Below are 54821 nucleotides of genomic sequence, written 5' to 3' on the forward strand. Positions count from 1 at the left end.
TAATATTTTCTGCGCCGAATTTCTTAGCATTCTCCGCGATGAGCGCGATCCCGTCAGGATTCTTCTCAATCGCATAGACGTGTCCCTGCGGCGCCATGCGCGCCGCCTCGATGGAGATCGATCCTGTCCCCGCACCGACGTCGTAGACGACGGTATCCGGCGTGATACGCGCCTTGACCAGCGTCAGGATACGTATTTCTTCCTTCGTCATGGGAACTTTCCCACGCACGAAGTCTTCGTCTTTGATTCCAATATTCATTCTATATTCTCCTCATTTGCACAGACAATAATGACGCCGTGTCCAACGGCAGGCTCGCACACCGCCGCGCCGAGCGTCGTCGCAACGATGCGCTCGTCCTCGTAGGAAAGGCGCGTACAAATATACATGTGATCCGCATCGTGCCAGCCGTGTTGCAAGAGGCGCACCGCAATCGTCTGCGAGTTATTTTTCCCGTCCGTCAGCATACCTAGCACCGCCGCCGGTGCATATGTCAGTTCCGCAGGCAGCGGTTCGCGCCCGTGAAAACTCAGCAGACACGCGCCGTGCCACGGCAGTGCGAGCCGCGCAAAGGCAAGCTGAAGTGAGCTGATGCCGGGGACAACCTCGATCCGGTCGATCGGAAATGTCCGGCGCAGCGCGTCCAGCAGCGAATAATAGCCCGGGTCTCCCGATACCATCACCACAACGTCGTCCTCAGAGAGCGAAGTTCGAATGAACGCCAGCACGGAGGGGATATCCGCGCCAATCGAACATTCCTTTGCGCGCCCGTTCGAATAATCCGCAAGCGCACGACGACCACCGACGAGTATACGTGCATTTTCGATATAATTCTGTGCTTTTGGCAAAAGATAGGAAGAATCCCCGGGCCCGATGCCCACCACAATGATCCGATGTGTCATCGTCAAAGTCTCCATCCGTGTTCCCGCGCAATTGCGCGCGCCGCGGCATCCACGCCGAGAATATCCCCGGCAAAATTCACCATGATCGCGCCGACGCGCACCTTGCCAAAGAGGTATCGCTCCGCACGCACATGAACGCGTTCGGCGATCGCGGCACAGACCGCATCCGCGAGCCCTGCCGCCGCAATGCACTCCATCGCGTCCTCCGTCGTGTTCGAGGCGAGGATCGTCCGCACGCCCTCGGTGCTCATCCCCTCCGCCGCCGCATACGCCGCCAGTGTCTCAAGGCGCGCGTCCGCGACGCGGTTGTGCGTGTGGAACACGCCCGCCGCAATCTTCACGAGTTTTCCCGTATGTCCGAGAATGACCACATTTTTAACGCCGCGCTCCGCCGCGCTGTCGAGCATGAATCCAATAAAATTGCTCGTCTCGACGGCAGCCTCCTGCGGCACGCCGATAGCGAGCGCGATGCGCTCGCCGATCTTGCCCGGCACGAATACCAATGTGTCAAGCCCTGCGGCAAGAGCGACGTCGATCTGCGGCACAAGGGAATCCTTGAACGCCTCCTCGGACATCGGACGGAGCACGCCCGTTGTGCCGATGACGGAGATCCCACCCTCAATGCCGAGCACGGGGTTGAGCGTTTTCTTCGCGAGCTCCACGCCGGCGGGAATGGAGATGGTCACGACAGCGCCGAAGTCCGCCCTGCCCGTCATCTCCTCCACGACGCGGCGAATGAGCTCGCGCGGTCCCTTGTTGATGGACGGCTCTCCCACGGGTAGGCTCATGCCGCGCTTCGTCACCGTGCCGACGCCCTCGCCCGCACGAAATTCAATGTGAGATAGATCGTCGCGCAGCGTTAGCGTCGTGAACACGGATGCGCCGTTTGTGATGTCCGGGTCGTCTCCCGAGAACTTTACCACCTCCGCGCGAATGCCGTCCGGGGTCTCTTCTACCGCCTTCACAGGGATCGTCAGCGGCGTGCCGTCGAGCGCCATGAGTTCCACCTCATGCCAGTCCTCGCCTGCACGAAATAAAAATGCCGCCTTTACCCCTGCCGCCGCACATGCACCGGTCGTATATCCGCTGCGAAGTTCCGCCTTTGCCATAGTTCGCCTCATTCTGTCAGAAAAACAGAGATATTATAACATTCTTCCCTGAAAATGAAAAGGGAGCGCCGCGCTTTTCGCACAACGCTCCCTCATATATCCTATTATATGTGGCGGTAAAGTCCAATGACCTTACCCATGATCTGCACATCCGTCTCGTAGAACGGCTCCATGGAGTCGTTTTCCGGCTGAAGGCGAATGCACGTCTTTTCACGATAGAACCGCTTCACCGTCGCCGTCTCACCGTCGATCAGCGCAACAACAATATCGCCATTGTTCGCCGTCGGCTGCTGGCGTACCAATACGAAATCGCCGTCAAAAATACCAACGTTGATCATACTGTCGCCCTGAATCCGCAACATGAACACATCCTCCGCCGTGCCAATAAGTGCACGCGGGAACGAGAAAATCTCCTCCACGTTCTGCTCGGCGAGGATCGGCTCGCCTGCCGTCACCGTACCGACAAGCGGGATGGGAATCGTTCTCCCCCACGGGTTCTCTCCCATGATGTCGATGGCTCGCGGCTTTGTCGCATCACGGCGAATCGCACCGTTCTCTTCGAGCATGGCGAGATAGCGGTGCACCGTCGAGCTGGATTTGAGTCCGACCGCAGTGCCAATCTCGCGCACCGACGGCGGATATCCCTTGTCGACCAGGAAATCCTTGATGTATTGCAGGATCTCAGACTGTCGCCGTGTGGATATTCTTGTTTTCTTCACTGCCATACCCCCTTGTAGACTGACGTGCATACGTTTGAATCTATTGTATCATATGTACGTTCTAAAAAAAAGAGGTTTCCTGCAAAAAATTCAAAAAAACCTCAATTCGTATCAAATTTTTGCCCGGCATCATGCAGAATACTGTCGCGACGCTGTTTTGATGCTGTGAAATAATCGTAAATTGCCGCACGATCCCCCCGCTCGACCGCATCCGCAACCATCCCGAGAATCGCCTGCATCTCATGCAGTGCGTCGACGATCGGCTTGCGGTTCGTCATGCAGATATCTGCCCACATGTCCGCGTTTGAGGAAGCGATGCGCGTCGTATCCTTGAATCCCCCGCCGATGAGCTTGAGACAGGAATCCAGATCGTCCCCGCTGCGGTTGAGCAGGGTCACGAGCGCCGCCGCTGCAAGATGCGGTACATGGCTGATGACCGCAGCACAGCGGTCATGACGCGCAAGATCGAGCGTCGTGAAGTTCGCCTCCGTGTACCGCAGGATACGCATCAGTCGTTCCATCACCTCCGGCGGCACTGAGGGATCCTCGATGATCACATACGCCTTGCCGCGAAAGAGATCCTTCGTCGCCGCCGTTACCCCGCTTTTCTCGCGCCCTGTCATGGGGTGCCCTGCGATGTAGTAAATGGAGGGCGGCAGAATTTTTTTCAGTGCCTCGCACAGGAAGCACTTCGTACTCCCGGCATCCGTGAGAATTGTCCCCGGCTTTAGAAACGGCAGAATGCGCTCGACCATCGGGACGATTTGGAGCACCGGAGGGCTAAGGAACACGATATCCGCATCACCGACGACCGCTGCAATATCGGCGGTCGCCTCGTCTACGGCACCCATCTCCACCGCCCGCCGCATGGATTCTTCCGTGCGGCAGAGCCCCGTGATATGAATCGCATCGCCGAGTTTATTCTTCAGGCAAAGCCCGAGCGAACCGCCGATGAGTCCAACGCCGATGACGGCGAGGTTTATCCTGCTCATACCCTGCGTCCAACCGCTGGAGAGATCTGACGCACCTCGTCCATGAGTATCTCGAATTTCCGCGGAATGAGACTCTGATCGCCGTCGGAAAGAGCCAATTCGGGGTGACAGTGTACCTCAATGATGAGCCCGTCGGCGCCGACCGCGACCGAAGCGCGCGCGATCGGACGCACCATCCGCCAACGCCCCGTCCCGTGACTGGGGTCTGCGATGACCGGGAAATGCGTCAGCTCCTTGAGCGCCGCGACCGCGTTGAGATCCATCGTGTTGCGCGTGTAGGTCTCAAATGTGCGGATACCGCGCTCGCAGAAGATGATGTTCTCGTTGCCGCCCGATGCGATGTACTCAGCCGCGTTCAGCCACTCGCTGATGGTCGCCGAGAGACCACGCTTAAAGAGAACAGGCTTCTGCGATTTTCCAATCGCCTTGAGCATTTGGAAATTCTGCATATTGCGCGCGCCGATCTGCAGGAGGTCGGCATACTCCGAGACCGCCTCGAGATCGTCCTTATCCACGATCTCCGTGACGACGCGCAGTCCCGTCTTGTCCGCAACATCACGCAGAATCTTGAGCCCCTCAAGCCCCAGTCCTTGGAAATCATAGGGGCTTGTCCGCGGCTTGAACGCGCCGCCGCGCAGGAACTGTGCGCCCGCCGCCTTAACCGCAACCGCGATTTCATAGAGCTGATCGTAGCTCTCGACTGAACAGGGACCCGCCATGATTGCAAGCTGCTCGCCGCCGACCGGGAAGCCTGCAACATCGACGATCGTATTTGCAGGGTGGAAATCACGACTGACCAGCTTATATTTCTCCGTGATGCGGACTGTTTTTTCAACGCCTTCCATCATGTTCATCTCCAGCGCCGAGATCGCCTTCTTATCCCCGATGACACCGATAATCAGACGATCCTCGCCGCGCGACGGGTGAATGTGCAGACCTGCCTGCTCGATTTTTGCCATGACACGGTCAACATTCTCCTGTGTCGCACGGGGACTCATAACAATAATCATAATAGATTCCTCCTACTACCTTATCACAGCATATGCCGCGCAGAGGGGCAGCTCCCCCCCTGTTAGGCGGCACTCGGACACACAGGCGCGATCGGGCACTGCCCGCACAGCGGCTTGCGCGCCTTGCAGAGACGCCGCCCGTGCAGGATCAGCCAGTGATGCGCATCACTCCAGTCTGCACGCGGGATCGCCTTTTGCAGCCCCTTCTCAACCTCAAGCGGTGTCTTTCCGACAGCGAGATGCAGGCGGTTCGATACGCGGAACACATGTGTATCGACCGCGATGGCAGGGATGTGAAACGCCACGCTCATAACGACATTCGCCGTCTTGCGCCCGACGCCCGGGAGCCTTTGCAGCGCCTCAAAGTCCGCCGGAACCTCACCGCCGTATTCCCTCAGCAGGATATCGCAGGTCTCAATGATATGCTTTGCCTTCATGCGGAAAAATCCGCAGTCATGGATCGCCTCTTCAAGCTGCGACTGCCCAAGTCCCGCGATCGCCTCAGGTGTGTTCGCACGGGGGAAAAGCCGGCTCGTCACGATATTGACGCGGGCGTCTGTGCATTGTGCGGATAAAATCACCGCGACGAGGAGTTCGAACGGGGTGGCAAAGTGAAGTGCCGGCTGCGCGTTTGGATACGTCTCGCGGAGGATGCGGAGCTGTTCCGCCTTGATTGCTTTCGTTACTCTCATAAAATCACAGTCTAATATATATTAGTTCGTTAAGGAGCGCGTCGGCGCCGGAATGCGCCCGCCGCGCGCGATGAATGCCGCGGAGCTGAACGCACTCCGCACGGGCACGATCGGCGAATAACCGAGCAAACCGCCGAACGAGACGCCCTCGCCGACCTTCTTCCCCGGCACGGGGATCACGCGCACCGCCGTGGTCTTGTTATTGACCATGCCGATCGCCGCCTCGTCCGCGATGATGCCCGCGATTGTCGCTGCGGGCGTATCGCCCTCAATCGCGATCATATCGAGCCCGACCGAGCAGACGCAGGTCATCGCCTCGAGCTTTTCGATGGAAAGACTGCCGCGCTGCACCGCGTCGATCATACCCTCGTCCTCGCTCACGGGGATAAACGCCCCCGAGAGTCCGCCGACGTGGGAGCTTGCCATCAGACCGCCTTTTTTCACCGCATCGTTCAGGAGCGCGAGCGCCGCCGTCGTCCCCGGTGCGCCGCACGCCTCGAGCCCCATTTCCTCAAGGATGCGCGCAACGCTGTCCCCGACCTCCGAGGTCGGCGCAAGCGAGAGATCGATGATGCCGAACGGCACACCGAGACGGCGCGAGGCTTCGCGTGCAACGAGCTGTCCCACACGCGTGATCTTGAACGCCGTGCGCTTCACCGTCTCGGCGATCTCGGTGAAGTCCGCACCCTTGAGATCCTCAAGCGCATGTTTGACCACTCCGGGACCGCTGACGCCGACGTTGATCACACGGTCACCCTCGGCAACACCGTGGAACGCGCCCGCCATGAACGGATTATCCCCCGGTGCATTGCAGAACACAACGATCTTCGCACAGCCGATCGCTTCCTGCTCACGCGTCAGCTCCGCCGTCCGCTTGATCATATCGCCCATCTCGCGCACCGCATCCATATTGATGCCCGCCTTCGTCGAGCCTATATTCACCGACGAACAGACAATATCCGTCGCCGCCATCGCCTGCGGAATCGAGTCGATGAGCACGCGGTCACCGTGTGTAAATCCCTTCTCCACGAGCGCAGAGAATCCGCCGATGAAGTTCACGCCGACCGCCTTTCCCGCGCGGTCAAGCGCCTCAGCAACCGGCACGAAGGAATCTGTTTGACATGCGTCCGCCGCGATCGCAATCGGCGTCACGGAGATACGCTTATTGATGATGGGAATACCGTATTCCGCCTCGATGTCCTCGCCCGTCCGCACAAGAAACTCTGCCGAATGCGTAATCTTTTCGTACACGTTCCGGCAAAACTGTTCGATGTTCGGATGCGCACAGTCCCGCAGCGAAATGCCCATCGTGATGGTTCGCACATCGAGACGGTTCTCCGTAATCATTCGGTTGGTTTCCCGAATATCCTCAAAAGTAATCAATCTGCCGCTCCCCACCTAGATGCTGTGCATTACTTGAAAGATTTCCTGATGCTGCAACTTGATGTCAAGCCCGTACTCTTCACCCTTTTCTCGCAGCAGAGCTTGCAGTTCCTTCAGACGCATCCCTGCATCGTCGGGCATCTCGGCAATCATCACCATATTAAAAAAACCGTCCATGATATTTTGATTCACATTTACGATATTCACACGCTGCTCCGCGAGAATCCCGCTCACCATCGCCACGATACCGACTTGATCGCGTCCGACGATCGTTACAACCAGCTTCATGCGATTCACTCCTCATCAACAAAAATATGTCCCATTATAACAAATCCGCCGCATAAAAGAAAGATGTACAGCGCTAGAACACAAAAACCGACGCCCAAAGACGTCGGTCATTCATCGGTCATATTCTTTTTTTCGCCGTTCATTGAAGAACCGCCGCATGATCGCATGACATTCGTCCGCCATGACCTGCCCGTATACCTCCGGTCGATGATTGAGCGTCATGCAGCCGGGGATATTGAACAGAGACTCACATGCGCCCGCCTTGCTGTCGGCAGCGCCATAGACAACACGGCTGATGCGGCTCATCACAATCGCCCCTGCGCACATGGGACACGGCTCGATCGTCACATAGAGCGTCATCCCCGTCAGACGCCACCGCCCCAGTGCACGGCACGCACGACGGATGGCGATGAGCTCGGCGTGTGCTGTGGCATCATGTTCCGATTCGCGCAGATTATGCCCCGTCGAGACGATGTTCCCGGCGCCGTCCATGACGACCGCACCGATGGGCACCTCACCGAGCGCATAAGCACGCTCCGCTTCGGCAAGCGCCAGCCGCATTCCTTTCACGTCATCCGGCATTGGGGAGTTTTTCCTTTATACCGGAGAGGTCAACTTGCCCTTGATAAAAGAGAGATTGTGTCGCGCGCCCTACCTCAAGCGTATATGCGTCACTTTTGGGCTGCACGTCATCGTCCGATTTTTTTCGCTTTTTTTGCATCTCATCTTCGAAGATCGAAGCAAAAGCTCCGCGTTCCTCTTTTTCCTCAAAGCCTTTTCTCCTCTCAAAAAGCTCATCATTGTTGAATTTCACCCGTTTGATCCCCATCACCCGCTCAACACGTTCAAGCACGATTCACACCTCCTTTTTACTATTAACAAACTATTCTCTATAAAGAAGATCGGTTTGTATTTCAAAAACTTAAATAAAAATGACCCCTGCAACACATGCAAAGGCCATTTTACCTCAAATTTTATGCAGTTTTTATTTCAGAGCGTCGCCGAGCTGCGCGTTGACTTCGCGTGCCGCGACAACACTCTCGTCGAACTTCGCCTTCTCTTCGCCCTCGAGCTTGACGTCGACAACCTTTTCGAAGCCGTCCTTGCCGAGCACGATGGGAACGCCGACGCAGAGTTCTTTCTCGCCGTATTCCCCTTCGAGGTAGACACAACAGGGAATGACCTTCTTCGCATCAAGCGCGATCGCCTCGACGAGTGCGGCCGCCGATGCGCCGGGCGCATACCATGCGGACGTGCCGAGCAGCCCCGTCAGCGTTGCACCGCCGACCTTCGTCTTTTGCACAACGTCGTCGAGTACTTGCTTCGAGAGGAGCTGCGTCACGGGGATGCCGCGGAGCGTCGCAATGCTGACGAGCGGAACCATCGTCTTGTCGTTGTGACCGCCGATGACCATACCGTCGACGTCCGTCGGCGTCGCGGGATGTCCCGCCTTGTTGAGCGCTTCCGACAGATAATAGCGGAACCGGCTGCTGTCGAGCATACCGCCCATGCCGATGACGCGGTTGCGCGGGAGCCCCGTAGCTTTCAGCGTAAGATAGGTCATCGCATCCATCGGGTTCGAGATGATGATAAAGATCGCATTCGGGGAATGTTTCAGCGCCTCTCCGACAACGCTCTTGACGATCTTTGCATTGACGCCGACCAGTTCCTCACGCGTCATGCCCGGCTTGCGCGGGAGACCGGACGTCACAACAACCACATCCGAACCTGCCGTTGCCGCATAGTCGTTCGTCACGCCGCGCACCGTCGTATCATATCCAAGGGCATGTGCCGACTGCATCATGTCCATTGCCTTACCTTCGGAGACGCCTTCCTTGATGTCGATGAGGACAATTTCACTTGCAAACTTCTTGATCGCGAGGACATTTGCTACCGTAGCGCCAACGTTGCCGGCACCAACCACAGTGATTTTCATAAGTATTTCCTCCTTAAGAAAGTACTCCTGCCGCCCATTTCATCAATAAGCGACATGATATAGAATGGACTATAATAATAGACATCATCTATTGAAATATTATAGCATTCTCATTCAGAAAAATCAATTATATTTGTGAAATTATTCACGAAAATTACCCTAGATAATAAAAAACGGAGCAAGAACATACTGCTCCGCCCGGTTCATCCAAAACATTTTTCGACCAGATCCGCGAGTTTCCCCTCCTTCGACGCCTGCGCCGCATCCGCCTCGACGAAATGCTGCGTCTCATCTTTTAGCATCTTGTCAAACCCGAGAATATAATTCGTCGCAATCAGATAGATGATCCGCGTCGGCGCCATCCCGTACACCTGATGCTGCAATATATGCCGAATGCGCGCCTTGTCATCCGGATATAGCTCCTTCATGCGCTGCGAGCGGAAGAGCCGCTTCACGACCTCCGTGATATACAGCCCCGACTTCATGTAGAGATCGGCGAACGTCGCCTCCGGATTGTCAAAGCATCCGGGATTGTTCTCCTCTAGCGCATCCGCCATCTGCACGACGACGCGCCGCGGCGTGAAGATCTGATTCGTCTTTTGCGGCGGGATATAATCGAAAATATCCTCCGTCTGCGTCTCGTCAAAATAATCCGCGAGTTCTTCCTTTTTCTTCAGAAATTCCCGAACAGCGTCGTTGAATACGGTTTCGTCAAATAGATGCCCGGCAAAGCGCTCTGTCTCCCCCGTCTCCGGATTCACATAGTCGCCGCCGTCGCGCAGGAAACGAAAATCCTCCTCCGTAATTCCCGTGACCTCGGCGAATACATCGTCCTCCGTATAATCGTCAATATTTTGCAGCGTGAGATTCTCATCTCCATATGCCATGATAAAGCTCGGAATCGTCCGTGCAAAACCGCGTAAATGCGCACGCACGCTGTCTTCGGCGGATTTTTTCACCGCCTCCGCCCTGTCCCGCTCCATCCGTTCGATCAATTCCTGCGGCTTTTGCGCGATCGTCTCCTTCACAACCGTCTGCACCGCATCCTTGAACTCTTGCAGCGCCTCTTCGATCCCCGTGTGATACGCCGCATCGGCGGCATCCGTCTCCGCCTGTGTCTCAGCCGTTCGACGCTTCTCATTGAGCTGTGCCGTAACGATATTTGTCTTCCGGTTGTAGTCCGCACGGATGCGGTCGATGCTGCGTTCGACGTCGCTCTCCACTTGGCGCTCCACTTTTTTCAGCGCGCCTTTTTTTACCGCATAGGCATCTGCGAGTGGCGCAACAACGCGCTCCTTGAGCTGTGCCTTCATCGCCTCCGCGAGCTTGTCCACCGTTTGATTCACGACGGCATAGTCGTTCTCCGCTTCCGCGAGTTCGCCCATCTCGACGGAACATTGCTCCTCCAGCTCCGCATAAATCTTCTTGCCGAAAATATCCTGCGTCTTTCCGATGACGATCTCGCCCGGAACCTCTACCGCACCGTCCGCATCCACGGACACCTCCGACAAACGCTCTAATCCGACTTGCCCCTTCCTTTTCGGCTCTTCCTGCGCGGGGGCGAGCTTTTCTACAATCTCCTTCACGATCCCCGGGGCGCCGAACACATTGGCAATGTTCTGAAAGAGGAAATTCGACATAAAACCGCGCCGTACAACCTCCTCGCTCTTCAATTTACGCGGGATCGAGAGCACCTGCGCGGCGTCCAGCTCCACCATGCGCCCCTCGTCGTCCTCGCCGAGCACGGGGAAGAAGTTCAGCAAACGGCGTATATTTTCCTTCCGATCATCGCTCGTTCCCCCGCCGTCCGCCGTGCGGGGCGACAGATTATTCGCAAATGCATCAAAGATGATGAGCGTCCGCGCGGGATCAAAGTCGAATACATACGCCGTCTCTTTGCACAGGCGACATCCGTTTTTCGTCATGACGCAGGGATTTTGCGCGCGGAACGCCGCCTGCATATAGGACGAAGCGCTTTGCAGATTGCACAGCATCAGCACGCCGCTCCACTCCGGAATCGTAACGCCCACCGTCAACTGCCCCACGCTCAGTGTGATCGTCTTATCGTGGTCGCGAATGGCATCCTTTACGCGGTCAAACGTAGCCGTGCTCTCGTCATCCGACTCGATGATCCCATCTCCCGCCGCCAGTACGACCTCGTAATCACAAAAGACAGGGTCTTCCTTGAGGAGCTTCGCGAGCGCCTTCGCGCTCGCCACACGATTCAGCAGCCATAGCGTGTGGCACAGCTCGTCCCGCAATTCCTGTGTCGAGTACGGATATTTCTCATTCGTTACGAGCGCCCGGAGGAACTTCTTGACCTCCTCCTCGTGAACAAAACGCTTTGCCTCATTCGTGGCAAAGAATTCATTGAGATCGAACGCATAATCGACACGCTCGTCCTCCCCCGAGAGGTCAATCCCGCGCGCCGCTTCCTCAGCGATCATCGGCGAGAGACGATAGGTATACATCGCCATGCGCGGCAAACGTTCGTACGGATTGTATTCCTCGCCCTTCCATGCCTCCTTTGCCGCCTGCTCGTCCGCATACGACCAGTTAAAAATCTGCGCCGCCGTGAATTGATCGCTCGCGAGCGCCTTGAACGGCGTCCCCGAAAGATAGAGCGTATACTTACGGTTAATAAACTCAAACGCCCGATCCGTGCGGAAGGTATCGACGCCCTCCTGCGCCTCATCCACAATGAGAAGGTCAAACGTCAAATCGCTGATCCATTTGAGCTTATCATGTTCCCCGCCAAAATAAATAGAGCCTTTGATCCCCTGCAGGGATTCAAACGCCACCATACACGCGGGCGCATCGTCCTCATCATCGAGACGATTCATATACTGTGCGCGCGAGAGTACGCCGGGCTTTCCCGCGAGCGCCGCCGTGTCCGAGACAAAGAAGTAATGATCGCGCCATCCGAAAAACGTGCGAAAATCATCCGCCCACGAGTTTGCAATACTCGGACGATTCGTCACGACAAGGACGTTTGTCAGCTTCATGCGGCGAACGAGGTCATAGGCAGTCAGCGTCTTGCCAAAGCGAGGTTTCGCATTCCACAGGAATTTACTGCCGCCGCCGTGGAAATACGCCGCCGTCATCCGTACCGCCTCCGCCTGCTCGGCGCGCAGCGTATAGTCGCGGCGTTCCGCAGCGACCGCCTGTTTGCGCGTGGCAAAACGGTTGAAGTGGAGCTGCAAGGTGTCTCCGTCCGCGTGAAACCACTCCGTCCCCGGCTCACGCTCCACATCAATTTGTTCGAGATAATCATGGAAATGACGATCTGTAAAATATTCGCCCGAGCCGTCCTTGAATATTGCGTTGTCCGTCCACGCGATTTCCCATCGGATATTTGCCGTATGCGTCTGCTGTGCGATGCGCTGCACGACGGACTGCCGCTCCGTATAGCCGACCTTCGTCCAGCCGTCATGATAGGGAATCCCCGGCGTATTATAGGCGTAGATCATCGGCACAACACGCCGGAAACTTTGAATCTGCACCGCCATCATGCCATCTCCTTCACATGCGACTCGATAAATAGGGCCTCTTCCTCCGTCAGCCCGTACTTCGCATAGAGCTGCTTATCGATCTCCGCCACGGATACCGACCAGTCAATATCCGAGGCGGACGTAAAATCTTGCAGAGGGACGTATTTCCATTTTTCGGGTGTTAAATCCTGTGTAGTTTTCAAAACACCTAGCAAAGATCTAGCAAATTTGGACTTGATATACTTAATAACCGCCTTTATCTCAGTTTCCATATCGAACATTCCAATGCTCAAAAATGTTTCTGTTGCGCCTATCCCCGGCTCTGCTGTAATAGGCGATGTTAGAACTTCACCAAAACGCCCTGTTCCGTTTGCTTTTGGAATAAACACTTTATATTTATCAAGATTTTTTACCTTACTAACATAATCTCTGCGTAAATACTTATACACACGCTCATTATTTTCTCTTCCAAGAATCCGAATATAGCTCTTTCCGTCTGTCGGCTCCTCCTCGAAGAAAATCTGCGGCAAGCGGTCAAAAATATTCGTCGACATATCGTAGGCATGACCTTTGCTTAATTGCCGGATTGCTTCCGGATGATCTTTATGCATCGCGTCCGTCAGCCTGTATGCCGTTCGTGTCACAACAATATCGCTCATGCTTTTGAAATCAGCGGCGTTCATGACCTTATGCAAAATATCATTCAGTTCGCCGTACTTTGTAAATACTTCAATCGCGCCAAAGTCTCGGCTCCGGTCGCGATACGAGATCGCAACACCTCCTTTAATATCCGTATTGGGGAATATCTTGCTTGCATCCGCTTCATAGTGCAGAATCTTAAAATGCGCATCGTTTAATATCTTTTGGTTCCACGCCTTCGGCGTACTTCCCGCATTGAACAGGAATCTTGCGGGATGAATCAGCTCGACGACATTGGCAACTTCATAGGACGCATCCATGAACTCATGATAAATCGGCGGCGCAAAGCCCTTGTTCTCCCCGAGCGTCTCATCCTGATACGGCGGATTCCCGATCACAAAGTCGAACTTCATATTCCTTCCTCCTGTATTTGCCCTGCGATATTCTAAACTGTTGACGCGCCGCCAATCATAAACACGGCAATACGGCTGTAGATTTCTACACGCGGTATCGGGCAGATCGAAAAGCCCGCCTTGCACGGCATATCCCGTCGATTCCGCATAGGGGATCGTTCCCGTCAGTCCGTCCATCTGCCATAAATTCCACACAATCGTCTTGATGCATACACGATACTCCCGCTCGTGCGGCTTTCGCTTCCACCGTGCATAGAGATATTCTTCGAACGTCATCAAAAGATTCACGCGTGCGATCAGCAGGTTGTCCCCCTGAAACTCGTATCCGTATGTCGCCTGAAACGCCCGCAGCGCCCATTTCATCCATTCGTCTTCGCCTTCAGTGTTTTCATTCACGATGCGCAGCTTGCGATCGAGTATCCCGTGACGCTCCTCAAGGGGGATGACCTCACCCGTTGAGACGTCATAGCGCTGCACGAGATACGGCGCCTCGCCGCAGGTGATCTCCAGTCGCCGCGCATCGACATAATGCTGCCATTTACGCCGTTTTGGGAACACAACTCGCGCCGCATCCAAAAAGGGATCGTCCCCGTCAAAATATGCCGCATCCGCCGCCCCGACCATGCGCTTGCAGATGCCGGGCGGCGTAAAGACCTCCGCGTGCTTGCGTGTGCGCGCCGACTGTTCCTCCATCGCCTTGCGTGCCCGCGTCTTGATGACATCCGACTGCGCCCCCGTCATCAGCGACGGCAGCATCTCCTCGTCACACCGATATGCATCGCCGCGCGCACGATAGGCATCGGTTGCCCATATGATATTGCCGCGCGTCGTCTTATCCGCAAGGAGATTATTCAAACACCCCATCGCATGAAGGCGCAGAATCTCATCCTGTATCCCAACAATCAAAAAGGCTCCTCCTCTTGTGACCTTGAGTGAGCAGCCTTTTTTGAGCGATTTTCTATTACAATATCGTGTAGTATATTATTTGTTTCAGTATCATCTATAGTTCAAGATATAAAACGAAAGATTTCGTTATAGAATATCCTCTCTTTTTGTAGTATTATAAACTCGAAACGAATAGTGACCGGCCTATAAAATACTACACATTTATGCAAAAACGATTTACAATTCTTCTCTTTTTCCATAGATTGCCGCACGATAACGAAAGGTGGCAAGCGGCATATTGCACTCCTTTGCCGCTGCCGTCCCCGTTACTTTTGCGTTTTTCCAACGCAGATACACCTCGGGGAAGTTCTCCGGCAGCGGGCGGCGCGGTCTGCCGAATCGTACGCCCCGCGCCTTCGCCGCAGCAATTCCCTCCGCCTGCCGCTGCCTGATGTTGACACGCTCGCTCTCCGCCACAAAAGACAGCACCTGCAATACAATATCACTCAGGAACGTCCCCATCAGATCCTTTCCTCGCCTCGTATCGAGGAGCGGCATATCAAGCACCACAATGTCAATCGCTTTCTCTTTTGTCAAAATACGCCACTGCTGCAAAATCTCCGCATAGTTCCTGCCAAGTCGATCAATGCTCTTGATATACAGCACATCGTCCCGCCCCAAACGCCGTAGCATCTTCCGATAGGCAGGGCGTTCAAAGTCCTTCCCGGACTGTTTGTCCACATAGATATTTTTCCGAAGAATCCCTAGCTCCTCAAGCGCTATCATCTGCCGTGCCTCATTTTGATCGCGGCTACTAACACGAACATATCCATAAACGCACCCCATATATCCTCCTTTATTTTCTCATAAATAACGTCGGTATCATTATAAGACTTTTTATCCTTCCCTTGGTAGATTATGCTGTTTCTTACGCCTAAGAGAGGATTGTCAGAAATACCAGGCAACACGATACGAAGACAACAAAAATCCCCATCCCCGGCATAGTAAAATGTAGGGGATGGGGAATCCTGTATGAGGATTATGAAGGTGTTATAGACATACCAATTCATTTTTGTTAAACTATAAATTAAGTTATGGAAGGGAGGAATGTCATGCGCGCCATCGGCATTATCGCCGAATACAATCCCTTTCATCATGGACATCGCTATCAGCTAACGGAGCTGCACCGTATGTTCCCTTCATCAGATGGGATTATCATCGCTATGAGCGGCAGTTTTTCCCAGCGCGGCACACCGTGTATACTCGATAAATGGACACGGGCACGGCATGCCGTCGAGGGCGGCGCCGATCTTGTTCTCGAACTGCCCTTTGTCTTTTCCTGTCGAAGCGCGCAGGACTTCGCACGCGGCGGGGTGTCCCTGCTTGCAGCGCTCGGTATCGTCGAACGCCTTGCTTTCGGCACCGAGACACACGACATTGCGCCGTTAAAGTACATCGCTGCGTCGATTGATACGCCGGTCGTTCAGGGACGTCTGCATTCCTACATAAGTGCAGGCGATTCCTATGCCGCAGCTCTGTCACGTGCTGCAGCCGATAAAAGTATCCCCGAAGAAATGCTGCGTTTACCAAATAACATCCTTGCCATAGAGTATTTACGTGCCCTTTGCCGGAGTACTTTCGAAATTTCCCCCATTGCCATCCCGCGCAACACAGCAAGCCATAACGATACCGCACTCTATCCGGGTATTACAAGTGCATCCTCGATTCGCAGTGCGCTCTATGAGAGTATACCACCGTGGGGCCGACTCGCCGACAGCGTCCCCCCCTCGGTATACACCGATCTTCGTACAGTGTACGAGACAAAGCTCCCCAACGAAAATAAGCTGCTCTCACTCTTGCGCTACACCCTCCTCACATCGAGTAACAGTGAACGGGAGGAGATCCTCGGTGTTACAGAAGGGATCGAAAATCGTCTGATCCGCACACTCCAAAAAGTGAACGACTATGACGACCTTCTCACGGCTGCGGCAACAAAACGCTATACACGCAGCCGCATTGCCCGTCTTATCCTCCATCTCCTGATCAAATTCAAAAAGGCGCAGGCAACACGTTTTGATACCCATGGAGCGACCTATATTCGCCCGCTCGCTTTCAATGTACGTGGACAAGAGCTGCTGCGTGCAATCAAAGAGCATACACACCTCCCCATTATCACACGAACGGCAAAGTTTTTAACCTCAAACAACCGATCATTTTCGGGACGGCTCTCTCTCCTGCAAGAGATGCTTGCTTTTGATACGTTGGCAACAGATCTTCGTCTGCTGACAGTGCTTCAACATACAAATCAAACTTCGGATTTCATCACGCCGCCATGCGTGATTCTCTCTACACCGAAAGGATGAATATCATGTGTCAAAATGTCAATCTGTCTGATCTCCTCGTGCTTGACGTTCTGCGCGACGATCCTGTTCTTTCATTTCTCGCTGCTCCTGAGGATGAACCGACTGCCAAAAAGTACTGTATATCCGCCCTTATTGCCGCAGCAGAAACGCACGGGCTGAGCGGCAACCTGCTGCCCCGTTATTTGCTTCACGTCCTGACGAGCCGGGCAAATCTCGTCTCTGAGACAATGGAACGCACGGATCTGCCCCCCGGTACGAGTCTGCGGGATGTTTTTTACCATGACATCAGGTTGCTCTATCCATTGCTCACAGCACCGACGAGTATATTTCTTGGTGAAACGCTCCTAGATAATTACGAGCCGACCCGGAATATATATGGAAAAACGGAAGATTTTCTGCTCCCGGGTGTTGCCGGCGCAAGCTCGCCGGAAGAATACGCAGAAATTCTTCTTGCTTTCTATGCCAAATACGGCTATGGCGATCTTGCCGCCTACGCAGCCTTCTGTTGGGATATCGCCGAAAACACACTGCGCGGAATTATAGACTTTGAGCGACCGCGCATGAGCGACCTCGTCGGATATGAAAGGCAAAAGGAGCAGCTCATCCACAATACGCGCTCTTTTGTTGAGGGAAAGCCATCCAACCATGTGCTCCTCGTCGGCGCACGCGGCACGGGAAAATCGACGGCAGTCAAAGCGCTTGCCGGCATGTATGACGATATGGGGCTGCGGCTCCTTCAGGTCACAAAGGATCAGCTTTGGCTGCTCCCGGATATCATGGCACAGCTGCGGCGCTTTGCAAGTAAAAAATTCATCATTTTCCTCGACGATCTTTCATTCGAGGATTCTGACGCCGAGTTCAAGACGGTCAAATCCGCCATCGAGGGCGGCGTCTCATCCTGTCCGCCGAACGTCCGCCTCTATGCGACCTCTAACCGCCGCCATCTCGTACGCGAGACATGGCGTGACCGGCAGCAAGATGAGCTCTATCGTGATGACGCCATGCACGAAACCATTTCCCTCGCCGATCGGTTTGGACTCATCATCCAATATCATACACCGGATCAGGAAGAGTATCTCGCGATCATCGACTATCTCCTGCGACAAAAAGGAATTGCACTGACAAAAGAAGAGCTGCATCTCGCGGGACTTCGCTGGGAGCTGACACACAGCGGACGCAGCGGACGCACTGCACAACAATTTGTTGCACATTATCTAGGGACACATTAAGTTAGAACGTTCAGCAATAAACGGAAAGAGCCAACGGTACGGTATGAACACGCAGCGGGAGTACCGGTCCGCACTCGCCGTCAAGATCACTGCATAACTCCTGCTCCGTTTGAATTTCAAACGATCGTGCACGGATATGCAGGATGCTCTCTTTCTCCGTAATGGATTTTCCGGAAAACAGGTCTGCCGCAACGGACATAAACTGCGGCAGACTTATTTTTTTTACCGCAAGCAGGTCAAGCATTCCATCGTCAACGGAAATATCCGTACCAATACGTTTCATCCCTGCAACGACAGGACTGTTCGCCACGACAAAGAGAAAAATGTCCTCTTCATAGGTCGCACCATCCGCCAAAATACGCACGGGAAATGAGTGCAGGCGCGGGATTTCTCCAAGTCCTTTCAAGTAATATGCCACCCTGCCGAGTGTATTCTTATAGGTAGATTTTACCTCGTGCGCGATACCCGTGAGCATTCCTGCGCTAACGACGTTGACGAAATATCGCTTGCTGTCCTCAAGGACTCCTAAATCCACACGGCGGGACTCCCTTGCCGCAATGCGCTCAATATAGCTTTCCCAATCATCGTGAATCCCAAGATAGGTGGCAAAATCATTTGACGTACCGCTGCCAAAAATACCGAGCTGGATATCCGCATCCGCCTCGATCATTGCGTTTACGACCGTGTGCACGGTGCCGTCACCGCCCGCGGCAATCACACCGTCCGGATGCAGATCAATTAGGAACCGGCTGATATTATCCAAAGTGCCGCCGCGCGTCCGGTACGGACAAAGTACCATCCCATGCCGCTGAAATGAGTCAATCAACCAATCCAGTTTGACCTTGAACAGCGCATTCCCTGAAACAGGATTATAGATTAACGCAAGTTTTCTCATGCCTTAAAAACCCCAATTCGCTGCAAAAACCGAATCCCCACTGAACCGATCATCGGCAGGCGGCGCAGATCATCCTCGATCAATCCGCGCAAGAGAATCATCGCAGCAATATAGACGATGCATCCAACGAGCACCGCACCAAACGTCGATATCGCCGCAATACCCCACCATACAAGCGTCCATGTGTAAAATCCATAGACCGACGCCCCCATAATTCCGGCAGCGCAGATCGTCTTAAACAACTGCAGCAACTCAATGCGGTACCCGATAAACCGATAGATAAAATACAGATTAATGAGTGCAGCAACGCCCATATCGGCAGCCGTCGCCCACGCAGCGCCCATGATGCCAAGCCACGGAATCGCTGTGAGCTGCCAATTCAGGAACACCTTTGCACCTGCCGCAAGAATCATATTCACCATGGGAATGGTCGGATGCCCCAACCCCTGCAGTATCCCTGTCGATACCTGATGCAGTCCGAGCAGGATAATACTTACCGCCGAGATCATAACGGCGGGGCCCGCGCCCGGCGCATTGTAGATCAGACTCGAAATCGGGGTCGCCAATATGAATACAATGACAAACGCCGGAAAACAGACAAAATTCGAGATGCGCACCGAGGCCGCCGTCTGATCATAGACACGCACCTGATCGCCAAGGACGCGCGACTCCGAAATCGCAGGCACAATGCTCATCGCCATTGACGCCGTGAGTATTGTTGCGAGATTGACAAGCGGAACCGCCATGCCGTTCAGGTAGCCAAACAACTCCGTCGCCTCGCTGATGCTGTAACCTGCTGCCTCCAGACGCTGCGGAACAATCATGAGATCAAGATTTGATACGACAGGAAGCATGATGCTTGCCGCCGAAACGGGGAGCGCCAGCTTAAAGATGCGCTTGATAATTGAGCGGCGCGACTCATATGCTGCTCCCGGCAGAGGTTTAAGATCCGTACCGTAGTCGCGCGCAATGTCACGTTCCAATTTGATGTGAAAATAGACAAGGACGATTAACCCTGTCACTGCCCCTGCAAGAGCGCCAAGTGAGGCTCCCGCAGCGGCATAATCCAGCCCCCACGGCATGAGGAGGCTCGCCAATACGATCATCGTTACCACGCGAAAGATCTGTTCCACGATCTGTGAGACTGCCGTCGGCGTCATCCGCTGCCAACCTTGCAGATAGCCGCGGGAGCTTGCGAGCAGGGTCACGAAAAAAACTGTCGGTGCGAGCACCACAACAGCCTTATACGCACGCGCATCACGGATGAACTGCCAGTCGATAAGCCAGTCTGCCGCCAAATATGTCAATATCGAAAAGAAAAGCCCCGTCAGCAGCATGAACATCATAGAAATACGAAATACACGCTTTGCCCCATAGATATCCTGGAGAGCCACACGCTCCGCCGTAATAATGGAAATCGCAACGGGCACGCCTGCCTGCGACACTGTCATGGCAAAAAAATAAATGGGAAAAGCCATCTGATACAGCCCGATGCCCTCGCCGCCGAGGATGCGGGAAACAAAGATCCAATTCAGCGACCCGATGACCTTGACGACGAATCCTGCTATCGTCAGGACAAAGGTTCCTTTAAGGAAGGATTCGCCCTTGCTGCTTTTCCCTCCGGAAACATCTATCTCACGAATGAGAAACACCGCCTCAATGATATTTAATATGACTATATTGTGATATTTACCGATAAATTATATCATATGGTACTCCCGCTAGCAATGTGAAGAATCACAGATCGGCAGACTTTTCTCAAAATAAAACCCTCCCGGTGTATCTATGCTACACACAGGAGGAACTAAAGAATAATATAATTATGTGCGTGCCGCCTTGACCGCTGCGAATCCTTTCTCTGCCGCGGCGATCGTGCGGTCAATGTCCGCATTGGTATGTGCGCCCGACATGAATACGGTTTCGAACTGCGAGGGTGCGAGATAAATGCCCTCGTCCAGCATGGTCTCGAACCAGATGCGGAACGCGTCTTGGTCGGCGGCGACGGCATCGTCGTAGTTATAGACTTCGCGATTAATGAAGAAGATGCCGAACATCGATCCCGCCTGATGCGCGCAAATGGGAACGCCGTATTCCTTGGCGATGCGCTGCCAGCCGAGGAGGAGATTCTTCGTCTTGAGTGTCAGCACGCGGCTGTAATCCGGTGCGCCGTCCTCCGGCTCCGCCGTGATGATCCGCAACGTCTCGATGCCCGCTGTCATGGCGAGCGGATTGCCCGAGAGCGTCCCCGCCTGATAGACGGGACCCGCGGGCGAGACGCGCTCCATGATCTCGCGGCGTCCGCCGTATGCGGCGACGGGAAGCCCCCCGCCGATGATCTTGCCGAGACAGGTGAGGTCGGGGCGAATGCCGTACGCCGCCTGTGCGCCGCCGAGCGAGGCGCGGAATCCGCACATCACCTCGTCAAAGATGAGGAGCGTCCCGTGCCGCTCCGTCAGCTCGCGCAGGAGTGAAAGGTAGCCTTGCCGCGGGAGGACAAGCCCCATATTGCCCGCGACCGGCTCTACAATGACGGCGGCGACGACATCGCCCTCGCGCTCCATCACGGAACGAATCGCCTCCTCGTCGTTATACGGCACGGCGATCGTATCCGCCGCCGTGCCCGGCGTCACGCCCGGCGAGCTCGGCACGCCGAACGTCGCCATGCCGGAACCGGCGCTCACGAGCAGACTGTCGCTGTGCCCATGGTAGCAGCCGACGAACTTCACGATCTTATTGCGCCCCGTATATCCGCGCGCAAGGCGCAGTGCGCTCATCGTCGCCTCCGTCCCCGAGTTCACCATGCGGATGACCTCGATGGAGGGATAGACGGTCTGCACGAGCTTTGCAAGCTCCGTTTCAAGGAGCGTCGGCGCACCGTAACTCGTACCGCGCCCCACCGCCTCCCGGAGGGCGGCGACGACCTGCGGATGCGCATGACCGACGATCATCGGCCCCCACGAGCCAACGTAGTCGATGTATTCGTTGCCGTCGATGTCATAGATTTTATCGCCCTCTGCGCGCGCGATAAAGAGCGGGTTACCCCCCACATTTGCAAAGGAGCGGACGGGACTGTTGACCCCGCCCGGCATATACACTTTTGCTTCGTCAAATGCCGCCTTGGACTGCGCCGTGTTCCGCATGATTCCCCTCCTCACTCATTCAGCCATGCGGCGGCGTCGAGCGCATGATAGGTGATGATGATCGTCGCCCCCGCGCGTTTCATACTCGTCAGGCTCTCCAAAACGATGCGCCGCTCGTCGATCCAGCCGTTCGCGGCGGCGGCTTTCACCATCGCGTACTCGCCGCTGACATTATAGACCGCGATCGGGCGATCCGTCGTATCGTAGACGCGCCGCACAACGTCGAGATAGGCGAGCGCGGGCTTCACCATGATGATGTCCGCGCCCTCGTCACAGTCGAGCTGGGCTTCCTTGAGCGCTTCGCGCACATTCGCGGGATCCATCTGATACTGTCTGCGGTCGCCGAAGGAGGGCGCGCTGTCCGCGGCATCGCGGAAAGGTCCATAGTAGGCGGATGCATATTTGACCGCATAGCTCATGATGCTCGTATTGACAAAGCCCTCGGCATCAAGCCCCGCGCGAATCGCCGCAACGCGTCCATCCATCATGTCGGACGGCGCTACGATGTCCGCGCCCGCACGCGCCTGACTTACCGCCGTTTGAACGAGATGCGGCAGTGTCGCATCGTTGTCCACGTATTTGCCGTGCAGTTCGCCGCAGTGCCCATGACTGGTATATTGGCAAAGGCAGACGTCCCCGACAACGAGAAGCTCCGGAACGGCTTCCTTGATCGCGGCAATCGCCCTCTGCACGGGGCTCGCGGGATCCCATGCGCTCGATCCGATCTCGTCCTTATAGGCAGGCAGTCCGAACACCTCGACGGCGGGGATGCCGCAGGACGCGACGAGGCGCGCAAGCTCCGCGGCGTTATCTACAGAGTAGTGAAAACAGCCGGGCATACTCGGAATCTCTTCCTTGATGTGCTCGCCCGGCACGACGAAAATCGGATAGACGAAATCGCGCTGCGACAGTTCCGTCTCGCGCACGAGATCGCGCATTCCCGCGGATATGCGCAGGCGGCGCGGACGCTGAATCATATTCATTGTATATACTCCTTGATGCTGCGCACAAGCCCGTCAATCGTATACTCCTTTGCCACGATGTCGGGTTCGAGCGCAAACGAACGCGCCGTATCCGCCGTGACGGGACCGATGCAGGCGATTTTGACCTGCTGCAGGGGCGTGATATTGCCGAGCATTTTGACAAGATTTTTAACGGTCGAAGAACTTGTAAACGTCACCATGTCTATCTCGCCGCTCGCGAGACGCTGCGCAATCGCGGCGTCCTCGATCTCCGGCACAGTCTCATAGGCGGCGACTACATCCACGATCGCCCCGTGCGCGCGGAGCGTATCGGGCAGGACATCCCGCGCTTCCTGCGCACGCGGCAGGAGAATGCGTGCGCGGGGCGGCAGGAGCGGGCGCAGCTCTTCTGCGACGGCTTCGGCGCGGAACTCCGGGGGAACGAGATCCGCCCGTATGCCGAACGCGCGCAGCGCCGCCGACGTCGCCGCGCCCATCGCCGCGACCCTGGCGTAGCCGAGTGCGCGCGTGTCCTTTCCCGCCGCATGAAGGCGCGCAAAGAAATGCTCCACGCCGTTGACGCTCGTGAAAATCAGCCACTGATACGCGTTCAGCTCCGCGATCGCCCCGTCGAGCGCCGCATAGCCGTCCGCAGGAGGGGCGATGCGGATGACGGGCGCCTCGATGCAGGCGGCGCCGAGTGCCGTGAGTTTTTCCGTCAGTGCCGATGCCTGCGCGCGCGCGCGCGTTACGAGAATCCTCTTGCCAAAGAGCGGACGCGTCGCCGGGCGGTCAAACCAGCGCAAATTGTCGCGCAGTTTGACCACATCGCCCACGATGAAGATTGCGGGCGGACGTATCCCCGCGCGCACGACCGTCTCCGCGGCTTCGCCCACCGTCGTGACATAGGTCTCCTGCTCGGGATGCGTCCCCCAGCGGATGAACGCCGCGGGCGTGTCGGCAGGGCGGCCATGCTCGATGAGTTTTTTTGTAATCACGGGGATATTTGCAACGCCCATGAGGAATACCAGCGTGTCCACGCCCGTCGCAAGGTGCTCCCAGCGAATATTCGAGTGTGCCTTCGTCGGATCCTCATGTCCTGTGACGACGGCAAATGACACGGCAACGCCGCGGTGCGTCACGGGGATGCCCGCATAGGCGGGAACGCTGACCGCAGAGGTCACGCCCGGCAGAATCTCAAAGGGAATCCCGCGCTCCAGCAAGAGCAGTGCCTCTTCGCCGCCGCGCCCAAAGACGAAGGGGTCGCCCCCCTTGAGCCGAACGACCGTCTTTCCCTCCGCCGCCTTGTCGGCGAGGAGCACATTGATGTCCTCTTGGCGCATCGTGTGCTTGCAGGACTGTTTTCCAACGTAGATGAGCTCGGCATCCGCCGGCGCATAGGAAAGAATGCTCTCGTCGGCGAGATGGTCATAGACGACGACCTCCGCGCGTTTCATGCACTCCATCGCGCCCACGGTCAAAAGGCGCGGATCCCCGGGACCCGCGCCGACAAGAAAAACTGTTCCATTCATACGTTAATCCCTATCTCTTTCAAAATCTCACGTCCGCCCATATCGAGCAGTTCCTCCGCAAGTGCGACGCCGATCTGCGCCGCCTGCGCGGGACGTCCCGACGCACGGGAGCGGCAGACGCGCATCCCGTCCACGGACGCAATCATCGCGTCCACATAGAGCATATCGCCGTCGCCGATTTCCGCGTAGACACCGACGGGAATCTGACAGCCGCCCTCCACGCGCCTGAGGAAGGCGCGCTCCGCCGCCGCCGCCGCCGTCATGTCCGCATCGCACAGGAAATCGATCGCCGCGCGAATCTCCGCGTCGTCCGCGCGGCACTCGATGGCGAGCGCCCCCTGCCCCACGGCGGGCAGCATCATCGCCCGCGGCAGAACCGATCGGATGAGATCGCCGAGCCCGAGCCGCCGCAGTCCCGCCGCGGCGAGCACAACGGCATCAAATTCCCCCGCGTCGAGTTTTTCAAGACGCGTATTCACATTGCCGCGCAGATCGAGGAGCACAAGATCGGGACGCACGGCGAGGAGCTGCGCCCTGCGGCGCAGGCTCGACGTCCCGACCCGCGCCCCTGCGGGCAGTTCCTCAATCGCCGCATATCGATTGCTGACGAAGGCGTCGCCCGGGTCAAGGCGCGCGGTAATGGCGCCGATAATCAGCCCTGCGGGAATCTCCGTCGGCATATCCTTCAGACTGTGCACTGCAATATCGATGTCCCCCGCGAGCATCGCCTGCTCGAGCTCTTTGGTAAAGAGACCCTTGCCGCCGATTTTGGCGAGCGGCGCATCGAGGATCTTATCCCCCTTTGTCGTCATCTTTTTCAGCACGACCGTGACCGAGGGATGACGCTTTTGCAGCTCTCCCGCGACAAACTTCGCCTGCCACAGCGCAAGCTTACTTGCCCGCGTACCGATAGTGATTGTGCCGCTGTTCACTTGTTCCCGTCTCCCCTATCGCATCCAACTTAAAGAGCGAACGCATCGCCGCGATGTAAAACGCCTCGTCCGCAGTGCCCGCAGACGCGCGCAGCTTCATCATCGGGATCCGCAAAATCTTGCGCACGATCATACGGCTCATATGTTCGACCTGCCGCTCCTCTTCCTCCGAGAGATCCGGAAGCTTTGCGCTCACGCGCTTGATCTCGCGTTCCCGAATGCGTTCGCAGCGTCCCGAGAGGAGCGCCATGAGCGGCTGGAAGGACAGATATTTGAACCGTTCGAGGAGCGACGCGACATCCTCCTGCACGATCCGCTCCGCCTTCACCGCCTCCTCCCGGCGCTCGCCGAGATGTTCATCCACGACAGCCTCGAGCGCATCGATATTATAAAGCTCAATCCCCTTGATATTCGTCACATCCGGATCCACATCGCGCGGCACGGCAATATCGATGAAGAAAATTTTCTTCCCATGGCGGCGTGCCATCAGTCGGCGTGCCTCCCATGCCTTAACCACATAATGCGGCGCACCGGTCGAGGTGACAACAACGTCCACGCCGACCGCATACTCCATCGCGCGATCAAAGGGAATCGCCTCCCCCCCAATATGCTCTGCAAGGCGCTCCGCACGCTCAAGATGTCGATTCGCCACATAGATGGTCTCTATCCCGTGAGAACGCAGATGCTCCGCCGTCAGCTCCGCCATCTTGCCTGCACCGAAGATCAGTGCGCTGCAGCCGCCGAGTCCTCCAAGCGACGCCGCCGCAAGCTCGACCGCCGCATAGCTGACCGATACGGAACGATATGCGATGCGTGTCTCCGTACGCACGCGCTTGCCGGCCGCGATCGCGCGGTGAAAGAGCAGGTTGAGCACCGTGCTCGTCGCCCCCGCCTCGCGCGCGATCGCATACGCCTCCTTGACCTGCGAGAGAATTTGCCCCTCGCCCAAAACGAGGGAGTCAAGGCTCGCCGCCACGCGGAAGAGATGCGTCACAGCCTCCTCGTCCGTATAGGTATAGAGGTATTCGTCAAGATCCTGCCCGCCCTGCGTCAGGTCGTTCAAAAATTGGCGCAGTGCCTCCGCACCGCGTTCGTGATCCTCCACGGCGGCGTAAAACTCCGTTCGATTGCATGTCGAGAGCACGACTAAACCGCTCAGCCCGTCGTACTCCCCCAGATTTACCAGTCCCGAACGCAGCTCTTCGCGCGAGAACGAAACCCGCTCGCGCACCTCCACAGGCGCCGTTCTATGATTGAGCCCTAATGTTAAGAGCCGCATGTCGTAACTCAGCCTCCGCTTTCTCTAACTCTCCGTCTCGAACCATCGATAAAATATCGTCTCGTACCGCCGTCCGCCAAAACGCCGTGCGCTCCCTGCTCGTCGGAAGCGCCTCCCGCATCTCTGCACGCAGTACCGCCACATAATCCAGCCACATCTCAAAAGAGGGCGGATAGAATTGCTCAAGCTCCATCCGTATCGCCCGCGCGAGTGCCGGACTATCGCCGCCCGTCGAGACGGTCAGCAACAGATCACCGCGGCGCATGGATGCGGGCACTTGAAAATCCGAGCGCGCCGCGTCGTCGATCACATTAACGAGCGCTCCGATTCCCTCCGCCTCCGCCGCAGCAACGGCGTTGACTTCACGCGCATCCGTTGCCGCATAGACGAGGAACGCGCCGCGCAGCATCCCGTACGCATAACACTCACGCCGCCACGTGATGCGCCCCGCCTCTGCAAGGGCGTGCAGCCCCGCGGTCACCTCCGGCGCAATCACCAAGATGTCCGCTGTCGCATCCGCTGCGAGAATGCCGTGTACCTTACGCTCCGCCACCATGCCGCCGCCAACAACGACAATGCGCCGTCCCGTCAGATCAATATTCAGCGGATACAGCAAGGCACTCCCTCCCACAGAAAATATGAATACTGTTCATATTCGCATATTATACCGCAAAAACCTACAAAAAAAAAGAGCAGAAGACACAAACTCCGCTCTTTATAGTAATTATCAACAAACATATCAATATATGTTCATTTTACTTCTTCTTTTTCAAATCGTATAAGCTGCGGATAATCCGTCATATCTACACCGAGCGGCGTCACGGCGATGTATCCCTGCTCCACAGCATAGATGTCCGTACCTTCGCTCTTGTCCGTATCGGAGACCTCACCCGCGACCTTGTAATGCACACGCCCGCCCTCCTCAATACGTTCAAAAGCGTTGATGTAGTCGCGCCCGCCCTGCCGGCAGAACACGAATTGCGGCGTGCCGTCCGCAAGTTTTTGCGGAAAGTTAATATTGAGCAGAAACGGCTTACGATACGAGATCAGCATACGCTCCATGAACGGCTCAAAATATGCCGCCGCCTCCGCAAACGAAATCTCACTCCCCTCCGGCAGCGACAGCGCAAAGGAAGGAATCCAGTGGAAAAGTCCCTCGAACGCCGCACCGACCGTTCCCGAGTAGATCACATCCGTGCCGAGGTTTGCTCCGTGATTGATACCCGAGAGTACGACGTCCGGCATCTCCTCCGCAATCGCATCGAGATAGAGCTTGCCACAGTCCGCAGGCGTCCCGTCAATGGCCCACGCCTTGATCCCATGCACCGGATCAAACGTCTCATCCGCACGCACCTCAATCGCACTGCCAATCGTGAGCGCGTGGGACGTCCCGCTCTGCTGATGCATCGGTGCGGCAACGGTCACACGATGCCGCGCGGCAAGACTCCCCGCCAGCGTCCGCAGCCCCTCTGCCGCCACACCGTCGTCGTTGAGGATCAAGATCTTCACAAAGCGCCCCTCCAATGATGCCGTCATATACGAAAAGCAGGTTGGCTCCGCCAACCTGCTTTTCCCCAAAACCGCCGCAGCGGGAATCATGCATGGTGACCCACCACGGAATCGAACCGTGAACCTACTGATTAAGAGTCAGTTGCTCTGCCAGTTGAGCTAGTGAGTCCTATCGCGCATATGCGCAGAGCTATTATAGTGCAAGCACACTGCCGATGTCAATACTTATTGCCACGGAATCGTATTGACGATCGCCTGTACGGCTTCGACAGAGACAGGTTCTTCAAACGAGATCGAAAAGGTGTAGCCGGCACGTGCCCAAAGTGCAAGACTAACGAGTTTTTCCGTTCCCTTGACACGGATATATTGACGACCGACCTGGACGACCTGATTCACCTCATAGATATTGCTGTCGCCGCTGATGTCGGAATCCCCCTTTGCCATGCGGAATAAAATTTCCTTCCCCGCATCATTACGGTAGAAAATCTCTGCGATCCGCCCATCAATGACGATAATATCCTTTTGCATATATCCAACGGGCAGGAGCGATGGAGTATAAACGGGAAGTCCAACAACCGCCCATGCGTCCCGTACGCTCGTATATTCTACGAGCGGTGAAGGGGCGGCGTCTGCATTCTCACTTCCCATGAGAAGCACTGATCCCATAATTGCCGCCAATAGAAAATACCTGAACCGATATTTTTTCATCGCTTTCTCCTTACTTTCTGTGTACAGTTTTCTTCCGAAATTCCACCTGTTTCTTTTGCGCGTTCGCGAGCATCTCGCGCGCATTTGCAAGCGCCGCCTCAGTCACGTCGTCCCCCGATGCCATACGGGCGATCTCGTGCATACGCTCCTCCTCGCTGAGCAAATCTACCTGCGTGATGGTCGCATCTCCCTTGACGGATTTCGAGATGTAGAGGTGTTCGTCCGCCATGCACGCGATCTGCGGCAGATGCGTGATGCAGAGCACCTGCTTGTACCCGGCGACATAGGCGATGCGCTCTGCGACCATCTGTGCCGTCCGTCCGCCCACGCCGGTGTCGATCTCGTCAAAGACCATGCTCGCGCCCGAGGTGTCGCGTGCGGCGACGATGGTTTTAATCGCGAGGGCAATACGCGAGAGTTCGCCCCCCGAAGCGATCTTCTCGAGCGGCTTTTCCGCTTCGCCGATGTTGGCGGAAAAGAGCATCCGCAGGCTGTCAGCACCGTTGCTCGTATATTTTTCCTCGGGCGTGACTTCGATGTGAAACCGCGCTTTGCTCATGCCGAGCTCCTGCAGTTCGCGTTCGATCTCGCCGGAAAGCTGCGCGCCGATGTCGCGGCGGCATGCAGTAAGCTCTGCCGCGCGCTCTGCAAGGTCACGAGCAAGGGCGGCAATCTCCTTATCGAGCTGCGCTATGTCCGTATCGTAATTGTCGATCGACTCCAGCTCCGCACGCACGGATGCGAGCCGTTCGAGCACGGCGGATACCGTTCCGCCGTATTTCTTTTTCAGGCGGTCAATCACGTCCATCCGCGTTTGGAGACGATCCAGATGCGCGGGATCGGCGTCGAGACTCTCGCAGTAGTCGCGCACCTCATAGGACGCCTCCTGCAGCGAGATATACGCTTCTTCGATCATGCTCTGCGCATTCGAGAGGCCATCGTCATAGCGCGCAATCTCGCCGAGATCTCGGCGCACGATCGCGAGCGCCGTCAGCACCGCCGCCCCTGCGGCGCCGTCCTCGCTGAGCCGCGCGCTCGCTTCGGATGCATGATCCACGAGTTTTTCCATATGCGAGAGACGGCGAATCTCCGTTTCGAGTTCTTCGTCCTCTCCCTCCTGCAGGTCGGCATCGCTGATCTCCTGCTCCTGCCAGCGCAGCATATCCAGGCGCTCGCCAATTTCCTGCACCGTTTCCGCGCGTTCTTCACGCAGCGCGCGCTTTTCTCTCCACGCATCGTATACGCCGCGATATGCCGAAAGAAGTTGGGCGAGCGTGCCGTCTCCGTCCTCGAGCAGACGGCGCTGGCTATCCTCGCGCAGGAGCGCAAGGTTCTCATTTTGTCCGTGGATGTCCACGAGAAAAGGGGCAAGACTGCGTAAAAAGGTAACGGTCACATGACCGCCGTTGACGAGAACGAAGCTCTTGCCCGCGCGCGAAACCTTGCGCACGATGATCAGCTCTTCTTCCTCACAGTCAATTTCCTGCTCCGCAAGAACTGCGGCAAGTTCCCGGGCATCCGCATGGAGCGAAAAGACCGCCTCCACACGCAGCGCATCGCATCCGCTGCGGATCGCGTCCGTTGAAATTCGCTGCCCGAGGATCGCGCCGAGCGCATCGATGAGGATGGACTTGCCGGCACCCGTCTCGCCCGTGAGAATGTTAAGACCGGCGCCAAACTCGACGGAGACTTCCTCCAGCAGAGCAAAGTTCCGGATGTGCAGACTTTTCAGCAAGGCGCTCCCTCCTCTCAGCGAAGCAGTTCATGAATGCGTTCCGCAACGATCTCCACCGCCTCTTTGGGCTTTACGAGTACGAAGATGGTATCGTCGCCCGCGACCGTGCCGAGCATCTCCTTCCAATCCGTCGCATCGAGCGCCGAGGCGACGGTATTCGCGCCGCCGGGCACGGTTTTCACAAGAACGATGTTTTCGCTGAAATCACAGTGCACCACGTTGTCCTTAAAAAGACGCTTCATACGCGTCTCGGAGAGCTGCACATGCTCCGGCGGGGATACGGCGTAGCGATAGCGTCCGCCGCCTGCGGGTACCTTGATCAAAAACAGCTCCTTGATGTCACGCGAGATCGTCGCCTGTGTCACGCGGACATGGCGCGCGCGCAGCGCCTCTGCAAGCGCTTCCTGCGTCTCGATGACGTCCTCTTCGATGATCTTCTTAATGAGGTCATGGCGCCGATTTTTCATTGCTCTCTCTCCTAGCAATTTCTCCACAGCTTTGTGCGTAGGGTTTGATAGTAGTCCTTATCCGCAAATTTGATGATCCCCGCCCTAAGATCCGAACATTTCACCGTCACAGTATCGTCGGGGAGCACGGGAAAGGTTTCCTGCCCGTCGAGCGTGACAATGATGCTCTGCCGCATATCCACCAAATGAATATGCACGGCGTCCTCCTCACGAATGACCAGCGGGCGGATATTGAGCGTGTGCGCGCAGATCGGCGTGAGGAGGTATCCTTTCACCATCGGGTTCATGATCGGCCCGCCCGCAGAGAGGGAGTACGCGGTCGAGCCCGTTGGGGACGCCACGATGAAGCCGTCCGCCTTGCACTCGAGCAGCGGCGTATCGTTGACGGCAAGCCCGAGCGCGATGATGCGCGCGACATCCCCCTTCATGACAACGATGTCGTTGATGGCATGACCGAGGAACTGCTCTTCTCCCGTCGGCTTCGTCACATATCCCGCAAGGAAGGGACGCTGCTCGACATGGTAGTCCCCACTGCAAAGCTGCTCCAAACGGCATTCCAACTCGTCCTGCTCGATGTCCGCCATGAATCCGAGCGTCCCCATATTGATGCCGCAGACGGGCACGGGATTCTCGGCATACCGCCGGCAGATGCCAAGGAGAGTACCGTCGCCGCCGAGGCTCAGGGCAAAATCCGCAGGAATATGCTCAATATCGTCGATGCCGCAGTCCGGCATGTCAAATTCGACGGCGCGCTCGCGCGGCATTATCATGCGTGCATCCCGATCCGAAAAAAATTGCAAAATGCGCCGCAGTATCTCGCTCGTCTCCGGCTTCATCAGATTTGGAAAAACGGCAATCGTCAGCATAGAGTTCTCAGCACCTCATCCATCCAGTGCGGCATGCGCCCAGGTCACAATATCGTGTACGAACGCGGCATCCATGGCGCTCCCGGCTCCCTTGAGAGAGAGGTACAGGAGATATTCGATATTTCCCTTCGGCCCCTTGACCGGCGAATAGGCCAGCCCCATCGGAATGAAGCCGATCCCCTCTGCTGCCGCCACAACGGAGCGAACGACGTCCTCGTGCATGAGGGGATCGCGTACGACGCCGTTCTTTCCGACGCGCTCCTTCCCCGCCTCGAACTGAGGTTTAATCAGAGCGACGACCTCCCCGCTCTCGGAGAGAAGCGTCCGCACGACGGGCAGCACCTTATCCAGCGAGATGAATGCCACGTCGATCGAGGCAAAATCAAGCGGAACGCCAAGCATCTCCGGCGTCACATTGCGGATATTGGTACGCTCCATGTTGACGACGCGCGCATCCGTACGCAGTTTCCAATCGAGCTGACCGTAGCCGACATCGATCGCATAGACGCGCGCGGCGCCGTTTTGCAGCATACAGTCGGTGAATCCGCCCGTCGACGCGCCGATGTCCGCTGCCGTCTTGCCCGCGAGTACGATGCCGAACGTCTCTATGCCCTTGGCGAGCTTTAGCCCGCCGCGGCTGACGTAGGGCAGATCCTCGCCCGTGACGCGCAGACTAGCGTCCGCGTCGACGGTCGTTCCCGCCTTGTCGACGCGCCGCTCGTTCACGAGTACCTGTCCCGCCATGATGAGCCGCTTCGCGCGTTCCCTGCTGGGCGCAAGCCCCTGCGCCACGAGCAATATATCCAAACGCTCTTTTTTCAACTTCTCTCCTATTGCTTTCGCAAAACGAGGTACAGAACCAGTTCGCGCAGGAACGCCGCCTCATCGCCAAAGATATGAAGCGCATCCACGGCGCTCTCGACCGTCTGCCGCGCGAGCGACTGTGCCTCGTCGAGCGAGGTCAGCGTCACATAGGTGGACTTATGGTTCTTCTCATCGCTGCCGACCGGCTTTCCGATGTCCTCGGCGGTACCGATCACATCGAGGATGTCGTCCGTGATTTGGAACGCCAGACCGAAATGATCCGCATATGCCGTGAGCGCGGCAAGCTGCCGCTCCGAAGCGCCCGCGAGGATGGCGCCGCAGCGCAGCGCAGCGCGGAAGAGCGCGCCCGTCTTGCCCATGTGGACACGCCGCAGTTCTTCCATGGAGATGCGCCGATTCTCCGCTTCGAGATCGAGCATCTGACCGCCGACCATGCCCTCCGCGCCTGCCGCGCGACCGGTCTCATCCACGACGCGCAGCAGACGCTCTGCGGGCACATCCTGCTGACGCAGAATCACGCTAAAGGCGAGCGTCAGGAGCGCATCTCCTGCGAGAATCGCCGTCCCCTCGTCATATACCTTATGATTCGTGAGTTTGCCGCGCCGATAGTCGTCATTGTCCATGGCGGGCAGATCGTCATGGATGAGCGAGTAGGTATGGATCATCTCAAGTGCGCACGCCGCCGTAATGAACTTCGTTCCGTCCACGCCGACCGCATCCGCCGCCGCCATCAGGAGAATGGGGCGCAGACGCTTTCCGCCCGCCATGAGACTGTATGCCATCGATGCGCGGAGTTTATCGTCCAAAATATCGGTGCGGTCGAGTTCCGCCTGCAAGGCGCGCTCCACAAGCGTCCGGCGCGACTGCCAAAGTTCCTTCATCTCAGCCCCCAATCCGAAGCTCCTCTTCGCGCACGCCGTCCGCCGTCTCGGTTACAAGCAGATCCATCGTCTCCTCGGCACGCTTCAAGGATTTTACGCAAAAATCGGACAGCTTGATACCCTCCGAATACTTTGCCATGAGATCGGCAAGGGGCATCTCCCCGCCCTCGATCTCCGAAACGATTTGCTCTAACTGCGACAATGCCTCCTCGAAGGTCTGTTCTTTCTTACGCGCCATGCTGCGCCTCCTTTGCTCCGTTTTCCACAACGGCGTCCACTTTGCCGTCTGCAAAGGTGATGCAGACCGCGTCCCCCGGGGAGAGTTCCTTTGCTCTGCTCACCGTTTTTCCGTCCTTTTCCACAACGCTGAATCCGCGATAGAGGAGCTGCACAGGGTTCAGCAGCTCCAGCCGCCGCAGCGCCAACTCCAGCCTGTGCCGCAGGTCGCTGCGCCGGCGATCCGCAGCGTCCGAAAGCCGCTGCGTCATGCGATCCGTACGCTGCATATAACGCGCGAGGAGCAGCTTTGGATTCCTACGCCACGGGTGTCCGTGGAGCGTCTGCAGACGTATCTGCGCCTGCGCGAGATGCCGTTTTCGCGCAGTGTCCAAACGAGTAGACAGTCCCGCGATCTGCCGTGCGATCTCCGCGCCGTCGGGAACGGCAAACTCCGCCGCCTGCGACGGCGTTGCCGCCCGTCGGTCGGCGGCAAAGTCCGCCAGCGTCGTGTCCGTCTCATGACCGACGGCAGAGATCACCGGAATGCGGGAGGCATAGATCGCACGCACCACGGGCTCTTCGTTGAACGCCCACAGATCCTCGGCGGAGCCGCCGCCGCGCCCGACGATGAGCACGTCCACGGGATATTTCTCATTGAAGAATCGGATCGCCGCGGCAATCTGTCCCGCCGCTTCCGTTCCCTGTACGAGTACGGGATGGAGAACGAGCCGAACGCCGTTCCACCTGCGCTTTGACACCTTGTAAATGTCGCGCAGAACTGCGCCCGCCTCCGAGGTGACAATGCCGATGCGCTTCGGAAAGCGCGGCAGCGGCTTCTTGTGCGCCTCGTCAAAGAGACCTTCGGCGCGCAGTTTTTCTTTGAGCTGCTCAAAGGCGAGCGCCAACATGCCCGCGCCCTCTACGTTGATGCTAGTTGCATACAACTGATAGGCACCGTCGCACTCATAGACGGAGATATTTCCGCCGACGATGACCTGCATCCCGTTTTCCGGCGTAAACCGCAGATTGCGCGCATAGCCGTTGAACATCACACATTTCATGCTGGCCGCGGCATCCTTGAGTGTAAAGTAACAATGCCCCGAGGGATACCGCTTGAAGTTGGAAAGCTCGCCGCGTATCAGGATGTCCGAGAGAATCGCTTCTCCCTCGAACATACTCTTGATATAGCGCGTTACGTCGCTGACACTATGAACCGTCATAATTACCTTCTATGTACAGATTTGATAAAAAAAGACCCGGTGCGCGAACGTATCGCGCAACGGATTTTCTTCAAGAGACCGCCTTTTGCATCGCCGACAAGATGCCGTTCACATAACGACCTGCGTCTTCCGCGCCGTATTTTTTTGCAAGCTCCACAGCCTCGTTGATGGCGGTGCCGGGATCGATGCGCTCCTCTTGATAATACATTTCGTAGAATGCCATGCGGATGAGATTGCGGTCAACGCCCGGCATACGCTCGAGCTTCCACTCTTTTGCCGAACGCGCGATCGCGGCATCGATCTCCCCGAGCGCGGCACGCGTCCCTCGGACAAGACCCTGCGCATAGGGAAGATCCTTCTCTTTCAGCCCCTCAACCGCGCCGGCGGCAATTTCGCTCACATCATGAAGCGATGCCTCATTCGCAGAAAAATCCATCTGAAACAACGTCAAAAGAGCAGCTTCCCGTGCGTGTCTCCGACTCATCTAACCCTCCGAAACAGTCGCTGCACAAAAGCACTCTCCATCATATCCTCACGCATCTCCGCCCATGTACCTCTGCGCTCTGCCCATCGACCGATATACATGCCGACGAGTGCGCAGACAATACAGAATATCGTCCGCCAAAACCCAAATAGGAGCACAAAAATCGCAAAGAGCGCACCCAGCAAAAGCCCCAGAGAGCGCCCTCTGTTATTCTGCCACTCATCCTGCAGGAAACGGATAATTTGTTCTTTCATATCCGACCTCCCACATCACATAACACGTTTTTTCGACTGCGGCGCAGCACTCGAAACATCTGTCACGCGAATCGAAATCGGAATCCCCTCAATGCCAAGCAAGTTCAGGAGTTCCTGCCGAATACGTTCCGTCATCTGTTCCGAAACCGGGGAGAGATGTGCCTGCGCCGACAGACCAAGCTCAAGATCAACCTGAAGCGGGGCGGCATTCTCATTTTTCTGCGGCGGCACACAAACGCGTGCGGATACATCTCGTACGCCAGATATGCCAAGCGCTATGCGCTCGATAATACCTCGAACGGCGGAGAGCTCCACTTGTACGGCACCTGCCGGCGTATCCACAACCATGATCTCTCCATGCGCTCTTCCTGTCTCCGAACGCCCGGAAAAGACTGCAAAGAACAGCTTTAATCCGATCAAGAATACAACCGCGCACACTGCGGGAAACTCAGGCTGCACGAGCGCAAAACGCATCTCATTGAGCCAAATGCTCTCGGGCAGCAGCCGAAGCGCCGCGGCAGCCGCAAGTGCCGCAACTGCCATGAGCAACAGGGCGGACGGCAACAGCAGCAAGCGATTCAATATACCCATGGTTCCGTGCCTCACGCGCTTATCGAACGCGCACTTCCTCAACCTTCGGCTCCTCTTCGGGGAATCCGACGCCCTGCACGTGTACGTTGACCTCAACGACGGTGAGTCCCGTCATCGTCTCGATCGCACGCTTGACGTTTTCCTGTGCCGAAAGCGCAACCTCAGGAATGCGGATGCCGTACTTCACGATGATGTAGAGATCGACAGCAGCTTCCTTCTCACCGACCTCAACCTTTACGCCCTTCGAGAAATTCTTGCGCCCGAGCATCTCGGCGATGCCGCCCGCAATTCCGCCGCTCATGCCGGCGATTCCCTCAACCTCCGTAGTCGCAAGCCCCGCGATGATGCTGACGACCTCGTCCGCCACGCGAATCGTGCCGAGCCCCGTTTCCTTCTTGACAGCGTCCTTTGCATTTTCCATTTTCATATCCTCCATTCCTCAGTGAACCTCTTCTTTGTATTTTTATGCGCGCTCGATGTAGTTGCCCGTACGCGTATCGATACGGAGCACATCGCCCTCATTGATGAAGAGAGGAACGCGCACCTCATAGCCGGTCTCCACTTTTGCCATCTTCGTTGCCCCCGTCGCGGTATTGCCCTTGACGCTTGGCTCGCACTCGACGACCTTCAGGCTGACGGAGTTGGGCAGCTGGATGCCGATGATGCGCCCCTTGAACTGCTGCACCGCAACCTCCATGTTCTCCATGAGGTAGTTCAGCGCGTCACCAAGCTGCTCTCGAGTGAGTTCCGTCTGCTCGAATGTCTCCGTATTCATGAACGTGTAGACGTCGTCTGCCTCGTAGAGATACTGCATCGTATGCGTCTCGAGATGTGCTGCCGGCATCTTCTCATTCGGGTTAAACGTACGCTCAACCACAGCGCCGGTCTCAACGTTCTTGATCTTCGTACGGACGAATGCTGCACCCTTTCCCGGTTTCACATGTTGAAAATCGACAATCTGCCAAACGCCTCCATCGTATTCAATCGTGAGACCTGTGCGAAAATCGGTGCTGTTAATCATATTGTTCAGTCCTCCATACTATCAATCATCACTTGCTATTATAGCGGTTTTATATGCAGATTTCAATAAATTCTTTTGGCGCATGCGTCAGCGGCTCGCCGGCGGTCTCCGTAACGAGCACCGTATCCTCGATGCGGATGCCGCCCCACCCCGGGATGTAAACGCCCGGCTCGTCGGTGATGAGCATATTGGCGCGCAGCCTGTCCTTGCCGAACTTCGACAGGCGCGGCTCTTCATGTATCTCAAGCCCGAGACTGTGCCCAAGTCCGTGTCCGAAATATTGATTCAAGTTATATTTCCGCAAAATGTTGCGCGCCGCCTCATCCACAGCAACGCCCGTCACGCCGGGGCGGATGGCGATGAGTGCTGTCTTCTGCGCCGTCAGTACGGCGTCGTAGCATTCCTTTTGACGCTCGTCCGCATGTCCGATGCATATCGTACGCGTGATGTCCGAGTGATAGCCGCGGTACACCGCGCCAAAATCCATGGTCACGAGTTCACCCAAGGCGATCTCCTTATCCGTCGCCGTGCCGTGCGGCAGACTGCCGCGCACGCCCGAGGCGAGGATCGTCCGAAAGGCGGGACGCTCGGAGCCCATGCGGCGCATATAGTCCTCCATCTCGGCGGCGACGGCACGCTCCGTCATGCCGGGGCGGATGTATGTGACGATGTGCGCAAATACCGCGTCCGCAATCTCGCACGCGCGCCGAATACAGGCGATCTCGTCCGCATCCTTCACCTGCCGCAGCACATCGAGATTCAGTGCCGTCTCGAATACAATCCCCGCCAGCAGGTCCTTGAGCTGCATATACGCGCTGTAGGTGAGCACATTACCCTCAAATCCGACCGTTTTCACACGGTATCCTTTGAGCAGCGCCGCCGCCTTTTGATAGAGTCCTCCCGTCTGCTCCACGACTTCAAACGCAGACGCTTCCTCCGCAGCCTGCTCCGTGTAGCGGCTGTCTGTCACGAGGGTAAGGTGATCCGCCGTCACGATAAGAACTGTGGAGTCGCCGCGAAATCCGCTGAAATAATGCAGATTGACCTCTTTCGTCACGAGCACGGCATCCAGTTCCCGCTCGGACAGCAGCGTCCGCAGACGCTCAATACGCGATTCCATGTTCATTATATCCCCTCCGGTCGGCAAAGAACAACCTCCAGCGCCGCCATATAGCTTTCCGCACCGAAGCCGCAGATCTGACCGAGTGCCACAGGCGCGATGACCGACGTGTGACGAAATTCCTCACGCCGATGAATATTCGAAAGATGCACCTCGATCACGGGAACGTCGACTGCCGCGATCGCGTCGCGGATCGCGATGCTGTAGTGCGTAAACGCCGCCGCATTCAAAATGATGTAATCCGCTTTGCCCTGCGCTTCCTGTATCACATCCACGAGATCCCCCTCATGATTGGACTGGAAGAAATCGATCACCGCCCCCGCGGATTCCGCACGGCGGCGCAGGCGATCGTTTATGTCCTCCAAGGTGAGCGCGCCGTAGATGTCCGGCTCGCGCGTCCCCAAGAGGTTCAGATTCGGTCCGTTCAGTACCAGTATTCTCTTCATAGCCTGCTCCTAGTAGCGAATGGAGAAATCGCGGTCGTCCGCAAGAGGATCGCGCGGCTCGATGTCCAGCCGCTCCACACGAACAAACATATTGCCGGCACGAATGGCGGCGAACGCGGCGTCGATGTCCCGCTGCGCCCCTTGGAGCTCCATCGTCACCGTCCCGTCGGGCATGTTCTTCACCCAGCCCGCAATCTCATGCGCGAGCGCCTGCTGCCGCACGAACATGCGAAAGCCGACGCCCTGCACGCGCCCCGCCGCACATGCGGAATAACGAACGATCTCCTCCATCATAGTTCCCTCCTAGCTCTTTGCATCTCTGCGCAAAATGGTATCCGGTACAACGTCCCGGGGGATCTCCATGCGCACAATTTGACGCGGGTGCGGAGCGACCTTGATCGGTACCCCCGTATCGTCCCACATCCCTTTGAGGATGAACCGCCCCGGCGTTCCCGTAGGCGGAAAGATCTCGAGCTCCTCGCCGACGAACATCCGGTTGCGCTGCTCTACCGTTGCAAGTCCCGTCGCTTCATCATAATCGTGTACCAGACCCACAAAATCGGACGACTGCTCGTAGGTTGACGTCCCGTAGATCTGATCTTGTTCCGTCGTCTTGCCGAAGAAAAATCCCGTCGTATACGCGCGGTGCGACACCTTCTCGAGCTCGTCCATCCACGCGCTTTCCACCTCATATGGTGCATCCGTCATGCAGGCGTCGAGCGCTGCGCGGTAAGTCTTGACGACGCTCGCAGCATAATGCACACTTTTCATACGCCCCTCGATCTTGAGGCTGTCGATGCCGCAGGCGATTACCTCATCCAGATACGGCAGGAGACACAGATCCTTGGAGTTCATGATATAGGTGCCGCGCTCATCCTCCGCGACCGGATAGTATTCCCCGGGGCGTGACTCCTCCACGAGCGCGTATTTCCAACGGCAGGACTGCGCACAGCTCCCGCGGTTCGCATCCCGTCCTGTGAAATAATTGCTGAGGAGACAGCGTCCCGAATAGGAAATGCACATCGAGCCATGGACGAACATCTCGAGCTCTACATCCGTATTCCTGCGAATCTCTCGAATCTCTTCGCGCGACAGTTCCCGCGCAAGTACGACTCGCGCTGCGCCGAGTTTTTGCCACGCGTCCACCGTCCGCCAGTTCACATTGTTCGCCTGCGTGCTGATATGGACGGGCAGATCTGGCACCGTCTCCCGGCAGAGCATAAAGACGCCGAGATCGGCGACGAGCACCGCATCCACCCCGGCGTCCGCGAGGAAGCGCAAATAGTCCGGCAGATCCGCGATATCCTCGTTGTGCGGGAACACATTGACGGTGACGTAGATCTTTTTTTCTGACGCATGAGCAAGGCGAACGGCAGTGCGCATCTCATCCTGTGAAAAATTGCCCCCAAAGGCGCGCAGACCGAACTGCTCGCCGCCGAGGTATGCCGCATCCGCACCGTAGGCAAACGCCATGCGCAATTTCTCAGGTGTCCCCGCAGGCGCCAATAACTCAGGTCGCCGTCTCATGCATCCGCCTCCGCATCAATGAAAGTATCATCGCACCCGGTCGACCAGTGCCAAATGATCCGCATAGTTCGTCGCATAGTAGTTGTTGCCGCTGCGGTCGGCAACGAAATACAGATAATCCGTCTCCGCAGGATGAAGCACCGCCATGAGCGACGCCGTGCCGGGACTTGCGATCGGTCCGGGCGGCAGGCCCGCGTTTTGATAGGTATTGTAGGGGGATTCGATCTTCGTATCGCGCAGGAGCAGATCCTCCTTCGGCGCGTCGAGCAAGTACTGCACAGTCGGATCGGCCTGCAGCGGCATCCCGAGTTTCAGCCGCTTTAGGAAAATCTGCGCGATGATCGGACGATCCTCCTCGTGATACGCCTCTTTCTCAACGATAGACGCAAGTGTCACGAGCTCGTAAATGGAAAGGTTCTCCTCCTTTGCGCGCTCCCGCATCTCCGGGGTCAGCCGCCGGTCAAAATTCTCCGCCATCATTTCGAGGATGCGCGCAGTATCAAACGAGCCGTTGATTTCATAGGTGTCCGGGAAGAGAAATCCCTCGGCGGCATAGCGTACGCCCTCATGATCCTCCACATAGTCGTAGGGGCGATAGTCCTTTGCTCGCGCGATAAAGTCATCCGCATTCACGATGCCCTCATCGGAGAGCCGCTCCGCGATGTCGCGGACATTGAATCCCTCGGGAATAACAAAGCGAACGGTCACCGTATTGCCGTAGACAAGCGTTTCAAGAGCATCGCGCGGAGTCATGCCTGCGTGCAGCGCAAAGGTACCGCTCTTGACCTTATTCTCAAAGCCGTTCAGCTTCGCTGTCCACCAGAATTTGAACTCACTCTCTATAACACCTTGCTCATGCAGTTCTTTGCCGATCTCGCCGACCGTCATCCCCGGACGGACGGTGTAGTAAATCTGCCCACCCTGTGCAGCGGGAGGCATTTTTTGCGCCGGTGTGGAAAAAAGTATGAACATAATAACTACCAAAACCAGCCCAATACCTGCGGCACCACCAAAGATCAGTTTTTTTTGCAAGGGCGTCCCCTTCCCCCTATATACGGCACGCATCGCATCCCGCACTTCGTTCACATGCAAAAGGCCGCACAGCCCCTCTAGTGACCGTTTCAAACAAATCCTCCCTCTCTGATGCAAACTGCCCCTATGAAAAAACTGTCATCCTCCCACAGATGACAGCCGCCTCCTTTTTAGCCTTCTCGGTTCTCCTCAAGCTCGCCATAAACAGCAAGAACCGCTTCAAACTCCTCTTCCGAAGGATCTACATAGACATCCTCGCCGTCCTCGACGACGATCTTTGCAATGACCGCCTCGTCTTCTTCGGGAAGTTCCTCGGTCTCCTCGCCGTCCGGATCGAGCGCCAGCCCCACGAGCACGGCGAACCGATCATCACCTACCGTGATGATGGTCTCCTCCCGATAGTACGTCTCCTCTCCGTCCTCATTTGTGAGAACGACCACAACGTCCTCATCCTCCATCTCGTATGCCGCTTCCGGGGCATCTTTCAAGTTGTTATATTTTTCCTTATAGTCCTTTTCCATGTGTATACCTCTTTTTATGTCCGGTGCAGTATTCATGTGTGTAAATTCCGCTGCCGATCCAAGAATCCCTGCAAAATATAAACCGCCGCCATCTTGTCGATGACCTTGCGGCGTTTTTTCCGCGAGACGTCCCCCTCGAGCAGCGTACGGGTCGCGGCAACGGTCGAAAGCCGCTCGTCCCAATAATGGATCTTGACGCCCGGAAAGCATTGCGCTGCCTCCGCCATAAATGCGCGTACCATCTCGCAGCGTGTTCCCTCATCCCCGTTCATATGCTTCGGCAGCCCCGCGACAAGCGCGTCGACCTCATAGTCCCGCATGAGCGTGCCGAGACGCTCAAAATCTGCGGCCAGCGTCGTTCGGCGGATCGTCTCGACTCCCTGCGCCGTTAGCCCAAGGAGATCACTCACCGCGATGCCGATGGTCACATCGCCAATGTCGAGCGACATATAGCGATTCACTTCTCGTGCTCCAAGTAGAACCTCACGAGTTCGTCCAGCAGCTCGTCACGCTCAAGACTGCGGATCTTACTCCGCGCCTCCTTATGGCTCGTCACATAGGCGGGATCGCCCGAGAGCAAATAACCGACCAGCTGATTGATAGGATTGTACCCCTTCTCTCGCATGGCGGCGCTCGCCTCGCGTATCACAACGTCCGCCTTCGGTTTGTCAGCACCGAAGGAAAACATCATTGTTTTCTGTTCATCCACAATGATTCACCCCTTTACACGAAAAATCCTGCACAAGGAACTATAGTCTGCCGTCCTGCAGCGCGTCGAGTGCGTCGTCGAGGGTAGGATAGATCCCGGTGCAAAGGGCGCGCATCTCCTCAGTTGCAGGCAGTGTATCCGGGATCATCACGGGACTGCATCCCGCAGCCGCCGCGCCGCACAGCCCGTTATATCCGTCCTCAAAGACGTAGCAGTCCGCGGGCGGAACACCGATGCGCTCCGCCGCAAGCAAGAAGATATCCGGCGCCGGTTTCCCGTGCGCAACGTGGTCTCCGCCGACAACCACATCGAAATAATCTCGCAGCCCGCTCTGCGTCAGATTTTTCTCAATCTGCACCGTCGTGGAACTGCTCGCTGTGGAAATCCGAACGCCCTCCGCACGAAAATAAGCAAGGATTTCCCGTGCGCCGGGCATTACGCGAAGATGCCGCGCGGCTTCCTCCGCGACGTAAGCGAGTACGTGCTCCATATATGCGCGTGCATCCACCGTTGGATGAAACTCATTGATGATCCTGAGTGTGAGATCGCCGCAGGTACCGCAGCAGGCAGTGCCGAGTGCTTTTTTGCGCGGCACGCCGAAATCGTCGGCAACGACTGTCCATGCCGTTTGGTAAACGGTTTCCGTATCAAAGAGAAGACCGTCCATATCAAAAATCGCACCGCGTTTCATGGGCGTCCTCCGATTCCGCGACCGCCGAAAAAATCACAGTCAAATATTACCACACAACGCGGCAAAAGACAATGACCGTTCAGCGACGCACGGTTCGATGCACAGTCGCCCCTGCCGCTAAATCTTATTCTCCATACCGTGCAGGAGACGTTCGATGTTCTCCTGATGCCGCACAATCACGAGTGTGGCGGCGAGCACAGTGAAGAGCAGGTATTCGAGCGGGTATCCGAACGCTGCGGCGAGGATCGGCGTCAGGAAACTCGCGATCACAGACCCCAGCGACACATAGCGTGTCGTATAGACGACGGCGAGCCACACGAGGAAAACGATGAGCGTCACGTTCCCCATCAGCATCGTCAGCACGCCGAGGGAGGTTGCCACGCCCTTGCCGCCGCGAAAGCGCAGGAACACGGAGAAACTGTGTCCCACAATTGCGGCAAGCCCGCAGAGCACTGCCGCGAGCGGCGTCCCGACAAGCATCAGCCCCATATAGACACCCGCCTGCCCCTTCAAGCTGTCCGCGAGGAATACGGCGATGCCCGCCGCCTTGCCGAGCGTGCGCCACGCATTCGTCGCGCCGATGTTATGACTGCCATACGCGCGCAGATCCGTATGCCAAACGAGTTTGCCGAGAATCAGCCCGCTCGGAATGGAACCGATCACATACGCCGCGAGGACTGCCAAAATATATTCCGTCATCACTCTTCCTCCTTGCGCGCACGCACGACGAGGCGCAGCGGCGTTCCCTCGAATCCGAAGCTCTCCCGCAGGCGGTTTTCGATGAAGCGCAGATAGGAAAAGTGCATGAGGTCGGGATCGTTGACAAAGATGATGAACGTCGGCGGAACGATGCCGACCTGCGTCATGAAGAGGATTTTGAGCTGCTTCCCCTTCTTCGTCGGCGGCGGATTGACCGACACCGCGTCGCGGATCAGCTCGTTGAGCACGCTCGTCTTGATGCGCATCGATTGCTGCTCGGCGACGTACTTGACCAGCTCCGTAACGCGTTCGACGCGCTGTCCCGTGAGCGCCGACGTATAGAGAACGGGAGCATATTGGAGAAATCCGAGCTCCTCACGCAGATCGTCGGTAAACCGGAGCGTCGACTTATCATTTTTTTCGGGGAAAATATCCCATTTATTGACGACGATGATGACGCCCTTGCCCGACTCATGTACGTATCCCGCGATCTTCGTATCCTGCTCGAGGATCCCCTCGGCGGCATTGATGACCATGAGCACGACGCCCGCACGGTCGATGGCACGCAGCGACCGCATGACGCTGTAGCGCTCGACGGGCAGCGTGATCTTGCCCTTGCGCCGCATTCCCGCCGTATCAATGAGCAAATACTTCGCACCGTCCCGCGTGAAATGCGTGTCGATGGCGTCGCGTGTCGTCCCCGGCACATCGCTGACAATGACGCGTTCCTCGCCGAGCAGGCGATTGACCAGCGAAGACTTCCCCACGTTCGGACGCCCCACAACGGCGATCGCGATCTCATCCGGCTCGCGCTCCTCCGTCTCCTCTGCCCGGAACGCCGCCACAACGGCGTCGAGGAGGTCGCCGAGATTCATCGCGTTCGACGCGGAAATGGGAATCGGGTCGCCAAGCCCGAGCGCATAGAAATCATAGATTAAACTTTCCCGTTCAAAGCTGTCGATCTTATTGACGGCAAGAATCACAGGCTTGTTCGTACGGCGCAGGAGTCGTCCGACCTCCTCGTCCGAAGCGGTCAGCCCCGCACGCCCGTCGACGAGGAAGAGGATAACGTCCGCCTCCTCCATCGCAAGCTCCGCCTGACTGCGCATCGACCGCAGAATGTGATCGCTCTCGTCGAACTCAATCCCGCCCGTATCAATGATGGTAAATTCATGGTTCAGCCACTCGGCGTCCATATAGATGCGGTCGCGCGTCACGCCGGGCATATCGTCCACAATGGACACGCGCTTTTTGCCGATCTGATTGAACAGCGTCGATTTTCCAACATTCGGTCGCCCCACGACGGCGACGATCGGTTTACTCATCTCCGATCACTCCTCTCTATGCGCGCCCCGCGCCCGCCACGGGCTTCGTGTACCCCGCGTTGCTCTGCCATGTGTATCCGCCGCTCGCTCGCTGCCGGCGGTAACTCTTCCAATCCGTGAGGGCTTCCCGATAGTCCGTCCCCGTGGCAACCGGTTCAATGCGTATCGGGGAAAACAGGCGGCGCATGTCGGCAAGCGACATATCGTCCAAAAAAACATCCTCCCCCTCGCGCAGCGCCGACGCCGGGATGACCACCCCGTCGGGGCTAAAATCCGTGCGGCTGAGAGCATCGACAATGTCGCTGCCCGTGAGCAGTCCCGATACGTTGACCGTCTCTCCAAACCGGCGGTTCTCAACGGCGAGGACGCGGATCCTCTTCCCGTCGGGATCGAGTTCCCGCGCCAGCTGCTCCATCACAGGCGCAATTGCCGTTCCGCTGATCACGCAGAGCACGGAGCCCTCGTCATGCAGAGAAAAATCTTCTGCTGCACGCCGCCACTCCTCAATGAAGTTCCGCGTCAGTCCGATCCCGTTATCAAGCTGCGGAAACCCGTCGTACATTTCGGCGGACGGCACCTCTCGCCCGGCGAGAAAGTAGAACTCGTCGCCAAGATAAATAAAGGTGCGCCCCTCTTCCGCGCGGATCCGACGCTGCCACGCCTCGACCTGATCGATGACGGCAGCCGCCCCCGCACGGTCGAACTGCACGAGTGGAAAAGGATCACTGCGATGTTTCGTCAGACCGACGGGAACGATGGCGAGTGAGAGCGCATGGGGACGCCGCTCCGTAATATCGCGGATCGTGCGCTCCAACTCCTCCCCATCGTTCAGCCCATAACAGAGAACCACCTGCGTATGGTACTCCGCGCCCGCCTCCTCGAGACGTGCGAGCTGTCCGAGGATGTTGGACGCCCCCTTATAGCGCAGCATCTCCGCGCGCAGCACAGGGTTCGTACACTGCACGGAGACATAGAGCGGCGAGAGATGCAGCCTTTTGATACGTGCAAAATCCGCATCCCCCATATTCGTGAGCGTCACGAAATTCCCATAGAGAAAGGAGAGGCGGTAGTCGTCGTCCTTCACGGAGAGACTGTGGCGCATATCGGGCGCAATCATATCCACAAAGCAAAAATAGCAATGGTTCGCGCACTCGCGGATACCGTCAAACACAGCACGTTCAAACTCTACGCCAAGTTCTTCATCATAATCCTTGTCAAAGGCGATGATCTCCTGCGTGCCGTCCGCATGCTCGACGAGCAGTTCGATCTCCTCCTCCGCCATTGCAAAGCTGAAATCGATGATGTCGCGCATCGCCGTGTCGTTGACCTTGAGGATCTTATCCCCCGGAACGAGCTCTAATTCCTCTGCGATGCTGCCCTCTAGAACACGCAGGATAACGCCCGGATAAATTCTTGCCACAATTCCCCTCCTTTCCATGAAAAAGGAGTGATATTACATCACTCCTTCGTTTTTTATGAAGTTATGTAAACGCTCCGCGTTCTTACTTCAGCCAATCGAGATGTGCCTCGACCTGACCTTCGGTATTCTCGCTGGACTCAGCCTTCTCAGCCTGTCTTTCGTCGACATATTTCTTGATATCTGCATTGTCGGCATCACGCTTCGCCTTGGTGATCGAAAGCGAGATGCGCTTGCGCTTCGTGTCGATGCGGAGCACCTTGACCGTGACGATGTCGCCCGTGTGGACGGCCTCGTCCGCACGCTCGATGCGCTTTTCGGCAAGCTCGCCCATCGGGATGAGACCGTCAAAGCCCGGCTCGATCTCCATGAACGCACCGAAGTCCGTCAGCTTGATGATCTTGCCTTCGATGAAGTCGCCCTCGGCATACTGCTCCGCCTTCTCCACCCACGGATCCGGCAGTGTGTCCTTCACAGAGAGAGAGATGCGCTTTGCGTCGCGATCCACGCTCTTGACATAGACGTCGAGCTCCTGACCGACCTCAAGCACCTCGGAAGGATGCTTGACACGGTGCCACGCGAGATCGGAGATATGTGCAAGACCGTCCACGCCGCCGATATCAATGAATGCACCATAATCGACGAGACGCTTGACCGTGCCGCGCACGACCTGTTCCGGCTCGATCGCAGAGAACACCGCCTCTTCCTTCTCGGCGCGATCGCGCTCGAGGAGTTTGCGGCGCGAGAGCACGAGACGGCGCTTTTGAACGTCCACTTCGATGATCTCCGCTTCTACCGTCTGATCAACGTAGACTGAGAGATCCTTGACGAAATGGAGCTCCATCTGCGAAGCGGGAATGAATCCGCGCAGTCCCATGACATATGCTACGAGTCCGCCCTTGACTTCCTTCGCGATCTTCGCCTCGACCGTATCGCCGTTCGCCTGAATGACCTCAATGTCCTTCCACGCAGCCATCTTATCGGCTTCCACTTTGGAAAGGCTGCCGCCGTTATCTCCGCCGAGAGACTTAATGTAGACGTCAATCTCGTCGCCGACCTTCACGACATCACGCGCATCATCCGGGGCTGGCACGGCAAGATCCCTCTTAGACACAGGAATCTCCTGCTTATACCCGATGTCGACATACGCCTCGTCGCGGGATACCTGTACGACAACCCCTTTGACAACGGTACGCTCCTGGAAATCGGGCATTTCTTCCTGTTCCAAAAGTTCTTTCATGCTCTGTTCTGACACTGTTTATAAACCTCCTTGATAATCCAGTCCGGCGTTGAGGCGCCGGCTGTAATACCAATTTTATTAACATTTTTGAACCATTCTTCCCGCAGTTCGTCCACAGTTTCGATATGGTATGTTGTACATTTGCTTGCGCACAGCTGGGCAAGACGCGAAGTATTCGCACTGTTTTTCCCGCCGACGACAATCATCATATCCACCTGTTCGGCAAGATCAAGCGCCGCTGCTTGGCGCACATCCGTCGCCGTGCATATCGTGCGGAGAATCTTAATGTCGCGGGATTTTTCGAGCAAACACGAGGCGATGCTCCGAAATCGGTCACCTGAGAACGTCGTCTGGCAGACAACACCGAGTCGCCCAACCTTTGGCAGTGCCTCTGCCTCCGCCTCGGTCTCGATAATATGAGCGCCGGATCCCGTCCATTCGAAGATGCTCTTGACCTCCGGATGATTTTTCTCGCCGATAATGATAACTGTGTAGCCTTCGTCGGACAGCAGTTTCGCCGAAAGCTGCGCCTTTTTGACGTGGGGGCAGGTCGCATCCACAAGTTCTAAGCCGCGTGACTCCGCCTCCTCGTATACATTGGGACCAACCCCGTGCGAGCGGATAATGACAAGTCCGTCATCCATCTCCGAAAGAGAACTCACCGTGCCGACGCCTTCCTTCTTGAGACGTTCGACCATCTGCGGGTTGTGGATGATCGGTCCGAGCGTACTGGACGTACCGTCTGTGGAGGCATTCTCCCGGGCGATCTCTATGGCGCGCTTCACGCCATAGCAGAATCCCAAATGCTCTGCTAAGATGACCTCCATATACCTCACCGTAATTTGTAACGATTCTCAATAACCGTTGACAAACATAATCCCACTCATACAATCTGTGTAACAGTATAACACGACAACACCGCCCGCGCAAATGAAATTTATTTTTTTTTATCTCTCGGCTTCACCATGCCTCAAAGGCGCCCTTAATATGGTGCACCCGCCAATCGCCGTGGACGGCATATACCTCTATCACGTCAAAACGGCAGGGACGACCGTCGATCTGTCTCTGCCGCAGATACCAATATGCTGTTTGGACGATTTTATTTCTCTTGCGGAAGTCCACTGCCTGCGCCGGAGTGCCATACTGCGTTCCGGTGCGCGTCTTCACCTCGACGAAGACCAGCGTGCCGCAATCGTCGGCGATGATATCGATCTCCCCTGTTTTCACACGGAAATTGCGCTCACATATGGTGCAGCCGTGTTCCGTGAGATATTCCGCTGCTCGCTGTTCGCCCTGCGATCCCAGTATCTTATTTCTCACGCTTATGAACTCCTGTCCCCCATATGCCGGTCAATTCGATAAACATGTGCGAGCACCTCTGCGATAGTACGATAAAGTTCCGGCGGGATCTCCCGGTCGATCTCGAGCGCCATGAGCATATTGACGAGAGATTTATTTTGATAGACGGGAATACCGTTCTTCTTTGCCTCGGCGAGAATGCGATCCGCGACAAGCGAACGTCCCTTTGCCGTGACGCGCGGAGCTCGATCTTTTTCCACATCGTAGCGAACCGCGACTGCTTTCTGCTCCTGTTCTTCGGACAAGTCGTCTGCCGGCGGAGCGTCCATCATCCAATTTTCCGGCATATCTCACCCATCCTTGCGTTGTAAATCCAATTGATATTATACGCCGTGTGTTCTTTTTTCGTCAAGACGCCGATATCGGCAAATTACAATGCTCCCCGCATTTAATTTGTAAAGAATCGCCGCTCGCCGATCGCACCAATCTGAATGCCCTCGATGACGATCGGCGTATCCTCGGCGGAGGCTCGAATGTCGTCCAGATGACTGCGGAACTCCCATGCGGCGTCCGGATCGGAGAAATAAAGCCGCATATCGACATGTGTTTCCTCATAGATGCGATTGATGAGTTCCACCGTACCAATGTGATCGGTGAGCACACAGATGCGCAGCCACGTTTCTTTTTTGATTTGCTCGCTGCCCTCATCCTCGTGGGATTCGTCATAGACGTGGATATACGCGGGATACTCCGCCTCACCCATGAAGAGCGGCATCACAAAGTTCATGGAGCGCTGTCCCGGCTGAGGCGCAGCGTTCTCCCCCTCGAGTGCGCCGCGCATGGAGAGCGCAAGCGCCGCGACGTTTCTGCCGGCGCGCTTATACTGCTCGGCGGTCATCTTGCGCGCAGCGACAATATCCGCCGTCTGCATGAATGCCCATAGGCGCGGCAGGTCGGGCATACGCTGTTCTGCCGCCGCCTGCCGAACCGTCCCCGGGACGTTCTGCTGCACGATCTCTATAAGCTGCTGCAGCTGCTTAGCATCGGCGTCGCTCAGCGTGCTGTTCCGGCTGTTCACGAAATTTTGCAAGAGCTGTACTTCCCGTTGGGAGAGATTTTCGTTTTGATAGAGTAATGCCTGCGCGGCTGCGCGCATGGTCTGCATCGTCTGCGGCGTATTCTCTAACGGCTGCACCTGTGTGCCTGCGTTCCCCTGCCCGCCGGGCGTTTGTACTGCGTTCTGCGTGCGCTGCGCCGTCCGCTGCTGTGTCGTCGCCGCGTCTTGGCGCCCGTTCGTCTCGGGTGTGGGCATTCCTGTGGGAGATGTATTTTCTCGCGGTATTTGCCCGGCAGACTGTGTCGTCTGCGCGTTGCCTTGTGTGCTCTGCTGCGCCGCCTGTGCGGCGGGTACAGAGCTCTGCGGGCTCGTCTGCGGACGCCCGTCCTGCATCGTTGGCTGTGCGGGATCCGTTGGGGGTTGCGCAGCTTGTTGTGTCGATGCTCCGCGTGCGGCTGTACTTTGCTGCGCGGGGGAGCTGTTTTCCGCCGTTCCCTGCGGCTGTATTGCTTGGCTAGAAGCCTGCCGCCCCCCCTGCTGTAGTTCTGTGCGAACGGCTCCTTGTGCGGCGGCTTCTTGTCCTACGACGGATTGGCTAGGTGTTTCCGGTGTAGTCTGTCCCGCAGCAGAGCCTTGTGTGCCGCTGCTGCCCGGCTGCGCCTGCAACACGGCGGGCTGCTCCCCCTGTTCTTCCTGAGATGCCGCATTCGCCGGCACGGCTGCAAGATTCGTCCCCTGTGGCGTCGACACCGTATTCGCCTGTGCCGGGGTTCCTCCCGGAACCTGTACATTCCCGTTCTGCGGTGCGGCGGTATTCGTCCACATAGGTTCACGCGGCATCAGAGACTGCACGAGGCGGTTTAGAAACCCGAGCGGTGTTGCAGCAGCTACCTGCGTTCCCCCGGACTGCATACTGCCCCCCTGCGCCTCGCTGTTAAGAGTTTCGAGAAACATGCGCAGTTCCTTCGGCAGGAGCCGGGCGTTCCCGGTATCAAGCAGCTGAAACGCGGCTTTGGTCAGCATAACAGGCTCGAATGTTCCGCCCGTTTCGCGCGCGATCGCCGATTTCAGATGCGTCAAAATCGTCGCAAGATCATCGCTCACCTGCGGCGCCGCCCCCTCATCCGCGAGATTGCCCAGCTGATTGAGCATCCGCGCGAGCGTCGTCAGCTGATCCGTCGAAAATCGCTGACTTGCCGCCGTGCTGCCAAGCCCCTGCGCCAGCGTCGTCTCAAGGGAAAAGGACTGCCTGATGATATTTTGAATCACAGCCTTGAGTTCCTGCGGCATCTGCTCCACACTTGACTGTTGACGCCCGCTGATTTTCGACAGAACGTCCGCCATGTGATCAATCGCCGTCTCAATCGACACATTTGTCCGCTGACTGAATGCCGCCGACGAGTCCCCGCCGCCGCGCTCCTGCACGCCCTGTACCGGACGCTCCTCCGAGATGCGGGAGGGCGCCGCGGGCATCACTGTAGAGACTGCTGCGGCATTCGCTTCCATCGGCATAACGGACACAACCTTCCTATTCTATCTGCCCCGAGGCGAGCATAGAGCGTATCGGTTCGAATGTGCGGCGGTGAATCGGTGTCACCCCATGCGCTCGAATCGCGGCGATATGCTCCGCCGTCCCGTAACCCTTGTGCCTGGCAAACCCATAGCCCGGATATTCCACTTCATATTGTTCCATCAATCGATCGCGCGTCACCTTTGCCAGAATCGACGCCGCCGCAATCGAGGCGGACTTCGCATCCCCTTTGACGATGGACTGCACGGGCATCCTGAGCTCCGGCAGCTCCACCGCGTCGACAAGAACTTCCTCCGGTGCGGGCGTGAGCACCGCGATCGCCTCGTACATCCCGCGGCGTGTCGCCTGCAAAATATTGATGCGGTCGATCTCCACGGCATCGACGAGCGTCACATGATAGGCAATCGCCTTTTCCGTAATCTCCTCAAAAAGTTCCGCACGCACTTTTGCGCTGAGTTTCTTGGAATCATTCAGACGAGGCAAATAGAGTTCCTGCGGAAGAATCGCGGCGGCAACCGCCACGGGACCGGCGAGAGGCCCGCGTCCCGCCTCGTCCACCCCCGCAACGAGGACATGCCCGCGCGCCGCCGACGCACGCTCATACACGTACATCGCGGCAAGGCGTTCCCGTTCGCGGCACACACGTTCATAACGACGCAAAAGAGTTTGAACGGACGTTCGTGTATCCGCGCGGCATGACGCTAGAAAATCATCCGTCACATCTCCGCGCAAAAACACGCTCTCTATTTCTTTTATCGTCAATTTCATCAATTCCTTCACCGTATAGGGGCGCCTGACGTCTCCGCCTTCTCAGCCTGCATCGGCGGATCAAGCGTCACGCGGCCGAGGCGTCCGCTGCGAAAATCCGTGAGCACAATCTGCTCCGCCTTTTCATAATCGATCCTGCCGCCGCGCACCAAACAGCCGCGCCGCCGCCCGATCTCCTCCAACAGAGCTACGCCCGTGGGCGGATTCTCCGCGAGGCCGTACCGCTCTTGCAGCGCCGCCGGATAATCCGTACGCAGAACATGAAGGAGCTGCAAGACGACGCCCCCCACGTCGTAGACCATATCGCTGATCGCCCCTGTGAAGGCAAGACGGAGCGCGGCGCGCGCATCCTCAAATTTCGGCCACAAAATGCCCGGCATATCGAGCAGTTCGAGCTGTGCGCCGATGCGGATCCACTGCTTTGCCCGCGTCACACCGGGACGGTTCTCCACCTTTGTCCGCGCACCGCCGGAGAGCCGATTGATGAGCGAGGACTTCCCCACGTTGGGGATGCCGAGAATCATACAGCGCGCGGCACGCGGCTTCGCCCCGTGTTTTGCGAGCTTTTCCGTACGCGGCGCGGCAAGTTTTTGAATCGCCTGCACAAGTTCCTCCGTACCGCTCCCTTTCACCGCATCCACCGGCACGGCGACAATACCCTGCGATGCAAAGTACCGCACCCATGCGTGCGTCGCCGTGGGATCGGCAAGGTCGGATTTGTTCAGCACAATAAGACGCGTTTTCCCCGCGACGATCTCACGCAGCACGGGGTTCGCCGAGCTCATTGGAATCCGCGCATCGAGCAGCTCCACCACCACATCCACGAGCTTCAGATTTTCCTTAACAAGCCGCTCCGCCTTCCGCATATGCCCAGGATACCATTGCAGGTGCGGCATATTGATTGTATTGTTTTGTTCCATCCGGAATCCTCTCTTGGTCATTCATTTTTCACAGGTTATAGTCGCTTCATTAACTCGAATGATATTTATTATGCCATATATATTAAGCTGCCGCAACGAAAATTCAAAATGTAGTGCAGAAAGGGACTGCCGCACGACGATACATTCGTGCAACAGCCCCGTATCTCTAAGCAAAAAGTATGATTATCGTACAACGTTACGAAATCGCCGCGTCAATATCGGTAATGCCCGCTTCCAGCAGCATCCCAATGAACTCTTCCCCATTGATGAGGCGTACGCCGCACTCGCCCGCTTTTTGAACCGCTTTTTCGGAAAATACCGCAGAGGTCAATGCCCATGCCAAGGGAGTATACTCACCGTCAAGCGAATCTGCTTGCTGTTTCTTATAGTTGCTGATCTGCTCTACTGCATGTTCGTTCGTCTCCCCCACATGCTGCTTTACCTGAATATATACGCGAACCTTCAAACGGTCAAAATCAGCAATGATGTCTGCATCTGCATGGTTTCCTTTCCTAGGATCATTTTTTGACGGTATATCAACGCGATCTGCACCGATTTTTTCATGTAGATTTTAACTAAGTTCTCCAGTTCATCCGAATTCAAATACTGTTCTCAAACTTCGCACATCAAAAACGTTCCACAGACCTTGAAAACACTGACTTTATGCCAATGAAAATACTCTCCTTATGCACATTTTCGTAGTTTTTGCGACAACAGTACAGGCAGCTCTTTCAAGAAGCCTTGCAGCTGCCCCTGGATCTCCCCTTCATCCAGCATAGGCTTCTCTTGGAGTCGTTCGTTCAACAAACAGCAGCAAAAGGAGGCGCATGGCTTCCACGAAGCACACATCCGGCAACTCATCCACAGATAGGTAGAACAGCTCCCCCAGACTTCGTGCATCCTTGCACTCGCGCTGCTCCACTGCCAGGAACATGTACCGCGTGAACACG

The 54821-nt window shown here is 56.8% G+C and carries 59 protein-coding genes, 1 tRNA gene and 1 pseudogene (1 of these 61 only partly in view); 2 read left to right on the top strand and 59 right to left on the bottom strand.

Going from position 1 to position 54821, the window contains the following annotated elements:
- The 15 genes from cbiT to K341_RS0106190 form a co-directional block, all read right to left on the bottom strand.
- Positions 1 to 259, bottom strand: the 5' end (the start) of a protein-coding gene (gene cbiT, locus K341_RS0106120) for a precorrin-6Y C5,15-methyltransferase (decarboxylating) subunit CbiT (RefSeq protein WP_026762195.1). The gene continues 317 nt to the left of window position 1, outside the view; 259 of the gene's 576 nt are visible here — the first part of the coding sequence; the start codon lies at positions 257 to 259; its stop codon lies beyond the left edge, outside the window.
- Entirely contained in the window at positions 256 to 900 is a 645-nt protein-coding gene (gene cbiE / locus K341_RS0106125) for a precorrin-6y C5,15-methyltransferase (decarboxylating) subunit CbiE (protein ID WP_026762196.1), read from the bottom strand. Before cbiE ends, cbiT begins: the two co-directional genes overlap by 4 nt.
- A 2-nt stretch (positions 901 to 902) precedes the next feature.
- Entirely contained in the window at positions 903 to 2009 is a 1107-nt protein-coding gene (cbiD, locus tag K341_RS0106130) for a cobalt-precorrin-5B (C(1))-methyltransferase CbiD (RefSeq protein WP_026762197.1), read from the bottom strand.
- A 104-nt stretch (positions 2010 to 2113) separates the two neighbouring features.
- A complete protein-coding gene (gene lexA / locus K341_RS0106135) occupies positions 2114 to 2728 on the bottom strand; it encodes a transcriptional repressor LexA (RefSeq protein WP_009439129.1) in 615 nt (204 codons plus the stop codon).
- Positions 2729 to 2829: 101 nt separating this feature from the next.
- A complete protein-coding gene (locus K341_RS0106140) occupies positions 2830 to 3720 on the bottom strand; it encodes a prephenate dehydrogenase (RefSeq protein WP_026762198.1) in 891 nt (296 codons plus the stop codon).
- The gene (aroF, locus tag K341_RS0106145) at positions 3717 to 4730 is read right to left on the bottom strand and encodes a 3-deoxy-7-phosphoheptulonate synthase (RefSeq protein ID WP_026762199.1); all 1014 of its coding nucleotides are present in this window, start codon (positions 4728 to 4730) and stop codon (positions 3717 to 3719) included. Before aroF ends, K341_RS0106140 begins: the two co-directional genes overlap by 4 nt.
- Positions 4731 to 4792: 62 nt before the next feature.
- Entirely contained in the window at positions 4793 to 5422 is a 630-nt protein-coding gene (nth, locus tag K341_RS0106150) for an endonuclease III (RefSeq protein WP_026762200.1), read from the bottom strand.
- A gap of 21 nt (positions 5423 to 5443) precedes the next feature.
- Positions 5444 to 6805 carry a PFL family protein gene (locus K341_RS0106155; RefSeq protein WP_026762201.1) on the bottom strand — a complete coding sequence of 454 codons (1362 nt, stop codon included), beginning with the start codon at positions 6803 to 6805 and terminating at the stop codon, positions 5444 to 5446.
- A 15-nt stretch (positions 6806 to 6820) separates the two neighbouring features.
- The gene (locus K341_RS0106160) at positions 6821 to 7093 is read right to left on the bottom strand and encodes an ACT domain-containing protein (protein ID WP_009348900.1); all 273 of its coding nucleotides are present in this window, start codon (positions 7091 to 7093) and stop codon (positions 6821 to 6823) included.
- 111 nt (positions 7094 to 7204) lie between these two features.
- Entirely contained in the window at positions 7205 to 7675 is a 471-nt protein-coding gene (gene tadA / locus K341_RS0106165; protein ID WP_009348901.1) for a tRNA adenosine(34) deaminase TadA, read from the bottom strand.
- Positions 7665 to 7946 (bottom strand): hypothetical protein, encoded by a 282-nt coding sequence (locus K341_RS0106170; protein WP_009658412.1) that lies wholly within the window; start codon positions 7944 to 7946, stop codon positions 7665 to 7667. Before K341_RS0106170 ends, tadA begins: the two co-directional genes overlap by 11 nt.
- Before the next feature lie 132 nt (positions 7947 to 8078).
- Entirely contained in the window at positions 8079 to 9029 is a 951-nt protein-coding gene (locus K341_RS0106175; protein ID WP_009658427.1) for a malate dehydrogenase, read from the bottom strand.
- A 203-nt stretch (positions 9030 to 9232) separates the two neighbouring features.
- Positions 9233 to 12538, bottom strand: coding sequence for a DEAD/DEAH box helicase (locus K341_RS0106180; RefSeq protein ID WP_248676880.1), 3306 nt, complete (start codon positions 12536 to 12538; stop codon positions 9233 to 9235).
- Positions 12538 to 14478 carry an Eco57I restriction-modification methylase domain-containing protein gene (locus K341_RS0106185; protein WP_026762203.1) on the bottom strand — a complete coding sequence of 647 codons (1941 nt, stop codon included), beginning with the start codon at positions 14476 to 14478 and terminating at the stop codon, positions 12538 to 12540. Before K341_RS0106185 ends, K341_RS0106180 begins: the two co-directional genes overlap by 1 nt.
- A 216-nt stretch (positions 14479 to 14694) precedes the next feature.
- Complete coding sequence (locus K341_RS0106190; protein ID WP_026762204.1) at positions 14695 to 15303, bottom strand: recombinase family protein; 609 nt, start codon at positions 15301 to 15303, stop codon at positions 14695 to 14697.
- A 266-nt stretch (positions 15304 to 15569) separates the two neighbouring features.
- On the opposite strand from K341_RS0106190, the gene K341_RS0106195 reads away from it, so the two are divergent.
- Positions 15570 to 16820 carry a tRNA(Met) cytidine acetate ligase gene (locus K341_RS0106195; protein WP_026762205.1) on the top strand — a complete coding sequence of 417 codons (1251 nt, stop codon included), beginning with the start codon at positions 15570 to 15572 and terminating at the stop codon, positions 16818 to 16820.
- 5 nt (positions 16821 to 16825) lie between these two features.
- Complete coding sequence (locus tag K341_RS0106200) at positions 16826 to 18049, top strand: ATP-binding protein (RefSeq protein ID WP_026762206.1); 1224 nt, start codon at positions 16826 to 16828, stop codon at positions 18047 to 18049.
- Between the two features lie 10 nt (positions 18050 to 18059).
- On the opposite strand, the gene K341_RS0106205 is transcribed toward K341_RS0106200, so the two are convergent.
- The 44 genes and pseudogenes from K341_RS0106205 to K341_RS12825 all read right to left on the bottom strand — a co-directional run.
- A complete protein-coding gene (locus K341_RS0106205; RefSeq protein WP_026762207.1) occupies positions 18060 to 18944 on the bottom strand; it encodes a diacylglycerol/lipid kinase family protein in 885 nt (294 codons plus the stop codon).
- A complete protein-coding gene (locus K341_RS0106210) occupies positions 18941 to 20596 on the bottom strand; it encodes a putative polysaccharide biosynthesis protein (protein ID WP_026762208.1) in 1656 nt (551 codons plus the stop codon). The genes K341_RS0106205 and K341_RS0106210 overlap by 4 nt, the downstream gene beginning before the upstream one ends.
- A gap of 168 nt (positions 20597 to 20764) precedes the next feature.
- Positions 20765 to 22084: a glutamate-1-semialdehyde 2,1-aminomutase gene (hemL, locus tag K341_RS0106215; protein ID WP_026762209.1), complete on the bottom strand. Its 1320-nt coding sequence runs from the start codon at positions 22082 to 22084 to the stop codon at positions 20765 to 20767.
- Between the two features lie 11 nt (positions 22085 to 22095).
- Positions 22096 to 23067, bottom strand: a complete 972-nt coding sequence (gene hemB / locus K341_RS0106220; RefSeq protein WP_026762210.1) for a porphobilinogen synthase — start codon at positions 23065 to 23067, stop codon at positions 22096 to 22098.
- On the bottom strand, positions 23064 to 24578 hold the full coding sequence (gene cobA, locus K341_RS0106225) for a uroporphyrinogen-III C-methyltransferase (RefSeq protein WP_026762211.1): 1515 nt from the start codon (positions 24576 to 24578) through the stop codon (positions 23064 to 23066). Before cobA ends, hemB begins: the two co-directional genes overlap by 4 nt.
- Complete coding sequence (gene hemC / locus K341_RS0106230) at positions 24575 to 25510, bottom strand: hydroxymethylbilane synthase (protein WP_026762212.1); 936 nt, start codon at positions 25508 to 25510, stop codon at positions 24575 to 24577. The genes cobA and hemC overlap by 4 nt, the downstream gene beginning before the upstream one ends.
- Positions 25470 to 26789: a glutamyl-tRNA reductase gene (hemA, locus tag K341_RS0106235; RefSeq protein WP_009658453.1), complete on the bottom strand. Its 1320-nt coding sequence runs from the start codon at positions 26787 to 26789 to the stop codon at positions 25470 to 25472. Before hemA ends, hemC begins: the two co-directional genes overlap by 41 nt.
- Positions 26758 to 27405 carry a precorrin-2 dehydrogenase/sirohydrochlorin ferrochelatase family protein gene (locus K341_RS0106240; protein ID WP_026762213.1) on the bottom strand — a complete coding sequence of 216 codons (648 nt, stop codon included), beginning with the start codon at positions 27403 to 27405 and terminating at the stop codon, positions 26758 to 26760. Before K341_RS0106240 ends, hemA begins: the two co-directional genes overlap by 32 nt.
- A gap of 134 nt (positions 27406 to 27539) precedes the next feature.
- On the bottom strand, positions 27540 to 28298 hold the full coding sequence (gene surE / locus K341_RS0106245) for a 5'/3'-nucleotidase SurE (protein WP_026762214.1): 759 nt from the start codon (positions 28296 to 28298) through the stop codon (positions 27540 to 27542).
- A gap of 93 nt (positions 28299 to 28391) precedes the next feature.
- Positions 28392 to 28467 (bottom strand) — tRNA-Lys (locus K341_RS0106250).
- 56 nt (positions 28468 to 28523) lie between these two features.
- Entirely contained in the window at positions 28524 to 29006 is a 483-nt protein-coding gene (locus K341_RS0106255; protein ID WP_009658415.1) for a DUF4367 domain-containing protein, read from the bottom strand.
- A gap of 10 nt (positions 29007 to 29016) precedes the next feature.
- Complete coding sequence (recN, locus tag K341_RS0106260; protein WP_026762215.1) at positions 29017 to 30741, bottom strand: DNA repair protein RecN; 1725 nt, start codon at positions 30739 to 30741, stop codon at positions 29017 to 29019.
- A 14-nt stretch (positions 30742 to 30755) separates the two neighbouring features.
- The gene (gene argR, locus K341_RS0106265) at positions 30756 to 31208 is read right to left on the bottom strand and encodes an arginine repressor (RefSeq protein WP_009348921.1); all 453 of its coding nucleotides are present in this window, start codon (positions 31206 to 31208) and stop codon (positions 30756 to 30758) included.
- Between the two features lie 11 nt (positions 31209 to 31219).
- On the bottom strand, positions 31220 to 32074 hold the full coding sequence (locus K341_RS0106270) for an NAD(+)/NADH kinase (protein WP_026762216.1): 855 nt from the start codon (positions 32072 to 32074) through the stop codon (positions 31220 to 31222).
- Positions 32075 to 32089: 15 nt separating this feature from the next.
- Positions 32090 to 32896, bottom strand: a complete 807-nt coding sequence (locus K341_RS0106275) for a TlyA family RNA methyltransferase (RefSeq protein ID WP_026762217.1) — start codon at positions 32894 to 32896, stop codon at positions 32090 to 32092.
- 8 nt (positions 32897 to 32904) lie between these two features.
- Positions 32905 to 33780 carry a polyprenyl synthetase family protein gene (locus K341_RS0106280; RefSeq protein ID WP_026762218.1) on the bottom strand — a complete coding sequence of 292 codons (876 nt, stop codon included), beginning with the start codon at positions 33778 to 33780 and terminating at the stop codon, positions 32905 to 32907.
- A 1-nt stretch (position 33781) separates the two neighbouring features.
- Complete coding sequence (xseB, locus tag K341_RS0106285) at positions 33782 to 34018, bottom strand: exodeoxyribonuclease VII small subunit (protein WP_009348925.1); 237 nt, start codon at positions 34016 to 34018, stop codon at positions 33782 to 33784.
- Positions 34008 to 35219 carry an exodeoxyribonuclease VII large subunit gene (gene xseA / locus K341_RS0106290; RefSeq protein ID WP_026762219.1) on the bottom strand — a complete coding sequence of 404 codons (1212 nt, stop codon included), beginning with the start codon at positions 35217 to 35219 and terminating at the stop codon, positions 34008 to 34010. Before xseA ends, xseB begins: the two co-directional genes overlap by 11 nt.
- Before the next feature lie 70 nt (positions 35220 to 35289).
- A complete protein-coding gene (gene nusB, locus K341_RS0106295) occupies positions 35290 to 35703 on the bottom strand; it encodes a transcription antitermination factor NusB (protein WP_026762220.1) in 414 nt (137 codons plus the stop codon).
- Positions 35700 to 35957: a DUF2273 domain-containing protein gene (locus K341_RS0106300; RefSeq protein ID WP_009348928.1), complete on the bottom strand. Its 258-nt coding sequence runs from the start codon at positions 35955 to 35957 to the stop codon at positions 35700 to 35702. Before K341_RS0106300 ends, nusB begins: the two co-directional genes overlap by 4 nt.
- 15 nt (positions 35958 to 35972) lie before the next feature.
- A complete protein-coding gene (amaP, locus tag K341_RS0106305; protein ID WP_009658406.1) occupies positions 35973 to 36548 on the bottom strand; it encodes an alkaline shock response membrane anchor protein AmaP in 576 nt (191 codons plus the stop codon).
- Positions 36549 to 36567: 19 nt separating this feature from the next.
- Positions 36568 to 36984, bottom strand: coding sequence for an Asp23/Gls24 family envelope stress response protein (locus K341_RS0106310; RefSeq protein ID WP_009348930.1), 417 nt, complete (start codon positions 36982 to 36984; stop codon positions 36568 to 36570).
- 27 nt (positions 36985 to 37011) lie between these two features.
- Positions 37012 to 37569: an elongation factor P gene (efp, locus tag K341_RS0106315; protein WP_009348931.1), complete on the bottom strand. Its 558-nt coding sequence runs from the start codon at positions 37567 to 37569 to the stop codon at positions 37012 to 37014.
- Between the two features lie 49 nt (positions 37570 to 37618).
- Positions 37619 to 38695: a M24 family metallopeptidase gene (locus K341_RS0106320; protein ID WP_026762221.1), complete on the bottom strand. Its 1077-nt coding sequence runs from the start codon at positions 38693 to 38695 to the stop codon at positions 37619 to 37621.
- Complete coding sequence (aroQ, locus tag K341_RS0106325) at positions 38695 to 39135, bottom strand: type II 3-dehydroquinate dehydratase (protein WP_009348933.1); 441 nt, start codon at positions 39133 to 39135, stop codon at positions 38695 to 38697. Before aroQ ends, K341_RS0106320 begins: the two co-directional genes overlap by 1 nt.
- A gap of 9 nt (positions 39136 to 39144) precedes the next feature.
- Positions 39145 to 39429 carry an acylphosphatase gene (locus tag K341_RS0106330; protein ID WP_009752819.1) on the bottom strand — a complete coding sequence of 95 codons (285 nt, stop codon included), beginning with the start codon at positions 39427 to 39429 and terminating at the stop codon, positions 39145 to 39147.
- 9 nt (positions 39430 to 39438) lie between these two features.
- Positions 39439 to 40662, bottom strand: a complete 1224-nt coding sequence (locus tag K341_RS0106335) for a peptidase U32 family protein (RefSeq protein ID WP_026762223.1) — start codon at positions 40660 to 40662, stop codon at positions 39439 to 39441.
- A 27-nt stretch (positions 40663 to 40689) separates the two neighbouring features.
- Positions 40690 to 41787 carry an endolytic transglycosylase MltG gene (gene mltG, locus K341_RS0106340; protein ID WP_026762224.1) on the bottom strand — a complete coding sequence of 366 codons (1098 nt, stop codon included), beginning with the start codon at positions 41785 to 41787 and terminating at the stop codon, positions 40690 to 40692.
- A gap of 77 nt (positions 41788 to 41864) precedes the next feature.
- The gene (locus K341_RS0106345) at positions 41865 to 42215 is read right to left on the bottom strand and encodes a DUF1292 domain-containing protein (RefSeq protein WP_050788011.1); all 351 of its coding nucleotides are present in this window, start codon (positions 42213 to 42215) and stop codon (positions 41865 to 41867) included.
- Positions 42216 to 42247: 32 nt separating this feature from the next.
- Positions 42248 to 42664, bottom strand: coding sequence for a Holliday junction resolvase RuvX (gene ruvX, locus K341_RS0106350; protein ID WP_037349491.1), 417 nt, complete (start codon positions 42662 to 42664; stop codon positions 42248 to 42250).
- 8 nt (positions 42665 to 42672) lie between these two features.
- Positions 42673 to 42924, bottom strand: coding sequence for an IreB family regulatory phosphoprotein (locus K341_RS0106355; RefSeq protein ID WP_009752893.1), 252 nt, complete (start codon positions 42922 to 42924; stop codon positions 42673 to 42675).
- Between the two features lie 40 nt (positions 42925 to 42964).
- Positions 42965 to 43615 carry an HAD family hydrolase gene (locus K341_RS0106360; protein ID WP_026762227.1) on the bottom strand — a complete coding sequence of 217 codons (651 nt, stop codon included), beginning with the start codon at positions 43613 to 43615 and terminating at the stop codon, positions 42965 to 42967.
- 117 nt (positions 43616 to 43732) lie between these two features.
- Positions 43733 to 44314, bottom strand: a complete 582-nt coding sequence (gene plsY / locus K341_RS0106365) for a glycerol-3-phosphate 1-O-acyltransferase PlsY (protein WP_026762228.1) — start codon at positions 44312 to 44314, stop codon at positions 43733 to 43735.
- The gene (gene der, locus K341_RS0106370; RefSeq protein WP_009348942.1) at positions 44314 to 45639 is read right to left on the bottom strand and encodes a ribosome biogenesis GTPase Der; all 1326 of its coding nucleotides are present in this window, start codon (positions 45637 to 45639) and stop codon (positions 44314 to 44316) included. The genes plsY and der overlap by 1 nt, the downstream gene beginning before the upstream one ends.
- 16 nt (positions 45640 to 45655) lie before the next feature.
- Positions 45656 to 47059 carry a DUF512 domain-containing protein gene (locus K341_RS0106375; protein WP_037349484.1) on the bottom strand — a complete coding sequence of 468 codons (1404 nt, stop codon included), beginning with the start codon at positions 47057 to 47059 and terminating at the stop codon, positions 45656 to 45658.
- A gap of 82 nt (positions 47060 to 47141) precedes the next feature.
- On the bottom strand, positions 47142 to 48296 hold the full coding sequence (gene rpsA, locus K341_RS0106380) for a 30S ribosomal protein S1 (protein ID WP_071604401.1): 1155 nt from the start codon (positions 48294 to 48296) through the stop codon (positions 47142 to 47144).
- A complete protein-coding gene (ispH, locus tag K341_RS0106385; protein WP_026762231.1) occupies positions 48293 to 49123 on the bottom strand; it encodes a 4-hydroxy-3-methylbut-2-enyl diphosphate reductase in 831 nt (276 codons plus the stop codon). Before ispH ends, rpsA begins: the two co-directional genes overlap by 4 nt.
- Before the next feature lie 133 nt (positions 49124 to 49256).
- On the bottom strand, positions 49257 to 49616 hold the full coding sequence (locus K341_RS0106390) for a YraN family protein (protein ID WP_026762232.1): 360 nt from the start codon (positions 49614 to 49616) through the stop codon (positions 49257 to 49259).
- Positions 49617 to 49618: 2 nt separating this feature from the next.
- On the bottom strand, positions 49619 to 49942 hold the full coding sequence (locus K341_RS0106395) for an EscU/YscU/HrcU family type III secretion system export apparatus switch protein (RefSeq protein WP_009348947.1): 324 nt from the start codon (positions 49940 to 49942) through the stop codon (positions 49619 to 49621).
- 101 nt (positions 49943 to 50043) lie between these two features.
- A complete protein-coding gene (locus tag K341_RS0106400) occupies positions 50044 to 52164 on the bottom strand; it encodes a hypothetical protein (protein ID WP_026762233.1) in 2121 nt (706 codons plus the stop codon).
- Between the two features lie 16 nt (positions 52165 to 52180).
- On the bottom strand, positions 52181 to 52951 hold the full coding sequence (locus tag K341_RS0106405; RefSeq protein ID WP_211221209.1) for a ribonuclease HII: 771 nt from the start codon (positions 52949 to 52951) through the stop codon (positions 52181 to 52183).
- Between the two features lie 8 nt (positions 52952 to 52959).
- Positions 52960 to 53871 (bottom strand): ribosome biogenesis GTPase YlqF, encoded by a 912-nt coding sequence (gene ylqF, locus K341_RS0106410; RefSeq protein ID WP_037349486.1) that lies wholly within the window; start codon positions 53869 to 53871, stop codon positions 52960 to 52962.
- Positions 53872 to 54067: 196 nt separating this feature from the next.
- Positions 54068 to 54337, bottom strand: a complete 270-nt coding sequence (locus tag K341_RS0106415; protein WP_026762236.1) for a restriction endonuclease — start codon at positions 54335 to 54337, stop codon at positions 54068 to 54070.
- Positions 54338 to 54637: 300 nt separating this feature from the next.
- Positions 54638 to 54821 (bottom strand): annotated as a pseudogene (locus tag K341_RS12825) (IS4 family transposase); the annotation flags it as partial.

Source organism: Centipeda artemidis DSM 19719 (assembly GCF_000426665.1).
Taxonomy (GTDB): domain Bacteria; phylum Bacillota; class Negativicutes; order Selenomonadales; family Selenomonadaceae; genus Centipeda; species Centipeda artemidis.

What these genes read in the sequence shown, in the direction of transcription:
- xseB (WP_009348925.1), bottom strand. Translation starts at nt 34,018, where the DNA reads ATGGCGCGTAAGAAAGAACAGACCTTCGAGGAGGCATTGTCGCAGTTA.
- K341_RS0106280 (WP_026762218.1), bottom strand. Translation starts at nt 33,780, where the DNA reads ATGAAGGAACTTTGGCAGTCGCGCCGGACGCTTGTGGAGCGCGCCTTG.
- plsY (WP_026762228.1), bottom strand. Translation starts at nt 44,314, where the DNA reads ATGACGGAATATATTTTGGCAGTCCTCGCGGCGTATGTGATCGGTTCC.
- K341_RS0106270 (WP_026762216.1), bottom strand. Translation starts at nt 32,074, where the DNA reads ATGCTGACGATTGCCGTTTTTCCAAATCTGATGAAGCCGGAGACGAGC.
- rpsA (WP_071604401.1), bottom strand. Translation starts at nt 48,296, where the DNA reads ATGAAAGAACTTTTGGAACAGGAAGAAATGCCCGATTTCCAGGAGCGT.
- ispH (WP_026762231.1), bottom strand. Translation starts at nt 49,123, where the DNA reads ATGGAGGTCATCTTAGCAGAGCATTTGGGATTCTGCTATGGCGTGAAG.
- cbiD (WP_026762197.1), bottom strand. Translation starts at nt 2,009, where the DNA reads ATGGCAAAGGCGGAACTTCGCAGCGGATATACGACCGGTGCATGTGCG.
- K341_RS0106255 (WP_009658415.1), bottom strand. Translation starts at nt 29,006, where the DNA reads ATGAAAAAATATCGGTTCAGGTATTTTCTATTGGCGGCAATTATGGGA.
- K341_RS0106360 (WP_026762227.1), bottom strand. Translation starts at nt 43,615, where the DNA reads ATGAAACGCGGTGCGATTTTTGATATGGACGGTCTTCTCTTTGATACG.
- ruvX (WP_037349491.1), bottom strand. Translation starts at nt 42,664, where the DNA reads ATGTCGCTCGACATTGGCGATGTGACCATCGGCATCGCGGTGAGTGAT.
- cbiE (WP_026762196.1), bottom strand. Translation starts at nt 900, where the DNA reads ATGACACATCGGATCATTGTGGTGGGCATCGGGCCCGGGGATTCTTCC.
- K341_RS0106180 (WP_248676880.1), bottom strand. Translation starts at nt 12,538, where the DNA reads ATGGCGGTGCAGATTCAAAGTTTCCGGCGTGTTGTGCCGATGATCTAC.
- argR (WP_009348921.1), bottom strand. Translation starts at nt 31,208, where the DNA reads ATGAAAAATCGGCGCCATGACCTCATTAAGAAGATCATCGAAGAGGAC.
- K341_RS0106175 (WP_009658427.1), bottom strand. Translation starts at nt 9,029, where the DNA reads ATGAAAATCACTGTGGTTGGTGCCGGCAACGTTGGCGCTACGGTAGCA.
- K341_RS0106345 (WP_050788011.1), bottom strand. Translation starts at nt 42,215, where the DNA reads ATGGAAAAGGACTATAAGGAAAAATATAACAACTTGAAAGATGCCCCG.
- efp (WP_009348931.1), bottom strand. Translation starts at nt 37,569, where the DNA reads ATGATTAACAGCACCGATTTTCGCACAGGTCTCACGATTGAATACGAT.
- K341_RS0106190 (WP_026762204.1), bottom strand. Translation starts at nt 15,303, where the DNA reads ATGGGGTGCGTTTATGGATATGTTCGTGTTAGTAGCCGCGATCAAAAT.
- xseA (WP_026762219.1), bottom strand. Translation starts at nt 35,219, where the DNA reads ATGACGGTTCATAGTGTCAGCGACGTAACGCGCTATATCAAGAGTATG.
- aroF (WP_026762199.1), bottom strand. Translation starts at nt 4,730, where the DNA reads ATGATTATTGTTATGAGTCCCCGTGCGACACAGGAGAATGTTGACCGT.
- K341_RS0106330 (WP_009752819.1), bottom strand. Translation starts at nt 39,429, where the DNA reads ATGATGGAGGAGATCGTTCGTTATTCCGCATGTGCGGCGGGGCGCGTG.
- K341_RS0106200 (WP_026762206.1), top strand. Translation starts at nt 16,826, where the DNA reads ATGTGTCAAAATGTCAATCTGTCTGATCTCCTCGTGCTTGACGTTCTG.
- K341_RS0106160 (WP_009348900.1), bottom strand. Translation starts at nt 7,093, where the DNA reads ATGAAGCTGGTTGTAACGATCGTCGGACGCGATCAAGTCGGTATCGTG.
- nusB (WP_026762220.1), bottom strand. Translation starts at nt 35,703, where the DNA reads ATGAGTCGGAGACACGCACGGGAAGCTGCTCTTTTGACGTTGTTTCAG.
- K341_RS0106400 (WP_026762233.1), bottom strand. Translation starts at nt 52,164, where the DNA reads ATGCCGATGGAAGCGAATGCCGCAGCAGTCTCTACAGTGATGCCCGCG.
- hemB (WP_026762210.1), bottom strand. Translation starts at nt 23,067, where the DNA reads ATGAATATGATTCAGCGTCCGCGCCGCCTGCGCATATCCGCGGGAATG.
- aroQ (WP_009348933.1), bottom strand. Translation starts at nt 39,135, where the DNA reads ATGAAGAGAATACTGGTACTGAACGGACCGAATCTGAACCTCTTGGGG.
- K341_RS0106335 (WP_026762223.1), bottom strand. Translation starts at nt 40,662, where the DNA reads ATGAGACGGCGACCTGAGTTATTGGCGCCTGCGGGGACACCTGAGAAA.
- K341_RS0106395 (WP_009348947.1), bottom strand. Translation starts at nt 49,942, where the DNA reads ATGCCGGAAAATTGGATGATGGACGCTCCGCCGGCAGACGACTTGTCC.
- nth (WP_026762200.1), bottom strand. Translation starts at nt 5,422, where the DNA reads ATGAGAGTAACGAAAGCAATCAAGGCGGAACAGCTCCGCATCCTCCGC.
- K341_RS0106140 (WP_026762198.1), bottom strand. Translation starts at nt 3,720, where the DNA reads ATGAGCAGGATAAACCTCGCCGTCATCGGCGTTGGACTCATCGGCGGT.
- amaP (WP_009658406.1), bottom strand. Translation starts at nt 36,548, where the DNA reads ATGGGTATATTGAATCGCTTGCTGCTGTTGCCGTCCGCCCTGTTGCTC.
- K341_RS0106405 (WP_211221209.1), bottom strand. Translation starts at nt 52,951, where the DNA reads ATGAAATTGACGATAAAAGAAATAGAGAGCGTGTTTTTGCGCGGAGAT.
- K341_RS0106310 (WP_009348930.1), bottom strand. Translation starts at nt 36,984, where the DNA reads ATGGAGGATATGAAAATGGAAAATGCAAAGGACGCTGTCAAGAAGGAA.
- hemA (WP_009658453.1), bottom strand. Translation starts at nt 26,789, where the DNA reads ATGCGGCTCTTAACATTAGGGCTCAATCATAGAACGGCGCCTGTGGAG.
- K341_RS0106195 (WP_026762205.1), top strand. Translation starts at nt 15,570, where the DNA reads ATGCGCGCCATCGGCATTATCGCCGAATACAATCCCTTTCATCATGGA.
- hemL (WP_026762209.1), bottom strand. Translation starts at nt 22,084, where the DNA reads ATGCGGAACACGGCGCAGTCCAAGGCGGCATTTGACGAAGCAAAAGTG.
- K341_RS0106300 (WP_009348928.1), bottom strand. Translation starts at nt 35,957, where the DNA reads ATGAAAGAACAAATTATCCGTTTCCTGCAGGATGAGTGGCAGAATAAC.
- der (WP_009348942.1), bottom strand. Translation starts at nt 45,639, where the DNA reads ATGAGTAAACCGATCGTCGCCGTCGTGGGGCGACCGAATGTTGGAAAA.
- ylqF (WP_037349486.1), bottom strand. Translation starts at nt 53,871, where the DNA reads ATGGAACAAAACAATACAATCAATATGCCGCACCTGCAATGGTATCCT.
- K341_RS0106205 (WP_026762207.1), bottom strand. Translation starts at nt 18,944, where the DNA reads ATGAGAAAACTTGCGTTAATCTATAATCCTGTTTCAGGGAATGCGCTG.
- cobA (WP_026762211.1), bottom strand. Translation starts at nt 24,578, where the DNA reads ATGAATGGAACAGTTTTTCTTGTCGGCGCGGGTCCCGGGGATCCGCGC.
- tadA (WP_009348901.1), bottom strand. Translation starts at nt 7,675, where the DNA reads ATGCCGGATGACGTGAAAGGAATGCGGCTGGCGCTTGCCGAAGCGGAG.
- K341_RS0106320 (WP_026762221.1), bottom strand. Translation starts at nt 38,695, where the DNA reads ATGAACATGGAATCGCGTATTGAGCGTCTGCGGACGCTGCTGTCCGAG.